This window comes from Paraburkholderia bannensis (genome assembly GCF_014200455.1).
GTDB classification, from domain to species: domain Bacteria; phylum Pseudomonadota; class Gammaproteobacteria; order Burkholderiales; family Burkholderiaceae; genus Paraburkholderia; species Paraburkholderia bannensis_A.
Window position 1 is genome coordinate 1 of sequence record NZ_JACHBW010000032.1, and the last position, 51807, is coordinate 51807.

The 51807-nt window shown below is 64.5% G+C and carries 48 protein-coding genes and 1 tRNA gene; 24 read left to right on the forward strand and 25 right to left on the reverse strand.

Going from position 1 to position 51807, the window contains the following annotated elements:
* Nucleotides 1-91: 91 nt before the first annotated feature.
* Nucleotides 92-1318, forward strand: coding sequence for a TraB/GumN family protein (locus F4827_RS32540; protein WP_183732609.1), 1227 nt, complete (start codon nucleotides 92-94; stop codon nucleotides 1316-1318).
* On the opposite strand, the gene F4827_RS32545 is transcribed toward F4827_RS32540, so the two are convergent.
* Nucleotides 1299-3371 carry a tetratricopeptide repeat protein gene (locus tag F4827_RS32545; RefSeq protein ID WP_183732612.1) on the reverse strand — a complete coding sequence of 691 codons (2073 nt, stop codon included), beginning with the start codon at nucleotides 3369-3371 and terminating at the stop codon, nucleotides 1299-1301. The two genes, F4827_RS32540 and F4827_RS32545, sit on opposite strands and share 20 nt — an antisense overlap.
* A 249-nt stretch (nucleotides 3372-3620) precedes the next feature.
* Between F4827_RS32545 and F4827_RS32550 the strand changes: the two genes are divergently transcribed.
* Nucleotides 3621-4442, forward strand: coding sequence for a glycosyltransferase family 2 protein (locus F4827_RS32550; RefSeq protein ID WP_183732615.1), 822 nt, complete (start codon nucleotides 3621-3623; stop codon nucleotides 4440-4442).
* Here the strand turns inward: F4827_RS32550 and pxpA are convergent.
* From pxpA to F4827_RS32570, 4 genes are all read right to left on the reverse strand, one after another.
* A complete protein-coding gene (pxpA, locus tag F4827_RS32555; RefSeq protein ID WP_183732618.1) occupies nucleotides 4439-5194 on the reverse strand; it encodes a 5-oxoprolinase subunit PxpA in 756 nt (251 codons plus the stop codon). The two genes, F4827_RS32550 and pxpA, sit on opposite strands and share 4 nt — an antisense overlap.
* Before the next feature lie 120 nt (nucleotides 5195-5314).
* Nucleotides 5315-6370 (reverse strand): biotin-dependent carboxyltransferase family protein, encoded by a 1056-nt coding sequence (locus tag F4827_RS32560; protein WP_183732621.1) that lies wholly within the window; start codon nucleotides 6368-6370, stop codon nucleotides 5315-5317.
* Nucleotides 6367-7065 carry a 5-oxoprolinase subunit PxpB gene (gene pxpB / locus F4827_RS32565; RefSeq protein ID WP_183732624.1) on the reverse strand — a complete coding sequence of 233 codons (699 nt, stop codon included), beginning with the start codon at nucleotides 7063-7065 and terminating at the stop codon, nucleotides 6367-6369. The genes F4827_RS32560 and pxpB overlap by 4 nt, the downstream gene beginning before the upstream one ends.
* 223 nt (nucleotides 7066-7288) lie before the next feature.
* Complete coding sequence (locus F4827_RS32570) at nucleotides 7289-7912, reverse strand: 5-formyltetrahydrofolate cyclo-ligase (RefSeq protein WP_311675099.1); 624 nt, start codon at nucleotides 7910-7912, stop codon at nucleotides 7289-7291.
* Nucleotides 7913-7932: 20 nt separating this feature from the next.
* Between F4827_RS32570 and F4827_RS32575 the strand changes: the two genes are divergently transcribed.
* The 5 genes from F4827_RS32575 (at nucleotide 7933) to F4827_RS32595 (ending at nucleotide 12983) form a co-directional block, all read left to right on the forward strand.
* Nucleotides 7933-9906, forward strand: coding sequence for a lytic transglycosylase domain-containing protein (locus tag F4827_RS32575; protein ID WP_183732628.1), 1974 nt, complete (start codon nucleotides 7933-7935; stop codon nucleotides 9904-9906).
* A 113-nt stretch (nucleotides 9907-10019) separates the two neighbouring features.
* Nucleotides 10020-10976: a complex I NDUFA9 subunit family protein gene (locus F4827_RS32580; protein WP_183732631.1), complete on the forward strand. Its 957-nt coding sequence runs from the start codon at nucleotides 10020-10022 to the stop codon at nucleotides 10974-10976.
* Nucleotides 10977-11013: 37 nt separating this feature from the next.
* Entirely contained in the window at nucleotides 11014-11679 is a 666-nt protein-coding gene (locus tag F4827_RS32585) for a glutathione S-transferase family protein (RefSeq protein ID WP_183732634.1), read from the forward strand.
* A complete protein-coding gene (locus F4827_RS32590) occupies nucleotides 11676-12935 on the forward strand; it encodes a multifunctional CCA addition/repair protein (protein WP_183732637.1) in 1260 nt (419 codons plus the stop codon). Before F4827_RS32585 ends, F4827_RS32590 begins: the two co-directional genes overlap by 4 nt.
* Nucleotides 12891-12983 (forward strand) — tRNA-Arg (locus F4827_RS32595). Before F4827_RS32590 ends, F4827_RS32595 begins: the two co-directional genes overlap by 45 nt.
* On the opposite strand, the gene F4827_RS32600 is transcribed toward F4827_RS32595, so the two are convergent.
* Nucleotides 12967-13161, reverse strand: a complete 195-nt coding sequence (locus F4827_RS32600; RefSeq protein WP_183732640.1) for a DUF2905 domain-containing protein — start codon at nucleotides 13159-13161, stop codon at nucleotides 12967-12969. The genes F4827_RS32595 and F4827_RS32600 overlap by 17 nt on opposite strands.
* 29 nt (nucleotides 13162-13190) lie before the next feature.
* Nucleotides 13191-14438 carry a class I SAM-dependent methyltransferase gene (locus F4827_RS32605; RefSeq protein WP_409258890.1) on the reverse strand — a complete coding sequence of 416 codons (1248 nt, stop codon included), beginning with the start codon at nucleotides 14436-14438 and terminating at the stop codon, nucleotides 13191-13193.
* On the opposite strand from F4827_RS32605, the gene F4827_RS32610 reads away from it, so the two are divergent.
* The 8 genes from F4827_RS32610 to F4827_RS32645 all read left to right on the forward strand — a co-directional run bounded on the left by F4827_RS32610 (nucleotide 14419) and on the right by F4827_RS32645 (nucleotide 22374).
* Nucleotides 14419-15285: an SDR family oxidoreductase gene (locus F4827_RS32610; RefSeq protein WP_183732646.1), complete on the forward strand. Its 867-nt coding sequence runs from the start codon at nucleotides 14419-14421 to the stop codon at nucleotides 15283-15285. The two genes, F4827_RS32605 and F4827_RS32610, sit on opposite strands and share 20 nt — an antisense overlap.
* Before the next feature lie 358 nt (nucleotides 15286-15643).
* On the forward strand, nucleotides 15644-16039 hold the full coding sequence (locus tag F4827_RS32615) for a dihydroneopterin aldolase (protein ID WP_183732649.1): 396 nt from the start codon (nucleotides 15644-15646) through the stop codon (nucleotides 16037-16039).
* 3 nt (nucleotides 16040-16042) lie between these two features.
* Nucleotides 16043-17041 (forward strand): tRNA 2-thiocytidine(32) synthetase TtcA, encoded by a 999-nt coding sequence (gene ttcA / locus F4827_RS32620; RefSeq protein WP_183732652.1) that lies wholly within the window; start codon nucleotides 16043-16045, stop codon nucleotides 17039-17041.
* 229 nt (nucleotides 17042-17270) lie between these two features.
* Nucleotides 17271-18632 (forward strand): bifunctional UDP-N-acetylglucosamine diphosphorylase/glucosamine-1-phosphate N-acetyltransferase GlmU, encoded by a 1362-nt coding sequence (gene glmU / locus F4827_RS32625; protein WP_183732656.1) that lies wholly within the window; start codon nucleotides 17271-17273, stop codon nucleotides 18630-18632.
* Between the two features lie 77 nt (nucleotides 18633-18709).
* Nucleotides 18710-20539, forward strand: a complete 1830-nt coding sequence (gene glmS / locus F4827_RS32630; protein ID WP_183732659.1) for a glutamine--fructose-6-phosphate transaminase (isomerizing) — start codon at nucleotides 18710-18712, stop codon at nucleotides 20537-20539.
* Nucleotides 20540-20725: 186 nt separating this feature from the next.
* Nucleotides 20726-21160 (forward strand): hypothetical protein, encoded by a 435-nt coding sequence (locus F4827_RS36095; protein ID WP_409258891.1) that lies wholly within the window; start codon nucleotides 20726-20728, stop codon nucleotides 21158-21160.
* The gene (locus F4827_RS32640; protein WP_409258888.1) at nucleotides 21057-21779 is read left to right on the forward strand and encodes an SIR2 family NAD-dependent protein deacylase; all 723 of its coding nucleotides are present in this window, start codon (nucleotides 21057-21059) and stop codon (nucleotides 21777-21779) included. The genes F4827_RS36095 and F4827_RS32640 overlap by 104 nt, the downstream gene beginning before the upstream one ends.
* Before the next feature lie 91 nt (nucleotides 21780-21870).
* The gene (locus F4827_RS32645; protein ID WP_183732664.1) at nucleotides 21871-22374 is read left to right on the forward strand and encodes a CinA family protein; all 504 of its coding nucleotides are present in this window, start codon (nucleotides 21871-21873) and stop codon (nucleotides 22372-22374) included.
* A gap of 370 nt (nucleotides 22375-22744) precedes the next feature.
* On the opposite strand, the gene F4827_RS32650 is transcribed toward F4827_RS32645, so the two are convergent.
* Both F4827_RS32650 and F4827_RS32655 read right to left on the reverse strand, forming a co-directional pair.
* Nucleotides 22745-23647 (reverse strand): aspartyl/asparaginyl beta-hydroxylase domain-containing protein, encoded by a 903-nt coding sequence (locus F4827_RS32650; RefSeq protein WP_183732666.1) that lies wholly within the window; start codon nucleotides 23645-23647, stop codon nucleotides 22745-22747.
* 205 nt (nucleotides 23648-23852) lie between these two features.
* Nucleotides 23853-24815 carry a DMT family transporter gene (locus F4827_RS32655; protein WP_183732668.1) on the reverse strand — a complete coding sequence of 321 codons (963 nt, stop codon included), beginning with the start codon at nucleotides 24813-24815 and terminating at the stop codon, nucleotides 23853-23855.
* 370 nt (nucleotides 24816-25185) lie between these two features.
* Here F4827_RS32655 and F4827_RS32660 point away from each other — a divergent pair, with 370 nt between their 5' ends.
* On the forward strand, nucleotides 25186-25407 hold the full coding sequence (locus F4827_RS32660) for a hypothetical protein (RefSeq protein WP_167070298.1): 222 nt from the start codon (nucleotides 25186-25188) through the stop codon (nucleotides 25405-25407).
* Between the two features lie 124 nt (nucleotides 25408-25531).
* On the opposite strand, the gene F4827_RS32665 is transcribed toward F4827_RS32660, so the two are convergent.
* Entirely contained in the window at nucleotides 25532-25813 is a 282-nt protein-coding gene (locus tag F4827_RS32665; RefSeq protein WP_183732670.1) for a hypothetical protein, read from the reverse strand.
* Nucleotides 25814-25900: 87 nt separating this feature from the next.
* Nucleotides 25901-26689: a Mut7-C RNAse domain-containing protein gene (locus tag F4827_RS32670; protein ID WP_183732672.1), complete on the reverse strand. Its 789-nt coding sequence runs from the start codon at nucleotides 26687-26689 to the stop codon at nucleotides 25901-25903.
* 122 nt (nucleotides 26690-26811) lie between these two features.
* Between F4827_RS32670 and F4827_RS32675 the strand changes: the two genes are divergently transcribed.
* Together F4827_RS32675 and F4827_RS32680 are read left to right on the forward strand one after the other, a co-directional pair.
* Nucleotides 26812-27684 (forward strand): NAD(P)-dependent oxidoreductase, encoded by an 873-nt coding sequence (locus tag F4827_RS32675; RefSeq protein WP_183732673.1) that lies wholly within the window; start codon nucleotides 26812-26814, stop codon nucleotides 27682-27684.
* 193 nt (nucleotides 27685-27877) lie between these two features.
* On the forward strand, nucleotides 27878-28243 hold the full coding sequence (locus F4827_RS32680) for a response regulator (protein ID WP_183732675.1): 366 nt from the start codon (nucleotides 27878-27880) through the stop codon (nucleotides 28241-28243).
* Between the two features lie 292 nt (nucleotides 28244-28535).
* On the opposite strand, the gene argC is transcribed toward F4827_RS32680, so the two are convergent.
* From argC to F4827_RS32695, 3 genes are all read right to left on the reverse strand, one after another.
* Nucleotides 28536-29483, reverse strand: a complete 948-nt coding sequence (argC, locus tag F4827_RS32685) for an N-acetyl-gamma-glutamyl-phosphate reductase (protein ID WP_183732677.1) — start codon at nucleotides 29481-29483, stop codon at nucleotides 28536-28538.
* Between the two features lie 215 nt (nucleotides 29484-29698).
* On the reverse strand, nucleotides 29699-30280 hold the full coding sequence (locus F4827_RS32690; protein ID WP_183732680.1) for a flavodoxin family protein: 582 nt from the start codon (nucleotides 30278-30280) through the stop codon (nucleotides 29699-29701).
* Nucleotides 30281-30413: 133 nt separating this feature from the next.
* Complete coding sequence (locus F4827_RS32695) at nucleotides 30414-30923, reverse strand: YbhB/YbcL family Raf kinase inhibitor-like protein (RefSeq protein WP_183732727.1); 510 nt, start codon at nucleotides 30921-30923, stop codon at nucleotides 30414-30416.
* A gap of 356 nt (nucleotides 30924-31279) precedes the next feature.
* Here F4827_RS32695 and F4827_RS32700 point away from each other — a divergent pair, with 356 nt between their 5' ends.
* Complete coding sequence (locus F4827_RS32700; protein ID WP_183732683.1) at nucleotides 31280-31981, forward strand: response regulator transcription factor; 702 nt, start codon at nucleotides 31280-31282, stop codon at nucleotides 31979-31981.
* A gap of 135 nt (nucleotides 31982-32116) precedes the next feature.
* Here F4827_RS32700 and F4827_RS32705 read toward each other — a convergent pair whose 3' ends face one another.
* Nucleotides 32117-32803 (reverse strand): orotate phosphoribosyltransferase, encoded by a 687-nt coding sequence (locus tag F4827_RS32705; RefSeq protein WP_183732686.1) that lies wholly within the window; start codon nucleotides 32801-32803, stop codon nucleotides 32117-32119.
* A gap of 370 nt (nucleotides 32804-33173) precedes the next feature.
* Here F4827_RS32705 and F4827_RS32710 point away from each other — a divergent pair, with 370 nt between their 5' ends.
* Together F4827_RS32710 and F4827_RS32715 are read left to right on the forward strand one after the other, a co-directional pair.
* On the forward strand, nucleotides 33174-34487 hold the full coding sequence (locus tag F4827_RS32710) for an MFS transporter (RefSeq protein WP_183732689.1): 1314 nt from the start codon (nucleotides 33174-33176) through the stop codon (nucleotides 34485-34487).
* 531 nt (nucleotides 34488-35018) lie between these two features.
* Nucleotides 35019-37292, forward strand: a complete 2274-nt coding sequence (locus F4827_RS32715; RefSeq protein WP_183732692.1) for an NADP-dependent malic enzyme — start codon at nucleotides 35019-35021, stop codon at nucleotides 37290-37292.
* Between the two features lie 89 nt (nucleotides 37293-37381).
* Here the strand turns inward: F4827_RS32715 and F4827_RS32720 are convergent, their stop codons facing one another.
* The gene (locus tag F4827_RS32720) at nucleotides 37382-40978 is read right to left on the reverse strand and encodes an indolepyruvate ferredoxin oxidoreductase family protein (RefSeq protein ID WP_183732695.1); all 3597 of its coding nucleotides are present in this window, start codon (nucleotides 40976-40978) and stop codon (nucleotides 37382-37384) included.
* A 422-nt stretch (nucleotides 40979-41400) separates the two neighbouring features.
* On the opposite strand from F4827_RS32720, the gene F4827_RS32725 reads away from it, so the two are divergent.
* Nucleotides 41401-41583 carry a hypothetical protein gene (locus F4827_RS32725; protein WP_183732698.1) on the forward strand — a complete coding sequence of 61 codons (183 nt, stop codon included), beginning with the start codon at nucleotides 41401-41403 and terminating at the stop codon, nucleotides 41581-41583.
* A gap of 161 nt (nucleotides 41584-41744) precedes the next feature.
* On the opposite strand, the gene hppD is transcribed toward F4827_RS32725, so the two are convergent.
* On the reverse strand, nucleotides 41745-42842 hold the full coding sequence (hppD, locus tag F4827_RS32730) for a 4-hydroxyphenylpyruvate dioxygenase (RefSeq protein WP_183732701.1): 1098 nt from the start codon (nucleotides 42840-42842) through the stop codon (nucleotides 41745-41747).
* Between the two features lie 155 nt (nucleotides 42843-42997).
* On the opposite strand from hppD, the gene F4827_RS32735 reads away from it, so the two are divergent.
* Nucleotides 42998-43498, forward strand: a complete 501-nt coding sequence (locus F4827_RS32735) for an Lrp/AsnC family transcriptional regulator (protein ID WP_183732703.1) — start codon at nucleotides 42998-43000, stop codon at nucleotides 43496-43498.
* A 71-nt stretch (nucleotides 43499-43569) separates the two neighbouring features.
* Here the strand turns inward: F4827_RS32735 and F4827_RS32740 are convergent, their stop codons facing one another.
* The 8 genes from F4827_RS32740 to paaA all read right to left on the reverse strand — a co-directional run bounded on the left by F4827_RS32740 (nucleotide 43570) and on the right by paaA (nucleotide 50104).
* Nucleotides 43570-44235 carry a GNAT family N-acetyltransferase gene (locus F4827_RS32740; protein ID WP_183732706.1) on the reverse strand — a complete coding sequence of 222 codons (666 nt, stop codon included), beginning with the start codon at nucleotides 44233-44235 and terminating at the stop codon, nucleotides 43570-43572.
* A 269-nt stretch (nucleotides 44236-44504) separates the two neighbouring features.
* Complete coding sequence (locus F4827_RS32745; RefSeq protein ID WP_183732709.1) at nucleotides 44505-45107, reverse strand: TetR/AcrR family transcriptional regulator; 603 nt, start codon at nucleotides 45105-45107, stop codon at nucleotides 44505-44507.
* Nucleotides 45108-45156: 49 nt separating this feature from the next.
* Nucleotides 45157-46050: a DUF1835 domain-containing protein gene (locus F4827_RS32750; protein ID WP_183732712.1), complete on the reverse strand. Its 894-nt coding sequence runs from the start codon at nucleotides 46048-46050 to the stop codon at nucleotides 45157-45159.
* 266 nt (nucleotides 46051-46316) lie between these two features.
* Complete coding sequence (gene paaE / locus F4827_RS32755) at nucleotides 46317-47405, reverse strand: 1,2-phenylacetyl-CoA epoxidase subunit PaaE (RefSeq protein ID WP_183732714.1); 1089 nt, start codon at nucleotides 47403-47405, stop codon at nucleotides 46317-46319.
* A 1-nt stretch (nucleotide 47406) separates the two neighbouring features.
* The gene (gene paaD / locus F4827_RS32760; RefSeq protein WP_221303905.1) at nucleotides 47407-47958 is read right to left on the reverse strand and encodes a 1,2-phenylacetyl-CoA epoxidase subunit PaaD; all 552 of its coding nucleotides are present in this window, start codon (nucleotides 47956-47958) and stop codon (nucleotides 47407-47409) included.
* 28 nt (nucleotides 47959-47986) lie between these two features.
* Nucleotides 47987-48793: a 1,2-phenylacetyl-CoA epoxidase subunit PaaC gene (gene paaC, locus F4827_RS32765; RefSeq protein ID WP_183732715.1), complete on the reverse strand. Its 807-nt coding sequence runs from the start codon at nucleotides 48791-48793 to the stop codon at nucleotides 47987-47989.
* 10 nt (nucleotides 48794-48803) lie between these two features.
* Nucleotides 48804-49088, reverse strand: a complete 285-nt coding sequence (gene paaB / locus F4827_RS32770) for a 1,2-phenylacetyl-CoA epoxidase subunit PaaB (RefSeq protein ID WP_091017636.1) — start codon at nucleotides 49086-49088, stop codon at nucleotides 48804-48806.
* Nucleotides 49089-49105: 17 nt separating this feature from the next.
* Complete coding sequence (gene paaA / locus F4827_RS32775) at nucleotides 49106-50104, reverse strand: 1,2-phenylacetyl-CoA epoxidase subunit PaaA (protein ID WP_183732718.1); 999 nt, start codon at nucleotides 50102-50104, stop codon at nucleotides 49106-49108.
* 302 nt (nucleotides 50105-50406) lie between these two features.
* Between paaA and F4827_RS32780 the strand changes: the two genes are divergently transcribed.
* A complete protein-coding gene (locus tag F4827_RS32780; RefSeq protein ID WP_183732721.1) occupies nucleotides 50407-51678 on the forward strand; it encodes an SGNH/GDSL hydrolase family protein in 1272 nt (423 codons plus the stop codon).
* Nucleotides 51679-51807 lie beyond the last annotated feature (129 nt).

The window sequence follows — 51807 nt, forward strand, 5'->3', positions numbered from 1 at the left end:
TCGAGCGCTGCCGCCAGGAAGTGCCGCAACTTCGCGAAGTGGATGGGCGTCAGGTATCCTGCCATCGTGCTGAGGAGGTGGGGGAATAGGGATGCTTGAAGCGACGGCGGCGCGTCGTTTTGCGCGCCGCCAACGTAGAGGCGGCCGTCGTGCCGCTTTGAAAGTGCGTGCGTGGGCCAGACGCTGGGGACAAACGGCGCGCGCCGCGATGGGCGCTGCGCTCGCGCTCGCCGTGGCGCTCGGGCCTTCACTCGACCGTCCGTTGCGGCTCGCCGCTGTGTCCGGTTCGCATGCCTCGCGCGTCTTCATCCCCCGCGCATTCGGCGCGGGCGCTGCCGCCAATACGCCCGGCGTGCGTCCGCCGGTGCCCACATCGCACCTGCCCGGTTCTTCCGGTGGAAGCCTGCCGGGGTTCCACTCGCCGCCGGCCGTGCCCAGCTACGCCTCGGGCACGACCGCCGGCGGCCCGGTGCGCACGCAACCGGCGCGCATGCCGTTCTATGTCGCCACGCGCGGCACCACCACGATCTATCTGCTCGGCACGCTCCATGTGGGCGACCCGGTCGACTATCCGCCGAATCAGCCGTTTCGCCAGTCGATCCTGGCAGCGCTCAACGCCTCTCCCACGCTCGCGCTCGAACTCTCGCCCGACGATCTGCTGGTCTCGCAGGACGACGTATCGAAATATGGCGTGTGCCGACGCCCTTGCCTTGAACAGATGCTGCCAGAGCCGCTGTGGGCGAAGCTCGCGGCACGCCTGCGCGGCAACCCCGAGGCGCTGGCCGAAATCCGCAAGATGAAGCCGTGGCTGGCTTCGCTGCTGGTGGAAACCTACGACTCGCTGAGCGCGGGCCTGCAAACCGAGTACGGCACCGAGGCGCAGTTGCAGAACGTCTATCTGCGCCTGAAGGGACGGCGCGTGGTGGGCCTGGAGCGGCTGGGCGAGCAGATGCGCGCCTTCACGAACCTGAACCTGGCGCAGCAGCGCGAGATGCTGGCGCAGGATCTTGCGCAGACGCCCGCGCAGAATCTTGCCGATGTGCAGACCCTGCTGCACCTGTGGCGAGTGGGCGACGCCGATGCGATCGCCGCCTGGGAAGCCGCGCGCACCGAGAAACTCTCGCACGATCCGCGCGTGGCGGCTTCAGTGGACAACCGCATCGTCTATGAACGCAACCGGCGCTTCGTCTCGCGCATGCAGCAGTACGCCGGGCCGAACAAACCGCTGTTCGTGGCGATTGGTTCGCTGCATCTGGGCGGGCGCAAGGGAGTGCTGCAGTTGCTGCGCCAGCGCGGGTTCATGGTCGATCCGGGTTGAGCGGATCAGCTTGCGCGGGGGCCTTGCGTTTGCGTGGCGGTTTCTGCGCTTTGTCTACCGTCGCCGATCTTTCAGCCTTAACGGCAGGCTTACGGGTGTTCGCGCGCCTCGGTGGTTTGTCCCGCGCCGCCGACACTTGCAGCGCATCGCGCAACGCCTCGATCGCCGTGCTCCACTCGCCCACTTCCTGCTGACGAAAGAGCCGCGCGGTGGGATACCACGGCGAATCCGCGCGGTTTTCGAGCCAGCGCCATTCGCTGTTCGCCGGCACAAGAACCCACACCGGCTTGCCGAGCGCGCCCGCCAGATGGGCAACCGAGGTATCGACGGCAATCACGAGATCGAGGTTCATGATGAGCGCTGCGGTATCGCCGAAGTCGCGCAGATCGTCGCTGAAGTCGTGAATGACCGTCGGGGTTTCCAGCGCCGCGAGCTGGGCGCGGGCCGCCTCGCCCTTTTGCAGCGAGAACCAGCTGATTTCGTCGAGCGCGAAAAGCGGCGCGAAGGCCGCTAGCGGCACGGAGCGATTGCGGTTGTTGTAGAAAGTCGGACTGCCGCCCCAGACGAGGCCGACCTTGCGACGCGCAGCGGATTTGCCAGTGATTTTATCCACCGCGTTTTCCACTGCTTTATCCACCACTTTATCCACCACTTTATCCACCGCTTGGTCCACCGCTTGGTCCACCACTTGGTCCACGGCGTTATCCACCTCGCTGTCCACTGCCTTGTCCACCGCCTTATCCACGGTTTTATCCACAGCCGCCTGCACGCGCCGTTTCCACGCCTCGATTTCGACCTCGCGCGCGAACAGATACGGCACCTTGTCCGGAATCGTGTCGAATTCGGTGCCGCATGCGGCGGGCGCGCTCATCGCGTAGATCCAGTAGTCGTAATCGCCCCCGGGTTTGCCGGTCCAGGCGCGGTGCACGCCCGGCACCGACTGCGCGAGCAGTTGCAGCGGTTGCGTGATGCAGACGTCGACGCTCGCGCCGCGCGCGGCGATTTCCGTGGCATAGCGCACGAACTGGATCTGGTCGCCGAAACCCTGCTCGTGGACCAGCAGCACGCGCTTGCCTTCGAGCGGTTCGCCGGTCCATTCGCGCACGCCTTCGATATCGTGCGGTGCATAGTCGCAGGCGCGCCAACGCCGGGCGTATTCGGCCCAGCCTTCGCGATACTCGCCGCGCTTGAGCTTGAGCCATACGAGGTTCTGGCGCGCATCGGCGTGTTCGGGATCGAGTTCGAGGGCGCGCTCGTAGTAGGGCGCTTCTTCGTCATTGCGGCCTTGCGCAGCCAGCGACGCGCCAAGACACACCAGGTTCGCCGCGTTCGGCTCCAGCGCCACGGCCTCGCGATAGCAATGCTCCGCTTCGCGATAGTCGCCGGCCTGACCGAGCGCCGTGCCCAGATTCACCCATGCGGCGGCAAAGGTCGGCGCCAGTTCGACAGCACGACGGTAATGCACGATGGCAGTGGACTCGTCACCGAACGCTTTGAGCGCATTCGCCACGTTGAAGTGCAAGGCGGCCTCGTCGGGCGCCATGTCGAGCGCTTCGCGGTAGCACGCGATGGCTTCGTCCAGGCGGCCCAGCTTTGCCAGCACGCTGCCAAGGTTGATCCGCGCATTGGTGGCGCCCGGGTCCAGCGCGAGCGCCGCGCGGCAATGGCGCGCCGCGCCTTCGAGGTCGCCCAGGTCGCGCAGGGTGAGCGCGAGATTGTTGTGGGCGTCGGCGAAATCGGGATTCAGGCGCAGTGCTTCGCGCAGGTTCTGCGCGGCTTCGCTGGTCTGGCCGAGTGCGCGCGCGGCCAGTGCGCGGTTACTCCAGCAGACGGCGTCGCCAGGCGCGTGCTGCAGGGCGCGGTCCATCAACGCCAGCGCGCCATGATGATTGCCTTCTTGATGCAGCGCGACGCCGAGGTAGTGCAGCGCATCGGCATGGGCCGGGTCTTGCTCGATCAGACTGCGATAGACCGCCTGCGCCTCGCCGAGACGGCCCGCGCCGTGTGCAGCCAGGGCCGCGGAGAGCGGGTCTGCGGAAAAATCGGTGTTCATGGCTATCGTGCGATGGGCGGGCGCCATGCGCGTTGGGCAGGTTGCGCGGGCCGCCGACCGGATTGTTAAGGGAATCTAACAAGGTACGGATCAGGCGTCCGATCGAGCATCAGAAAAATCCGAAAGTGCTAAGGAGTCTGACGCAGCCACGTAAAGCGCTCCGCGCGCGCCACGCTTTAGTTGGATTCCGATATCGGCGCGCGCGCGGCGCTTCTACGATGCGGCTTCCCTTTGCTCTCCTGTCGCATCATGCCGCCCAACCTTTCGAATTCACCGATCATCAGGATCGACACGCCTCTCGTCAGCGTCATCACGCCAACATGGGAGCGTGAAGCCATGCTGCCGTTCGCCTACCGTTCATTCGCCCATCAGGACGTGAGCGCATGCGAGTGGATCGTGATCGACGACAGCGCCACGCCGAGCGCCTTCATGGCGAGCCTGCGCGACCCGCGCGTGGTTTACCGGCACGTGGCGCAACGCATGAGCATTGGCGAGAAGCGCAATCTGGCGGCGGATCTGGCGCGCGCCGACGTCATCGCTCACTTCGACGACGACGAGTTCTATGCGCCCGATTACCTGCGCACGATGCTCGACCAGATGAAGGCAGCGCAGGCCGATATGGTCAAGCTCAGCGCGTTTTTTCTGTATAGCCGCGTGTACGGCAAGTTCGCGTGGTGGGACACGCTGCGCAAGAGTGGGCTGCACTTTCGCTGGAGCCGGCAACCGATGACGTCGCTCAGCTTTCCCGCCGAACACCAGGCTTTCGCCGATAACCACCTCGGTTACGGCTTCAGCTATGTCTATACGAAGCGGCTGTGGGCGGCGGGGCCGTTCGAGCCATCGTCGTTCAACGAAGACTGCGCGTTCGCGCTTGCGGCGCGCGCGCGCGAGGCGAATCTGCTGCTGCTCGCCGACGATATCGGTCTGTGCGTGCACGTGCTTCATGCGTACAACACATCGGCGAGCTTTCCGCAGTACATCCTGCCGGACGCACTGGTGGCGCGACATTTCCCGCGTTTGGCCGAGGCGATGCGGGAAATGCCGGCGATCGTGCGGCCGGACGCCGTTTAAACCCCGACCGCGCCCGCCGCGCGCACGTCGATGCCCGCTTCGTCGAGCGCCGCGCGGATGCGGCGCGCGAACGCCAGTGCGTGCGGGCCGTCGCCGTGCAGGCAGATGGTCTGGGCGTTGAGCGGCACCCATGCGCCGTCGACGGCTTGCACGCGCTGTTCGCGGATCATCGCGAGCGTGCGCGCCAGCACGGCGTCTTCGTCGTCGAGCAGCGCGCCCGGTTCGCTGCGCGGCACCAGCGAGCCGTCGGCGCGATAGCCGCGGTCGGCGAACACTTCCTCGATCGCCACCAGCCCGGCTGCGCGCGCGGCGGCCACGAGACCGCTGCCCGCGAGCGCGAACACCGTCACCGAAGGATCGAAGTCGTGCACGGCGCAGACGATGGCGTCGGCGATCTTCGCGTCGCGCGCGGCCTGGTTGTAGAGCGCGCCGTGTGGCTTGACGTGGGCGATGCGTCCGCCCTCGGCCTGGGCGATCGCCGACAGCGCGCCCAGTTGATAGAGCACGCCCGCGTAGATTTCCTCGGCGGGCAGGTCCATCTCCTTGCGGCCGAAGTTTTCGGGGTCGTTGAAGCTCGGGTGCGCGCCGATCGACACGCCCTTGCCGACGGCCCAGCGCACGCATTCGCGCATTGCGTTGGCGCCGCCCGCATGCCAGCCGCACGCGATATTGGCGGAGCTTACGAGGTCGAGCAGCGCCTCGTCGGAGCCGCAGCCTTCGCCGAGGTCGGCGTTCAGATCGATGGTGGTCATGATGTTTCTCTCCGTATTGCCTGACGCCCGCCGCACCGCCTGGTCCTGGGCGGCGGGGGCGTGTGATGCGTGGGGTGCGGCGTGCTTTCGCCGCTACCGTTTTAGTGGGTGCGCTGCGCTTTAACGCGCGCGTGCGCGGCGCTCGTCCTGCATGGCGATGGCCGTATCGATCTGGCGCAGATACGCACGCTCTTCGAGCAGCGCATGGCGTGCCACCGCCCGCGTCGTCTCGACAAAACGCACGCCCGCCGCCAGGCGCACCTGGGCGAGTTTCCAGAGATCCGCGCGAATCACCACGCCGATCCTCGGATAGCCGCCCGTGGTCTGCGCGTCGCTCATCAGCACGATGGGCTGGCCGTTCGGCGGCACCTGGATCGTGCCGGGCAGCACCGCATGCGAGAGCAGGTCGGCGCGCGCCGCTTCGGCTTCGCGCGCGAGCGCCGTGCCTTCAAGCCGGTAGCCCATGCGATTGCTGTTGGGCGTGACGCGCCACTCGTCGGACCAGAACGCGCGCTGCGCCTCGGGTGTGAAGCTGTCGTATTCAGGGCCGCGCAACACGCGTACCGGCACGGCCCACAGCACGCCGTCCGGATGGCGGCCGCGCCGGTGATGCGGCTCGTCCACATGAACGAAGCCGCATTGCGACGGCGCTTTCACGCCGAATGCGGGTGCGCCCGGCGCCAATGATGCGCGCTCCCCGCCCGGCGCGAACGAGGCGCCGGTGGCGAGCCGGTCGCCGTCCTTGAGCGCGCGTCCCGCGAGGCCGCCAAAACCGGCGGCCAGATCGGTGCTGCGCGAGCCGAGCATCGGCAGGACGTCGATGCCGCCCGCCACGCACACATAGGCGCGCATGCCGAGCTTAGCGCCTGCAAGCACGAGCTCCTCACCGGCCGCGACCGGCAGGCTCCACCACGACCAGACCGGCTTGCCGCCCAGCGTCGCGTTGAAATCGGTGCCGGTGACGGCGACGCGCGTGGCGCGCGCGAAGCGCAGCGCCACCGGGCCGAAGGTGATTTCCAGACCGGCGGCGTCGGGGCGGTTGCCGACCAGCCGGTTGCCCACTTCGAGCGCCAGCGTGTCGAGCGCGCCGCCGCCGGCGACGCCCAGATGCCGGTGGCCGGGGCGGCCCAGATCCTGAACCGTGGTGAGCAGGCCTGCACGCAATACCTCGATCATGCGCGGGCCTCCTCGATGCTTTCGCCGATGTGCTCGATGACAAAGCGCACGCGGTCGCCCGGCATCAGCAGGGTGGGCGGATTGCGGGTGGGATCGAACAATTTGAGCGCGGTGCGGCCGATCAGTTGCCAGCCGCCCGGCGACTGGGCCGGATAGATGCCCGTCTGCGCGCCGCCGATGCCGACCGATCCCGCCGGCACGGCCACACGTGGCGCGCCGCGGCGTGGCGCGTGCAAGGCGGCGTCGAGACCGCCGAGATAGGCGAAGCCGGGCTGAAAACCGAGGAAGAACACGGTATAGACACCCGCGGCGTGTCGCGCGGCGACATCGGCGGGCGCGAGGCCCGTGTGGCGCGCGACGGCGGCCAGATCCGGCCCGGCTTCGCCGCCGTAGCGCACGGGGATCTCGACTTCGCGGCCTTCGGCGGCGTCGGCTTTGAGCGCGTCACTGCCTTCGGCGTCGTGCCAAGCCGCTTCGAGCGCGCGCGTGAGCGCGACGGCGTCGGCGGTGAGCGCGTCGAAGGTGATCGTCAGGTTGTTCATGCCGGGCACGACTTCGCGCACGGCGTCCCAGCCGCGCGCGAGCGCGGCCACGGTCCAGATGCGGCGCTGCACGTCGAGCGTGGCCGGCGGCGGCGCTTCGCAGACGAGCGCCTCGTCGCCGAGCGGATAGATACGGGGAACAGGATTGCGCATGATGTTCGGATTCCGCTGCGAGACCATGGTCGCGATGAATCGGCCCGGCACGCGGATGGGGTCAAGTTACTTTCTTGACGAATTATCGACAATTTCTACGTAAGCGTTTGCCCCGGGCACAACGCAGCGCAGCCGGCTGGAAGAACGGTGAGGAAATGAGCGTGGACGCGGTAAGGGGCGGAGCTTTTGCTCCCGGCCCTCAGCACGTCCATCAACGCGTCCATTAACGCGGACGCAGCCGCCCCGCGAGATGCGCGCCGGCTTCGGTGACCACGGCGTCGAGCGGCAGATCGTGCGCCTCCGGTTCGAGCACGCCATCGTCGATACGGCAGGCCTCCCAGGCGACGCCCACCGTGAGCGGCGGCTGCGCCGCGGGCCACGCAGCGAGCGTGCGGTCGTAATAACCGCCGCCATAGCCCAGCCGATAACCCGCGCGATCGAAGCCCACGCACGGCACCAGCAGCAGATCGGGCAGGGCGTGGTCTGCGGCGTCCTGCGCGGCCGGTTCGGGGATGGCGTGATGGCCTTCGCGCATCGGCGCCCCTGGCGTCCAGAAATAGAACTGCAAGGGTGTGTGACGTTCGCGAATGACCGGCAATGCGGCGCGTCGCGATGCATCGGCGGCGAGCCAGCCGGCGATCCATTCGCGCGCATCGAACTCGCCCGGCAGGGGCCAGTAGAAACCGATCGAGCGCGGTGCAAGATGCGCGATGAGTGCATCGAGATTCGCCGTCAGCGCGGCATTCGCAACCTTGTCGGAAAAGGCCGCCAGACGGGCCTCGCGAAGCCGTAAACGCCAGCTCTTTTTGGCTTCGGCCAAAGGGTTGCGTGCTATGCTTGGGTTCACCTCGCGCTCCAGAAATAACGATGTCCAAACGCCTTGTCCGAGTATATCGCGTGGTCGGTCTTGCACTGACCGCCGCGGCTCTCGTCGCGTGCAGCACGGCCGATGCCGTGCGTCCCGTCGCGCTGCCAGTGGGGGCGACGCTCACGCCCGACGACCAGACTTTCATCCAGCTTCGCGAAGCCTCGCGTAACAACGATGCAGGGCGCGCCGCGCAACTCGCGGCGTCGATTCCGGATTACCCGGCGCCGTCGTATCTCGAATATTTCCAGATCAAGCCGCAATTGTTCGACTCGCAGGGCCACGCACGCGTGGACGCGCCCGACGCGCCCGTGCTGTCCTTCCTGCAGCGCTATGACGGCCAGGCCATCGCCGACCGTCTGCGCAACGACTATCTGCTGGTGCTGGGCGCGCGTCACGACTGGGCGAGCTTTGACAGGCAGTACACCCGCTTCGTACTCAACGACGACACGCAGGTGAAGTGCTACGCGCTGGAATCGCGCGCGGCGCGTGGCGACAACGTCGCCGACGACGCGCGCGCGCTGCTCACCGAGCCGCGCTATTACGGCGACGGCTGCGTCGATCTGATCACGGCGCTGGCCATCAAGAACCAGCTCACCAGCAACGACGTCTGGCAGCAGATCCGCCTCGCGTACGAGCAGAACCAGACTTCGACGGGCGCGAAGCTGCTCGACGCGCTTGCCCAGCGGCCGGACCCCACCGCGTTCAGCCAGGCGGTCAGCACGCCGCCGCTCACGCTCGCTCGCGGCGTTGGCGCGGACGATCAATCGCATCAGCTCGCGCTGCTCGCCGTTACGGTGATGGCGCGCAACGACCCGGCCATGACGGCGTCCACCTTCGCGGCGGTCGCGCCTTCGCTCACCTCGCCCGAGCGCGCGGTGGGCTGGGGCACGATCGGCTACCAAGGCGCCCAGAAACGCATGCCGGGCGCGCTCGACTGGTATCGACTGTCGGCCAATGCGCAGCTGTCGTATCCGGCTTATGAATGGCGCACGCGCGCGGCGCTGCTGGGCGGCGACTGGACCATGGTGCGCTGGTCGATCGAACAGATGCCGGCCGCGCTGCGCGCGCAGCCTGCCTGGGTCTACTGGCACGCACGCGCGCTCAAGCAGGCCGGTGAAACGGGCCAGGCGAACCAGGAATTCGCGTCGATCTCGCAGGGCTATAACTTCTACGGCCAGCTCGCCACGGAAGAGCTCGGCCAGAAAATCACCATTCCGCCGAAGACCACGGTCAGCGACGCCGACATCGCCCAGGTTGCGCAAACGCCTGGCTTTGCGCTCGCGCAGCGTTTCTACGCGCTTAATCTGCGTCTCGAAGGCAATCGCGAATGGAACTGGCCGTTGCGCGGCATGAGCGACCGTCAACTGCTCGCGACTGCCGAGTACGCCAGACGCATCCAGCTGCTAGACCGCACCGTCAACACGGCCGACAAAACCGTCAGCGAGCATGACTTCTCGCTGCGCTATCTCGCGCCTTTCCGCGACGTGGTGGAGCGCGATGCGCAAACCAACGGCCTCGACGTCGAATGGGCCTATGGTCTGATCCGTCAGGAGTCGCGCTTCATTCTCAACGCGAAGTCGGGCGTGGGTGCGAGCGGCCTGATGCAGATCATGCCGGCCACCGCGCAGATGGTGGCGAAGAAGATTGGCCTGGGTCCGCTTTCGCGCGACCAGCTCAACGATCTCGACACCAACATCCTGCTGGGAACGAACTATTTGTCGATGATCTACAATCAGTTCGACGGCTCCGCCGTGCTCGCCACGGCCGGTTACAACGCCGGGCCTGGACGCCCGCGTGCCTGGCGCTCCACCCTGCAGGGCGGCGTCGAAGGAGCCATCTTCGCGGAAACCATTCCGTTCCAGGAAACCCGCGATTACGTGAAAAACGTGTTGTCGAACACGGTCTACTACGCGGCACTGTTCGAAGGCCGTCCGCAATCGCTCAAGGCGCGTCTCGGCTTTATCACGCCCTAAGCCGACCTGGCGCCGCGCGGCGCGCTCCGTGAAACTGACGGGCGCGGCGCGCGAGCCTCCGGACTTCTTCATGCACTGTGCGCCGCGCCGCCCAGCTCACGAGGAGGTCGGAGATGCGACATCAAGCCATCGCGGTCATTGGCGGTTCGGGATTCATCGGCAGCCATCTTGTCAATGCGCTCGTCGAGGCGGGCAAGGATGTCCGCGTCGCCACCCGGCGGCGCGCCTCGGCCAGCCACCTCACCCTGCTTCCCATCGATGTGCTCGAAACCGACGTGACCGATCCGGTCGCGCTCGCCAGTTTCGTGGAAGGCTGCGACGCCGTCATCAATCTGGTCGGTACGCTGCATGGCGGCCACGGCGACCCATATGGCGCGGGCTTCGCGAAACTGCACGTCGAACTCCCCACGAAGATCGTTGCCGCCTGCGAAGGCAAGGGCGTGCATCGCCTGATCCATCTGAGCTCGCTGGGCGCCGATCCGCGCGGGCCGAGCATGTATCTGCGCTCGAAAGGCGATGGCGAAAAAGCCGTGCGCGCGGCCACGGCGCTGGCCACCACGATCCTGCGGCCGTCCGTCGTGTTCGGTCCGGAGGATAACTTCCTCAATCGTTTTGCGGTGTTGCAAAAGCTTTTCCCGATGATTCCGCTGGGCATGCCGGACGCGAAATTCCAGCCGGTATACGTGGGCGATGTGTCCAGGGCAATCGTCAATGTGCTCGATCTCGACGCCGCGAGCGGGCACACTTACGAACTCGGCGGCCCAAGCGTCTATACGCTCGAACAACTGGTGCGGTATTGCGGCGAAGTCGTGGGACGGCAGGCGCGCATCGTGCGGCTGCCCAATACGTTCGCGCGGCTTCAGGCGTTCTCGTTCGAACTCGCGCCGGGCGAACCGGTGCTCACGCGCGACAATCTCGATTCGATGAAAGTCGATAGCGTGCTGACCGGGCCGCTCGCGCCGGAACTGGGCATCGAACCGGCGAGCATCGAAACCATCGCGCCGCTCTATCTCGCCGACGCCTCGTTGCGCTCGCGCCTGAATATTTTCCGTGCGAGCGCGGGCCGCTAGACATCGCTCAACTCATAACCGCCCAACGCTCAACATCATGAAGCTCGTCATTGGAGACAAGAACTATTCGTCGTGGTCGATGCGCCCCTGGCTGCTGCTCACGCACTTCGGCATCCCGTTTGAAGAAGTGCTGATCCAGCTCGACCAGCCCGGCACCCGGGACGCGATCCTCACGTTTTCGGCCTCGGGCAAGGTGCCTTGCCTCGTGAGCGACGATGGCGCGGCTGTGTGGGACTCGTTGGCGATTGCCGAAACGCTGGCCGAACGCTTCCCGCAGCATGCGATGTGGCCGCGCGACGCGAATGCGCGCGCGCAGGCGCGCAGCGTGAGCGCCGAAATGCATTCGGGCTTTGCCGAGCTGCGCGCGCGCATGCCGATGGCGATCCGCACCTCGAAGCCGGGCGCGGGCGCGACGCCCGGTGCGCTCGCCGATGTCGCGCGTATCGATGCGCTCTGGAATGCCTGCCTCGACGTGAGCGGCGGTCCGTTCCTGTTCGGCGAATTCAGCATCGCCGATGCAATGTTCGCGCCGGTGGTGATGCGCTTTAACAGCTACGCGCCGCCGCTTTCGCCCAAGGCCGCCGCCTACGCTGCGCGCGTGACGGCGCTGCCCGCCGTGGCCGCATGGATCGAGGGCGCGCGCCGCGAAACGCATCGCATCGGTCACGATGAACTCGACGTATCGGCAGATAGCGCAGCATGAAAATCTACGTCGTAGGCGGCGCGATCCGCGATGAAATGCTTGGGCTGCCCGTGCGCGACCGCGATTACGTGGTGGTTGGCGCGACGCCCGAGCAGATGGCGGCGCAGGGTTATCGTCCGGTGGGCAAGGACTTTCCGGTCTTTCTGCATCCGCAGACCCAGGAGGAATACGCGCTCGCGCGCACCGAACGCAAGACCGCCGCGGGCTATCACGGCTTCCAGTTCTTCTACGCGCCCGATGTGACGCTCGAAGAGGATCTCGCGCGGCGCGATCTCACCGTCAACGCGATGGCGCGCGAGGTGCAGCCCGGCGGCGTGCTGACCGGTCCCGTGGTCGATCCGTTCGGCGGCGCGAAGGATCTTGAGGCGCGCGTGTTCCGCCACGTGAGCGACGCGTTTCTCGAAGACCCGGTGCGTATTCTGCGCGTGGCGCGCTTCGCCGCGCGTTTCGCCGATTTCACCATCGCGCCCGAGACCATGGCGCTGATGCGCGCGATGGTCGAATCGGGCGAAGCCGATGCGCTGGTGCCGGAGCGCGTCTGGCAGGAGGTCTCGCGCGGGCTGATGGAAGCCAGGCCCTCGCGCATGTTCGAGGTGCTGCGCGAATGCGGCGCGCTCGCGCGCGTGATGCCGGAGGTCGACAGCCTGTTCGGCGTGCCGCAGCGCGCGGACTATCATCCGGAGGTCGATACCGGCATCCACGTGATGATGGTGATCGACCATGCCGCAGCGCAGGGCTATACGCTGCCGGTGCGCTTCGCCGCGCTCACGCACGATCTGGGTAAGGCAACCACACCCGCAGACGTGTTGCCGCGCCACCTCGGCCATGAAGGGCGCAGCGTGGATCTGCTCAAGCCCTTGTGCGACCGCCTGCGCGTGCCCAACGAATGCCGCGATCTCGCGCTGCTGGTGGCGCGCGAGCATGGCAACGTGCATCGCGTGATGGACATGGGCGCGGCCGCGCTGGTGCGCATGCTCGAACGCAGCGACGCGCTGCGCAAGCCCGCGCGTTTCGCCGAAGCCTTGCAGGCCTGCGAATCCGATCTGCGCGGACGTCTGAACTGGGAAAACGCACCTTATCCGCAGGCCGAGCGGCTGCGCGTAGCGCTGGTGGCCGCGCGCGCGGTGGACGCGGGCGCGATCGCGCGCACGGTGAGCGAGGCCTGCGCCGATAAAAACGTCGCGGAGAAGATCAAGGACGCGGTGCACCAGGCGCGCGTGGCGTCGGTGGAAAGCGCGCTGGCTTCCGAAGTCTGAGCCTTTGGCTGGCGCGTGCTTCAGCTCGACTTCAGAGCACGCGCACCAGAAACGACAGCACCATCGACAGCACGAGCGTCGACATGAACGGCAGCGGATACTCGCGGCCAAACAGGCGCAGCGTGACGTCGCCAGGCAGCCGCCCGATGCCGAGCTTGCGCAGCCACGGCTGGGCGCCCGACAGGATTGCAACGGCGATAAAGGTGGTGATGAACCAGCGGATCATGAGTGGGCCCGAAGCGGCTTAACGCGCGTTCACAGCGTATGGCTGCGGTCGCCGCGCGCGAATGCGGCGATGGTCGAATCGATGCCGCGCGAGAACGCGATCACCTTGAACAGCTCGCCCATTTCGGCCTCCGAAACGAGCTTCTGCACCGCATTTGCCGCCGGCATGAAGCGCGCGACATCGCTTACATCGATTTCGCCGAGCACTTCGGTGATGCCCGCATTCATCAGGAAACGCGCCTGCGAGGTGTAGCCGAGCAGATCCGCGCCGGTCTCCACGCCCGCCTGCGCGATGCCCGTGAATTCGACGTGCGCGGTGATGTCCTGCAAGCCGGGGTAGAGAAACGGATCGTCGTGCGCGCGATGGCGGTAGTGGCACATCAGCGTGCCCTGCACGCGCTGCGGGTGGTAGTACTCGCTGTGCGGAAAACCGTAGTCGATGAAGAACGCCGCGCCGCGCGTGAGCATCGCGCAGACGGTGCGCGTGAAGGCGAGCGCGGCTTCGTGCGTTTCGGCGATGTAATCGTCGCTGCCTTCAATGGCGGCAAGCACGCTGCCCGGCACGCTCTGCGCCCAGTTGGCGTCGAGTCCGCTCATGGCCGGACGGTCCGAAAACACCAATGCGCCCGCGTCGTTGACGGCCACGCCGCGCTCGTGCCACACGGCGTCCTTGCGCGCGAACAGACGTACCGGCATCGCATCGAGCACCTCGTTGCCGACCACCACGCCTTCGAAAATCGCGGGCAAGGCGTCGAGCCATTGCACGCGTTCGAGCAGATGCGGCGCGCGCTGCGCAATGGTCTCGCGCTGGCGTTCGCGCAATTCGCCTGACAGATCGACGATGGCATACGAATCGAACGGCACGCCTGACGCTTCGAGCGCGAGCATCATGCCCGCAGCCAGCCGCCCCGTGCCCGCGCCGAACTCCATCAGCGCGCGCGTGCCGCTCGCTGCGAGCGCTTCGCCCACGGCGCGCGCAAGCGTGGCGGCGAACAGCGGCGACATCTCGGGCGCGGTCACGAAGTCGCTGCCGTCGTCGGCGAGCAGGCCGAATTTGCGCGAGCCACCGCTGTAATAGCCCAGACCCGGCGCATAGAGCGCGCGCTCCATATAGCGATCGAACGGCAGCCAGCCGCCCGCTGCGGCGATCTCCGCGCGCAGGGTTGCGGCGAGCGCCTCGGACTGCGCGAGCGCGATCGGCTCGGGAACAGGTAAACTAGCGGGTTCGTGAGCTTTCGGATTCATCCCGGCATTGTAAATGAGCGCATCTTCCGGCATCGGCGTAGCGGATCGCGAGATCGGCACCCACCACGCACCTGCGGATAAATCGGCATCCGACCCCGCGCAGACAAGGCGTGTGGTGCTGGTGACGGGCGGCGCACGCCGGATCGGCCGGGCTTTGTCCGTGGGGTTTGCGGCACGCGGCTGGGACGTCGCGGTGCACTACGGCGAATCGGCTAACGAAGCCGAGGAAGTCGTCGCCGAAATTCGCGCCATGGGCCGCCGGGCGATCGCGCTGCACGCCGATCTGGCGAACGAAGCGCAAGTCGCGCGGCTGGTGCCGGACTGCGTGGCAGCGCTCGGTTTGCCCGCCTGCGTGCTCAACAACGCTTCGCGCTTCGAGGAAGACACGGCGCGCGACGTCGGCTACGACCGTTTGCAGCATCTGATGGCGATCAACGTGGGCGCTCCGCTGGTGCTGGCGCGCACGCTCTGGGCCGCGACGCCAGAAGCCGCCATGGACGACGAGACGCTGCGCACCTGCGTCATCAACGTGCTGGATCAGAAGCTGTACAACATGAATCCGGATTACCTGTCGTACACGCTCACCAAGGCGGCGTTGCAGAACGCAACCGTGGCGCTTGCCCAGGCGCTCGCGCCGAAGCTGCGCGTGGTGGGGCTTGCGCCGGGCCTCACGCTGCAATCGGGCGACCAGACGCAGGACGGCTTCGCCGCCGCGCATAAGGTGACGCCGCTTGGGCGCGCGTCGCGGCCGGGCGATCTGGTTGAAGCCGCGCTGTATCTGGCGCAGGCGTCAGGCGTGACCGGCACTACGCTGGTGGTCGATGGCGGCCAGCATCTGGTGCCGCTGCCGCGCGATGTGATGTTTTTGACGGGCGGCTGAGCCGCCCTTTTGCGGGATGGCCGGTGCACCGGTGATTGCGCCTGTAATTGCACCGTGAAACGCAACTAAATGAAGTTACCGCTGCCCCTACCCAAGCGCACGCTTCGCGTGCGGCTGGGCCGGCAGGGGCGGGGGCGGCCGGCCTGACCGGTCCAACGGATCATCGGGTCCGGCATCGCGCCGTGGCCGGAAGATCGCGCCGGCCCAAACCCGCGCTTTGAGACATAAGCACAGACGTCAAGCGGGGCGCGCAACCCTGCCGCCCATGCGCTTTTGCAAGATCAACCGTATGACCCGTCGGGCGCCTGCGCCCGCCAGACGTGCAGAGCAACGCACGCTTTTATCGACTGGAACGAACATGTCCGCCGTACTCCTGCATCCCCGGCTCGCCGACTGCCGCCGCCTTTTCCTGCGCAACTACGAAGTGCACATCAACATCGGCGTGCATGACTTCGAAAAACGCGGCGAACAGCGCGTCGTCATCAATGTCGATCTGTATGTGCCGCTCGCCTCGACCACGCCGCACGAAGACAAGCTGCGCGAAGTCGTCGATTACGACTTCATGCGCGCGACCGTCGCGGCGCGTATCGGCCAGGGCCATATCCACCTGCAGGAGACGCTGGTGGACGATCTCGCCAGTGCGCTGCTCGCGCACGAACAGGTGCGCGCGGTGCGCGTGTCGACCGAAAAGCCCGATGTCTATCCGGATTGCGAGGCCGTGGGCGTCGAAGTGTTCCGCATCAAGGAGGACTGAGCCATGAACGCACCCGAAACGCTGAACATGGATCAGGGCGTGGGCCAGAGCGCTGACCAGGCTGGCGCGCCCGAGGAAGGCGGCCGCCCGGCGCTGACGAAGCGCGAGCAGAAGGAAGCCTACGAGAACAACAAGCTGTTCAAGCGCATCGTGCGTCAAGTCGGCCAGGCGATTGGCGACTACAACATGATCGAGGACGGCGACAAGGTGATGGTCTGTCTGTCCGGCGGCAAGGACAGCTACGCGATGCTCGACATCCTGATGCGTCTGCGCGAGCGCGCACCGATTGATTTTTCGATCGTCGCCGTGAATCTCGACCAGAAGCAGCCGGGCTTTCCGGAGCACATCCTGCCGGCGTATCTGGACAAGATCGGCGTGCCGTATCACATCGAAAACCAGGATACGTACAGCATCGTCAAGCGGCTCGTGCCCGAGGGCAAGACCACCTGCTCGCTGTGCTCGCGTCTGCGCCGCGGCATTCTGTACCGCGTGGCGGGCGAGCTGGGCGCGACCAAGATCGCGCTCGGCCACCATCGCGACGATATCCTGCAGACGCTGCTGCTCAACATGTTCTACGGCGGCAAGCTCAAGGGCATGCCGCCCAAGCTGCAGTCGGACGACGGCAAGAACATCGTGATCCGCCCGCTCGCCTACGTGAAGGAAGTCGATCTGGAGAAGTACGCCGAACTGCGCGAATTCCCGATCATTCCGTGCAATCTGTGCGGCAGCCAGCCCAACCTCAAGCGCGCGGAAATGAAAGCGCTGATCCGCGATTGGGACAAGCGTTTCCCGGGCCGCTGCGAAAACATGTTCAATTCGCTGAGCAAGGTCGTGCCTTCGCATCTGATGGACGCGAACCTGTTCGACTTCAAGGGCCTGCGCACGACCGGCGAAGCCGATCCGAACGGCGATATCGCCTTCGACGACGATCCGTGCTCGACCGAAACGGCGACGCCCGCCGAAGGCGCGACGATCCAGTTCCGTCCGTTCGACGAGATCTGATCGACAGCGCAATTTAAGCGCATCCGACCCTGAGCGACGAGTCGGAAAAAAGGCGGCCATCGATAACGAGCGATGACCATCGATGACGTATCGGGCCGCCTTTTTCACGCCTGAAAGAAGTGTGTAAAAGAGTGTTCTATTCGGCTGTCCGCGCCTTCTGGCGGGGCGTTTTGGGATTAGCCCACATGCTAGAATCGGTCGCTTCATTCTCTCTCAAGTCACCGATGCAATGAACATCGTGATCCTCGCGGCAGGCATGGGCAAACGCATGCACTCCGCGCTGCCGAAAGTGCTTCACCCTCTCGCCGGTCAGCCGCTTCTCTCACACGTCATCGACACTGCCCGCAGTCTTTCGCCTTCGCGCCTCGTGGTCGTGATCGGCCATGGCGGCGACGCCGTGCGCGCGGCCGTCGGCGCGCCCGATGTGCAGTTCGCCGTGCAGGAACAGCAGCTTGGCACCGGCCATGCGCTCGCGCAGGCGCTGCCGTTGCTCGACCCGAACGTGCCTACGCTCGTGCTCTATGGCGATGTGCCGCTTACGCGCGCCTCCACGCTCAAGCGTCTGACCGACGCCGCCGGCGCAAACGCCTACGGCATCCTCACGGTGACGCTCGATAACCCCACGGGTTATGGGCGCATCGTGCGCGGCGCGACCGGCTCGGTGATCCGCATCGTCGAGCAGAAAGACGCCACCGACGACGAACGTCTGATCGACGAGATCAACACCGGCATCGTCGTCACGCCGACCGCGCCGCTGGCGGGCTGGCTCGCGGCGCTCGGCAACGACAACGCGCAGGGCGAGTATTACCTTACCGATGTCGTCGAAGCGGCCATCAAGGCCGGGCATGCGGTCGTTACGGCCCAGCCCGACGAGGAATGGGAAACGCTCGGCGTGAACAGCAAGCAGCAACTCGCGGAACTCGAACGCGTCTATCAGCGCAACGCAGCCGATTCGCTGCTGGTGGCGGGCGTGACGCTCGCCGATCCGGCGCGCTTCGATCTGCGCGGCGCGATCAGCTGCGGGCGCGATGTGTTCATCGACGTGAACTGTGTGTTCGAAGGCAGCGTGACGCTTGGCGACAACGTGCGTATCGGCCCGAACTGCGTGATCCGCGATGCGGTGATCGGCGCGGGCACGCGGGTGGACGCCTACACGCATATCGAAAGCGCGAAGGTGGGCGCGAACGCGGTGCTCGGCCCCTACGCGCGACTGCGCCCCGGCGCGCAACTCGCCGACGAAGTCCACGTGGGCAATTTCGTCGAGGTGAAGAACGCCAACATTGGCGTGGGCTCGAAGGCGAATCACCTGAGCTACGTGGGCGACGCCGATGTGGGCGCGGGCGTGAACATCGGCGCGGGCACCATCACCTGCAACTACGACGGCGCGAACAAGCATCGCACCGTGATCGAGGATCAGGTGTTCGTCGGCTCCGATACACAACTGGTTGCGCCGGTGCGCGTGGGCCGCGGCGTGACCATCGCGGCGGGCACCACCGTCTGGAAGGACGTGGCCGAAGGCGCGCTCGTCCTCAACGAAAAGACCCAGATCGAAAAGACCGGCTACGTCCGGCCGGTGAAAAAGAAGAGCTGAACCGCAGGACATTTCGGGCGGCGCGGGCAAACATCCCGCCTCGCCGCTCCGCCTCTCATTGCAAAGGATCGAACTCCATGTGCGGCATCGTCGGCGCAGTAGCGCAACGTAATATCGTTCCCGTTCTTATCGAAGGGCTGCGGCGGCTCGAATACCGCGGCTACGACTCGTGCGGCGTGGCCACTGTCACGGCGGCGGGTCCGCAGCGCGTACGCAGCGTCTCGCGCGTGGCCGAACTCGACGAGCAGGTGCGCGAGGCACACTTCGAAGGCGTGACCGGCATCGCGCATACGCGCTGGGCCACCCACGGCGCGCCCACGGTCAACAACGCACACCCGATCTTCTCGCGCGACGCGATGGCGATCGTGCACAACGGCATCATCGAGAACTACGAAGCGCTGCGCGAAATGCTGCGCGCCAAGGGCTACGAGTTCGTCTCGCAGACCGACACCGAAGTCATCGCCCACCTGATCCATAGCCTCTACAAGGGCGATCTGTTCACCGCGGTGCGCGAAGCCGTGCAGCAGCTCGCGGGCGCGTATGCGATTGGCGTGGTGCACAAGGACCAGCCGCATGTGGTGGTGGGCGCGCGCGCGGGTTCGCCGCTCGTGGTGGGCTATGGCGAGGGCGAGCACTTCCTCGCTTCGGACGGCCTGGCGATCGCGGGCAGCGCGAGCCGCATCAGCTATCTGGAAGAAGGCGACGTCTGCGAGATCTCGCTCGAAGGCGTGCGTATCGCCGATCGCGCGGGCAACGCCGTCACGCGCGAACAGCGCGACGTGCAGGCGTACGGCGGCTACGGCGACGCGGTGGACCTCGGCCCGTATCGCCACTACATGCAGAAGGAAATCTTCGAGCAGCCGCGAGCGATCGCCGATACGATCCCCGCCGCCGACGAAGCGTTCGACCCGGTGCTGTTCGGCGAGAACGCCGACGAAGTCTTCAAGGGCATCGACAGCATCCTGATCCTCGCCTGCGGCACCAGCTACTACGCGGGCCTCACGGCCAAGTACTGGCTTGAAACGGTCGCGAAGATCCGCACCGATGTGGAAATCGCCAGCGAATACCGTTACCGCGAATCGGTGCCCAACCCGCGCTCGCTGGTCGTGACGATTTCGCAGTCGGGCGAAACCGCCGACACGCTCGCCGCGCTCAAGCATGCGCAATCGCTTGGCATGGAGCACACGCTGGCCGTGTGCAATGTGGCGACCAGCGCGATGGTGCGCCTCACCGAATTCAAGTTCCTCACGCACGCGGGCCGCGAAATCGGCGTGGCGTCGACCAAGGCATTCACCACGCAGTTGGTGGGCCTGTTCATCCTCGCGGTGACGCTGGGCAAGCTGCGCGGCCACGTGAGCGCGGAGCAGGAAGCCACCTATCTGAAGCTGCTGCGCCACCTGCCGGCGGCGCTCAACGGCGTGCTGGCGCTGGAGCCGCAGATCATCGCGTGGTCGGAAGAGTTCGCGCGCAAGGAAAACGCGCTGTTCCTCGGTCGCGGCCTGCATTACCCGATCGCACTCGAAGGCGCGCTCAAGCTCAAGGAAATCTCCTACATCCACGCGGAAGCCTATCCGGCGGGCGAGCTCAAGCACGGCCCGCTCGCGCTGGTGACGGAAGCGATGCCGGTGGTGACGGTCGCGCCGAACGACGCGCTGCTCGAAAAGCTCAAGTCGAACATGCAGGAAGTGCGTGCGCGCGGCGGCCAGCTTTACGTGTTCGCCGATGCCGATACGCATATCACGAGCGAAGAGGGCATTCACGTGATCCGCATGCCGGAACACTATGGGCTGCTCTCGCCGATCCTGCATGTGGTGCCGCTGCAGATGCTGGCGTATCACACGGCCAGCGCGCGTGGCACCGATGTGGACAAGCCGCGTAACCTCGCGAAATCCGTGACGGTCGAATAAGGTCGAGCCTGTCTGCTGGTTGTGCAAAAACGCGAAGCGCCGGATAAAAATCCGGCGCTTTTTTCATGTGCGCGCACGTATTGGCCGCGCTGGAATGCGTTGCGCGTACAAGATTTTCAGATAAGCGTGCCTCGCACCGCCGTCGATGTGCGTCAGGGCAAACTGACAAGCGCGCTGAGCCGCTTGATGGTGGTGTCCGGCAGCTCTCCCCAGCTCAAGGCCGACAGCCCATTCAAGGGCCTCCAGATGCAACTGAAAGGCACCGGGAACCGCATCGTCGTGGCGCGCGGCTTTCAGCTCCCGCCGAATTTCAGCGGTGATGTATTGACCAGTCGGGATGACGCCTGCAATCGTGCCAGCAGCGATCGTTGTCCCCGCCTTCATCGCCTTAGCCACAGGCATATGCTGGCCGAAACGTGGCGTCATAATGGCGCGGATCGAATCGAGTATCGAGAAGGCGCTATTTATGCAACTAACCGAACAACATGGCAAGCATCAGCAACAGTCTGCAGCGCGATTGCCCCGCCTCTACGTCTTCTCCGGCGCAGGGCTTTCAGCAGAGAGCGGCATTTCGACCTTTCGCACTGGCGACGGCATCTGGACCCACACCAGCATCGATGAAGTCTGCAACTACCACACATGGCGTCGCAACCGTGCTGCCGTGTTCCGCTTCTACAACCAGCGCATCGCCGAATGCTCGGGCGCGCAGCCCAACGACGCCCATCGTCTGCTGGCGCACTGGCAAGACAGCTGGGGCTCGGAGCGCGTGCATCTGATCACGCAGAACATCGACGGCTTGCTGGAGCAGGCTGGTGCGCGTCAGGTGACGCATCTGCACGGCGACATGATCTCGCTGCTTTGCACCGACTGCGAGTACCGCTTTCCGGCCGGTAGCGCCGGCCTGGACGCGAATGCTTCGTGTCCGTCCTGCGGCCAGGTCGAGAGCGTCAAACCCGGCGTGGTGTTCTTCAACGAGGCCGCGCCTGAGTACGAGACCCTCTGGCGCATCCAGCAGGCGATGAGCGACGACGATATTTTTATCGCCATCGGCACGTCGTTCGAGGTGATTCCGCCGGAGCGTCTGCTGCCGCCCTCACGTTATGGCCGCCATGCGCGCAACGTCCTCGTCGATCCTGCACCAAGCCGCACGGAGTTCTTTGGCGTGGTCGAGCAGGAACCGGCAACCGTCGGCCTGAGCAAGCTCGAACCGTCGATCACACAGATGATGAACGGCGTCTAACCGTCGAACCGATCATCGATCCGATGGTGTTCGCATCGTCTTCATGGCGTGCTGGCTTGATCGCTGCACGCTTTTTTTACGCCCTCTGCCCATGAATATTTCCAGACAGATCGCCGGTTTTCTGAAATCGCGCGAGCTCGTGCTTGCGAGCCTCGAAACCTGCACCGCCGGGACGATCGCGGCAGCGCTTGCCGATCTGCCGGGCGCCGCTGTGAGCCTCGATATCGGCATCGTTGTGCATTCGGCGCGTGCGCTGGCGGCGTGGCCCGATGAGCAGGCTCAGCGAGACGCCAGCGAAGCCGTCAGCGAATCGCGCGCGCGAGCGGTTGCCGAGGCCTTGCTCGCGCAACGCGCGGGGCACGCGACTGTCGCGCTGGCGAGTCTCGGATGGCTCGCACCGGAAGAGGGCTGCAGCACGCCCGTCGCGCATTGTTTTGCGTGGGCATGCAGGGATCGTGGCGAGGTGGTCTCGGCGAGCGAGACGGTACTTTTTTCGGGACGTCGCACAGAGGTCAGTCGATCGATAGCACGACGCGCATTGCTTGGTCTGCCACGGTTCGTCGATTCTGTTTTCGCGCGTGAGCGCGCGGGATAAGCAAAGCGGCAGCGGTGCGCGTGCGTTATCCATTTGGGTTTACTTATATTTATATGTAAACGTAATAGTAGTTAACAAGCACCGCCCTTTCCTGTGGATAACACGGTATTTCTCATTGGTATCAATCCGATGCGATCAGGACAGCCATGCGGACAATTCCTGTACGCAGAATGGGCTTCGAGGATAACTTTTTACTGTTTACCGGAAAGCCGGACTTATCAAGAACTGATCCACAGTTCATCCGTGGGGGTTTCCCCAGCTTATTCAGAGCTTGCCGTGGATAAGTCGTGCGCCATTACTCAAGTGCGAGGCGAAAAAAAGCGCCGCCCGCAGGCGACGCCATCTCACGATCCAGCGACCTTGGTAGTGCTCAACGCCAGAAGATCGCCAGCGCAATCCCGCCGAACAGCACCCACTTCACGATGTAGTAGACGGTGCGGTTCCACGCCTTCAGGCGCTTGCCCGCAAGGCGTACCGAATAGACATGGCGGAACACGCGATTGAGGCCGCCGGTGCGGTCGCCGGTTTCGTTGGGCGAGGCCGCGGCGCGCATCAAGACCTCGCCCGCCTTGCTCATGATCGATTGCGCCCAGCGATATTTCATCGGCCGTTCGATATCGCAGAACAGGATGATGCGGTCCTGCTGCGTCCTGTTCATCGCATGATGCAGATAGGTCTCGTCGAACACGACGTCCTCGCCGTCGCGCCACGAATACGCAATCTCGTCGACGACGATCGCGCAACGGTCGTCATTGGGCGTAATCAGGCCCAGGTGGTAGCGCAGCGAACCCGCGAAGGGATCGCGGTGCGGGTTGAGCGAGCTGTTTGCCGGCAGCATCGCGAACATCGCTGCTTTGACGGACGGAATACGCTGGAGAATTGCGATGGAGCGCGGACAAAGCGCTGCCGCCGATGGGTGCGGATTGTCGTACCACTTCAGATAAAAACGCTTCCAGCCAGTACGAAAAAACGAATTAAAGCCGATGTCGTTATACGTTTGCGAAGCCTGAATACGGCTGGCTTCCTGAAGCGCGAGCGCTTCTTCGCGAAAAGTCCGCCATTCCGATTTGAGCAGCGCGAGTTCGGGAAAATGTTTCGTCTCGATATAGGGCGTATCAGGCACTTTCGAAAAGAAATAGGCGAAGCAGTTCAGCGGCGCCATAAAGGTCGAATGGTCGCCGAGTTGCCGGAAGAAGCTGCCGTGACGTGCCTTGCCGCGCCAATGCGTATACACAGCGCAAAGCAGGAAGAGAATCAGAACGATCCAACGCATTGCTTACTCGTAAAAAACATTGCCTGACGAAATTTTACGAGTAGTTACGATATTCTGTCGGTAAGCCCGCCATCCCATGACAGGAGAGTCATGGGGTTCTTACATCCAGCGTAAATGGCTTTTGTTGAAATCGCTGTGAAGGGTTGCTCGATCACCCAGGCATGCGATCAATAGCAATGGCAATAGCCGATTTAAACAGACAAATTCAGGCGGATTCGACTGGTTGTTTCGCACTAATCGCTTGCGCGTCGGTTGGCGCATCGTCGCGATTGCGCGCGGCGGGGAGCAACTGGCAGGCGAGCAGACCGGCGAGCATCAGCGCGCAGCCGGTAAGCGCACGCGTGGATAGCGTCTCGCCCAGCGCGGCCCAGCCCGCGATCGCCGCGAACACGCCTTCCATGCTGAAGATGACGGCGGCATGGGCGGGCGCAGCGTCGCGCTGCGCGACCACCTGGATCGTATAGCCGACGCCCACGGACATCGCGCCGCCGTAAATAATGGCGGGCGCGGCGCGCGCAATGTCGGCGAGGCGCAGCGGTTCGAAGCCGATGGCAACGGCCAGACAAGCCGCGCCGCAGGCGATGAACTGCACGATCGACAGCGCGAGCGGGTCGTGGCGCGGTGCGTAGTGGCCCACGAGCATCACCTGGATCGAGATCACGATTGCGCAGCCTAGCTGATACCAGTCGCCGTACATGATCGAAAAATGCTCGTTGATACTCAGCAGATAGAGACCGGCGGCGGCCAGCGCCGCGCCGATCCACGTGCCCGCGCCGGTGCGGTGGCGCAGCAGCACGCCTAGCATCGGCACGATCACCACGTAAAGCGAGCTGATGAAGCCCGCATTGGCGATCTTCGTGTAGCGCAAGCCGATCTGCTGGAGCGAGATCGCCACGGACAGCACGAGGCCGAGCACCACGCCGTCGCGGATCAGGGCTGCGTCGAAGCCGTGCGCAGCGCGTTTTTGCGCACCGCGCGAACCGCGTCGTGTCGCGAATACGAATGCCGAAACGATCCCCGCGCCCAGCAGGAAGCGCAGGCCGGTGAAGAGGAACGGGCCGATGGCATCCAGGCTCAGCCGCTGGGCGACGAACGCGGAACCCCAGATCATGGCGGCCGCGAGCATCAGCAGGTTAGCGCGCAAATGTTGGCGGGAAGTCGGGTTCAAGGGAATGTAGACCGGTTAAGCGAGAAATTCGGGGAAATCCGCAGCAATCAGCGGCAAGCAGCCGTCATCGGGGTAATCCGGGTAATGCGGGAATGCGCGGCGGGATTGCGCGCCGACGGGTAATCCCGTGGGCATAGAACGCGGAATCGGCGGGGCGAACAACCGTGCGGAATCCAGATCGTATCCGAATTGAAAGGCGGTTGTCTCCCAGAAAATACACCCATCCGAATGCGGATGACAAAGCGCTGACGCTGCGTAATACTGCTTCGCGCGAAACGGCTGCCCAGATCGGCCAGCGGACCGTCTCGCGACTTCTCGCTATTCAATTCACAACGTGCCGGTCATATTTGTCAGGTTTGGGGAACAACAGATGAACAAGATTCTCGCCTCGCTTATCGCAGCATCCGTCGCACTGATTTCGGTTCAGGCTCTGGCTCAAGATGCATCGGGCGCAGCCGCAACGGCTCCGGCAGCCAGCGCACCGGCCAAGGCCAAGAAGTCGCACAAGAAGCTCAAGCATCACGGCAAGCGTGCGGCAGTTTCGGACGCCGCATCGGCAGCCGGCACGAGCGACAAGGGCACGCAGAACTAAAGCGTCCCGGCGATCCGGTCCGATTACCCATATCGGCCGGCGCAGAGAAAAAAGCCAGCGTGAATCACTTCACGCTGGCTTTTTTCTTTCCAACCGCGCTATTCAGCGCGGCTCAGGCATTGACTTACGCGTCCTTTGCGAGACCGGTTTGCAGCAACTCGGTCAGCAGGCCGGTCATGCCTTCCGGGTGCTGTTCCGCGCGCGTCTTGAGTTGCGCGACGAGATCGGCGTTGAGCTTGCACGCGAACGGCACGAGGCCGGCGGCCTGATCGAGCTTGCGCTGCTCGCGGCGATCCAGCGCTGCGGGCGTCGAATCTTTGCCGAAGCGCTCGGGACCGGCTTTGTGGGTCGATTGCATCAGCTTCAGGGCCTTGTTTTTCTCAAGGTCGAACTTTTTCATGGCCATGGATACGGCTCCGGTGTTTAGCAGTGTGTTGGGCAGTGGCGCGCATTGTACGCAAACGCCCGCGCGCGTCCATCACGTTGAACGGGGTCAGGGTGGCGTATCGCCGTCTGGGTCCGGTTGTGCGGCGGGTGTCCGCTCCGGTCCGGCCATGTCGTCGATCAGCGCGCGCATGCGGCGCCAGTGCGAACCTTCCCAGAACACGCGCGCGCAAACGTCGCAGGTGACGAAGCGTGTGTGACGCTCGAAAACGCCTTCGGGTACGCGCGTCTGCACCTCGGCGCGCGCAATACACCGCAGCGGTGCGTTGCAGCTCAGGCACAGCCGGAACGGGCGCACGCTCGCGGCGAGGTCGAGGCGCTCGAACAGCTCGTCGAGCTGAGCGCGCGGCTTGAGCGCGCGCACATAGCAGCCGTGCGTAATGGTGCGGCGCTTGAGCAGTTCGCGGTCGCGCGTAAGCACGACGCGATGCTCGGCGGCGGCGAGCGCTTCGATGGCTTCGTCGGCGTAATGGTTGTCGTAAAGCGTGTCGAAGCCCGCGAGCCGCAGCAATTGCGCGAGACCGCCCAGATGCGCATCGGCGATAAAGCGCAGTTCGCGCAACGGACTGGCGCGCACGCGCAGCAGGGGACGGATGTCGAGTGCCTCGAACTTCGGATAAACGGCGACGCGGTCGCCGTCCGCGAGCGGATGCTCGAAGCCCACCGATTCGCCGTTCACGAGGATCAGCTCGACTTCCGTGTGCGGCACGCCCAGGGCCTCTATCATGTGCTTGGCGCTGGCGTTGGCCGCGCACGGACAACTGAACGCGCGCCGGCGCAGCGGCCGGGCGAGAAAGTCGTTCAGCTCCTCGTAGAAGCGGAAAGTGGCGGTGACCATCCACGCAGTATCGCGCATCGCGCGGCAGGCCGCCTTGCTGCGAACTGCCTGCGCCCAAGGGCACCACTGCAGAGCTTGCCGCGCTGTGCTTTACTCCTGCCTCTAACTTCCTGGAGCATGTGATGGATATCGGTTTTATCGGCCTGGGTGAAATGGGCGGCGCGATGGTCGCCAATCTGCTGAAGGCGGGGCATTCCGTACGCGTCTGGAACCGCACGCCCGAAAAGGCGCAGGCGCTTGCCGCGGCGGGCGCACGCGTGGTCGCCACGCCCGCCGAAGCCTTCGCGGGCGACGCCGTTCTCTCCATGCTCGCCGACGATACGGCGCTGCGCACGGTGATCGACGCCGCGCTGCTGGAACACGCGCCGCGCGGCCTCGTGCACGTGAACATGGCGACGATTTCGGTGGCGCTGGCCGAAACGCTCGCGCGCGAACATGCCGAGCGCGGCCTGCACTACGTTGCCGCGCCGGTGCTCGGGCGGCCCGACGTGGCGGCGGCGGCCAAGCTCACGATCGTCGCGGCAGGCGCCGCCGAAGCGATCGACCGCGTGCAGCCGCTGTTCGATGCGATTGGCCAGAAGACCTGGCGTATCGGCGCGCTGCCGCAGCAGGCCAACGTGATGAAACTGGCGGCGAATTTCATGCTGGCTTCCGCGGTGGAGACGCTCGGCGAGGCTTCGGCGCTGCTCGGCGGCCATGGCGTGGCGATGCGCGATTTCCTCGACGTGATCACGAGCGGGATCTTCCCGGGCCCGGTATATGCGGGCTACGGCGGCATGATCGCGGAAGAGCGCTACGAGCCCGCGCTCTTCAAGGCGCGGCTGGGCCTGAAGGACGTGCGCCTCGCGCTGGCCGCCGCCGAAGCCGTGTCGACGCCGCTGCCCGTCGCTAGTGTGGTGCGCGACAGCCTGATCGAAGCGCTCGCGCATGGTGACGGCGAATGCGATTTCGCCGTGCTCGGCAAGGTGGCGGCGCGCCGCGCGGGTCGCGCTTAAGCCCGACGCAGCGCAAGCACCCAGGCTCAGGGGCGCGAACGCGGGACTTATCTGCTCGCGCTCCTGTCAAAATCTTCATACGACCGCGCGTTGACGCACGCAGGTCTTGAGCGTCAGCGCGCAAAATCGGGACGTCGTGTGACGCATCGCGCGCACGGCGTCCATCGCAATTGAGCTGGAAGGGAGACGGCGGATGGAGACGCGCATCCTGATCGCCGCTGACGACGAGAAATCGCTGGCTGGACTGAGCAATCTGCTGGCCGATCTGCAATATGCGACTGCCATTGCGGCGAGCCTCGACGATGCGGCGCAAGCCGCGACGCGATTCGCGCCCGACGTGCTGATAGTGGGCCTTTCACTCGCCCCCGACGACGATTTCGGCGCGCTGGCGCAACGCCTGCGTGCGGCCTGCGGCGCTCGCTCGCCGATGTTGATCGCGCTGGGCGGCTGGGGCGAATCGCAACATCGCGACGCCGCGCTGGCTGCGGGTTTCGACGTCCATCTCGTGCGCCCCGTGGGGCTCGATCAGCTGACTTTTATTCTCTCGATGGTGGCCTGAACCCCATCGGGGTAATCCTGATCGCAAATATGTTGCTTTTAAGCAACATAAAGGGTGGATACTACTTTACATGTTGCGACGCACCAAGTAGTTCGCTATACTCCGTTTTGTCTCCTCCATGTCTCCTCTGATATGGATTCAGCCCGCCTACCATTGGCGGGCTTTTTTTCGTCTGTACGATCCGCACGCCTTGCACATCCACGCTGGCGCGGCGCAGAAAATAAAAAACCCGGCGCTGTGGAGCACCGGGTTTTTCGTTTCAGCTCACGGTCAGGGTGGATGCAGCCCGCTTTTAAGTCTTCAGGCCGGTATCTTCGGCCGCGCCAATCGCCAGATTCATGCACTGGACCGCTGCGCCCGAGGCACCCTTGCCCAGATTGTCCAGGCGCGCCACGGTGACGAACTGTTCTTCGTTGCCGAATACGAACAGGTCGACGCGGTTCGTGTCGTTGTTGGCCTGGACGTCGAACGCGTTGTTATCGAGGTTGGCGTCGGCGTTGAACGGCATTACGCGCACGAACTTCTCACCCGCGTAGTACTCGGCGAACAGCGCCACCACGTCTTCCGGCTTCGCGCTGCGCGCGAGTTGCGACGGGGTGTAATAGGTCGTGACCGCCAGACCTTTCAGGAACGGGCCGACGATCGGCGTGAACACCGGCGCGTTCTGGAGCTTGCCGTGGAAGGCCATTTCCGGCAGATGCTTGTGCTTGAGGCCGAGCGCGTAGGGGCGCGGGCTCATCAGCTTCGCGTTGCCGCCGGCTTCGTACTCCGCGATCATCGACTTGCCGCCGCCGCTATAGCCGGTCAGCGAGTAGCTGTGCGCCGCGAAATCGGGCGCGACGAGGCCGGCCTCGACCAACGGACGCATGGCCAGGATGAAGGCCGACGCATGGCAACCCGGCACGGCGATGCGCTTCGAGGTGCGCACCTTCTCGCGTTGCGCCCTGGTCAGTTCCGGCAGGCCGTAGGCCCAGTCGGCATGGGTGCGGAACGCCGTGCTGGCGTCGATCAGCACCGTGCGGTCGTTTTCGACCAGCGTAGCCGACTCGCGCGAAGCCACGTCGGGCAGGCACAGGAACGTGACGTCCGACGCATTGATGAGACGACGGCGTTCCTCGACGTCCTTGCGCTTGGCCTCGTCGATCCGCAGGATCTCGACGTCGGCGCGCTGCGACAGGTATTCGAAAATCTTCAGGCCGGTCGTGCCTTCCTGTCCGTCGACAAAAACTTTCGTGCTCATCTCGCTTCCTCTGAAACGCGGGGATTGCGGGCGCCGCCCGCCGCACAGTCCAGATTGTGCGGCGATCACCGATACGGCGCGGGAACGGTATTTTAAGACCGTATGCCGTCGAGCGTGCGGCGCGTGCGGGAAAAAAATCAGGCCTTACCCGTACGGATAAGACCTGACGTCGCCAGACCGGTATGAGGGCGCGAAGACGCCGGCCCTAGGCAAAGTCAGGCCGACGTCTTGCGTCCGGCCAGCCAGCGCGCCGTCACCTCCACGACACGCGCGCCGAAGGCTTTGGCGGTTTCCAGATCGCCGGGCGGCGGCGCTTCCTCGGGCGTGGCGTCGGCGGGCGACTGTGCGAGCAGGCCCGTGTAGCCGCCCACATAGTTCAGATCGTTGCGCGTGGCGGCCTTGGTGTTCGAAGGCATCAGGCCGGTGCCGGTCCAGATCATGCTGTGCTGCATCGACAGCGTGACGAAATACTGGATCGTCGAGAATTTGTCGCCGTTCATGGTCGCGGAATTCGTGAAGCCGGCCGCGATCTTGTCTCTCCACTTCTGCGTGAACCAGGCCTTGGAGCTGGCGTCGGCGAACTTCTTGAACTCGGCCGCCGGGCCGCCCATGTACGTGGGTGCGCCGAACACAATGGCGTCGGCGGCGTCGAGCTCGGCCCAGCCGGCGTCGTCGATGTCGGCGACGGCCAGCAGAATGGCCTGCGCGCCCGCGTCCTGCACTCCGGCGAACACGGCTTCGGCAAGTTTCTTCGTGTGGCCGTAGCCACTGTGATACGCGATGACGATTCGGGACATGGAGCACTCCAGCGAAAGGTTGAAGGGTCCGGCATAGATCGATGCGCGGCGGCTTACATGCTACGCCTTCACATGTTAGCCGCTGTCACCCGCACTTTTTCTGACAGTGGCGGTCTGCCGCCGTCAGCCGCTGTCAGCGGCGATAAGTCACGGTGAGTTTCGCACTGCCGAGCGTCGCATCCTCTATCTCGTGCTCGAACATCGTTGCAGGCCGGCCGGACACGAGCGCGAGTTTGTCGACCTTGAGCGCATAGACCGTGACGATATAGCGGTGCGGCTTGCCGGGCGGCGGGCACGGACCGCCGTAGCCTTCGCCGCCGAAGTCGTTGCGCGCCTCGATTGCGCCAAGCTTGCCCAGTGCGCCCGACGCACTCGCGTTCTCCGGCAGCGAATTGACGCGTGCAGGGAGGTTGGCGACGGCCCAGTGCCACCAGCCGCGGCTTGATGCATCGGGATCGAAGAGGGTCACGGCGTAGCTGCGCGTGCCGGCAGGCGCATTGCGCCAGGTCAATTGCGGAGAGCGGTTGCTGCCTGTGCAGCTATCCTGATTGAATACCTGCGTCGCAGCGACCTGGCCGCCGTCCCGAAAATTCGTGCTGCTGACGACAAAGCGGTCCTGCGCGTAGCAAGGTGAGAACGCCATGTAAAACAGAAGCGCTGCGACGAGGCCTGCGCGTGCGCTGACAGTGGAGCGCCAACCCGCATGCGCTGTACGATACTGCTTGATATCGGCAAACGGCATCAGCTAGTTCTCCTGTATGTTTGTTAATTTTCATGGACACTTTTCCGAAGGCGATTGACGAATTGTGTCCCAGATCGAATATCGTTCAATATATCGGTATAAAGGGCTTAGGTTCTGGGCCAGTAGCGACGGCCTGCGCAGCGAAATCGGCTATAGTCGCGAGCTTTCCTCTATATGCGGAAACGGGGTTCCGGGGACGCACGGGGCAAACGAAGTCATCAAATAACGACGAGCAGATTGTCTCCACGGAGGAGTTAATGCAGCAGCCAATCAGGGTCGTAGTCGCGGACGATCATCCGGTGATCTTGTTCGGCGCAGAGCATGCGCTCCTGAAGTTCCCGGGCATTCAGGTGGTTGCGCGCGCTCGTCAGTCCACCGAACTGATCAAGGCGCTGCAGACGACGCCGTGCGACGTGCTCGTGACCGACCTCGCCATGCCGGGCGGTCAATATGGCGATGGATTGCCGTTGATAGGCTATCTGCGCCGCAATTTTCCGGGCGTTCCTATCGTCGTCCTGACGATGCTCGAAAACGCCGCGCTGCTCAAGCGGCTGGGCGAACTGGGCGTGATCGCCGTCGTGCACAAGTCCGACGATCTAAGCCACATCGGCCTTGCGGTGCAACACGTCAGCCGCAATCTCGAATATATGAGCCCGCAGGTCAAGCTTGCGCTCGAATCGCTGCGTATGAACAGCGGTGGCAAGAACGACGAAGTGATTCTGTCGAAGCGCGAACTCGAAGTGGTGCGCTTATTCGTATCGGGTATGACGATCAAGGAAATATCCGAGAAGCTCAACCGCAGCATCAAGACCATCAGCACGCAGAAAAATACGGCCATGCGCAAGCTGGGCCTCGATCGCGATTCGGAATTGTTCCAGTACGCGCAGAGCAACGGTTTGCTCAATCTCTCGTCGCATGCGCCCGATGAAGGGCTGGGCAGCGAAGTGACACCCTCCTGAGCCTGCTGCAGCGAGCAGACCAGGCGGAAGACGAAAAAAAGGCCATCCGCCGATAAAAGCGGATGGCCTTTTTGCTGCAACGGTGGGCGGCGCTCTTCTCGAGCCTCGGCCCGCCGCCGCGCCTGGCGCGAAAACTTACTGCGGTGCCGACGTGGCGCCGCCGTGCGCTGCCGACCATTCAGCCGGTGCGTGCAGGAATTTCTCGACTTCGTCGAGCGTCTTCGTTTCGAAGTAGCCCGAGTCCTTGGCGACGCGCAGCACGTCCCACCACGTAGCCAGCGCGTGCAGATCGACGTCGATGTCCTTCAGGACCGAGACGCTTTCCTTGAAGATGTTGTAGTGGAACAGCACGAAGCAGTGGTTCACCTGCGCGCCTGCGGTACGCAGCGCGTTGATGAAGTTGATTTTGCTGCGGCTGTCCGTGGTCAGGTCCTCGACGAGCAGGACGCGCTGGCCTTCGGTTAGCAGACCTTCGATCTGCGCGTTGCGGCCGAAACCCTTCGGCTTCTTGCGCACATACTGCATCGGCACCATCAGGCGGTCCGACAGCCATGCCGCGAACGGGATGCCTGCGGTTTCGCCGCCGGCGACCGCGTCGATCTGCTCATAGCCGACGTCGCGCAGGATCGTCGCTTCGGCCATTTCCATCAGGCCGCGGCGAACGCGCGGGTACGAGATCAGCTTGCGGCAGTCGATGTAGACCGGGCTCGCCCAGCCGGAAGTGAAGATGAAGGGCTTTTCCGCGTTGAAGTGCACGGCTTGCACTTCGAGCAGCATTTTCGCGGTTGCGTCCGAGATCGTCTGGCGATCGTTGCCTGTCATGGGCGAATCCTTGGATGTGAGTGCTCTGGAGGGTGGGCGCTGGGCCCGGTGGCGCTGGCACGGCGAGTCCGGATGAGGTGCATCGGAACCCGCGATGCGCGGTCTGGAGGGCGTCGATCGTCTGAGGTTGGGATTCAGGCGACCCGCTCGGTCCGGACGGCTTCTCTTGCGCGCGTAGGCCGGTATTTTACCCGACTTGACGGTTGCCGACGAGTCGCGCTGACAGTGCCGCTCTGTAAGCGAAGGGCCGCTTTGTAGGGCGCGATCGGGGCGGCCCGCGCGTTGCGTTCGCCGGTTGTGGCGGATTTATCGCACCAGTACACTCTCGCCGGTTTTCGTCGGGCTAGCGCCCAGCACAGGATCTTTCGCCATGTCTCCCGCTTCCCCTTCCTTACCGCCGGCCGATGACGCGCCCGCCGATACGGCTTTCGCACCCGCCGCGATCGCGCACACGGATGCCGATTCTGGCGCCGCGTCACGCGGCCACGCCGTCCGCGCGCTGATCGCCTCGGTACTGGGTTATGCGATGGACGGCTTCGATCTGCTGATGCTCGGCTTCATGCTGCCCGCCATCGGCGCCGATCTGCATCTCTCGGGCGCGCAGTCGGGCGCGCTCGTCACCTGGACGCTGATCGGGGCGGTGGTGGGCGGCATCGTGTTTGGCCTGCTGTCCGACCGCTTCGGCCGCGTGCGTGTGCTCACCTGGACGATCCTGCTGTTCGCGGTCTTCACGGGCCTTTGCGCGCTCGCGCGCGGCTATGCCGATCTGCTGATCTACCGCACGATCGCGGGGATTGGCCTGGGCGGGGAGTTCGGCATTGGCATGGCGCTGGTCGCCGAGGCCTGGCCGGCGCGGCTGCGCGCACGGGCATCGTCATACGTCGGGCTGGGCTGGCAGGCGGGCGTGCTCGCGGCGGCGCTGCTTACGCCGGTGCTGCTGCCGGTTATCGGCTGGCGCGGCATGTTCGCGGTTGGCCTGCTGCCCGCCGTGGCGTCGTTTTTCGTGCGCCGCCAGGTGGAGGAACCCGAACTGTTCGTCGCGCATCGCGCGCGTGCGAAACAGGCTGCGCCTCAGGACAAGCCGCGCGCGCTGCGTCTGCTGGTTGCCGACGCCCGCACGGCGCGCGCGAGCCTCGGCGTGGCGGTGCTCTGCTCGGTTCAGAACTTCGGCTACTACGGTCTGATGATCTGGCTGCCGGCCTATCTGTCGAAGTCCTTCGGTTATTCGCTGACGAAATCCGGCCTCTGGACCGCCGCGACGGTGGCCGGCATGGCCGTCGGCATCTGGCTGTTCGGCGTGGCCGCCGATCGCTTCGGCCGCAGGCCGGCGTTTCTCACCTATCAGGTGGGGGCGGTCGCGATGGTGTTCGTCTACGCGCATATGACCACGCCGTTAGCGTTGCTGATCGGCGGCGCGGCCATGGGCGTGTTCGTCAACGGCATGATCGGCGGCTATGGCGCGCTGATATCCGAGCTTTATCCGACTGCCGCGCGCGCCACGGCGCAGAACGTCCTGTTCAACATCGGGCGTGCAGTGGGCGGCTTTGGACCGCTCGCGGTCGGCGCGCTGGCCGCGCGTTACTCGTTCACGGCAGCGCTCGGCATGCTGGCCGCGATCTACGTGCTCGACATCCTCGCCACGCTGTTCCTGATCCCCGAGCGGCGCGGCGCTGCGCTCGAATAAGCGCCACTCACGTAGCAGGTTTTCGATGTGACGGTGCGGCGCATCGCCGCACGAGTGGTCCAGTCAGATCGCATCGGCTGCCTCGATCACGCAACAAACGCAACACGACGACGCCACAATCGCATGAATGGCCTTCAGCGCGGCAGGATTTGCCGCGCGCCGCCCGTGTCGCGAACCGCCTGCAACATCACACGTCGATTCGATAAAAGCGCCGTACGCCGCGCATGTGTCGCGTATGAACCGCGCTGGCGTGGCAAGACCGCCTCGCGCGCACGCCGACATTCGCGCCGGAAGGCATCCAGCACAAATCTCCGGTATCAGTCTTTGACCCAAGTCGCCTCGAACATTGCGGGGTGTACACTAATTGCCCCGCTTTTTTGCTGGCGCCGTTTCGCCTGTGAACTATCTGGTGATTACGTTCGCGCTGCCGTTGCGCACGAGCGTTCATCGAATTACGCAAATCGGCGGGACAAGAACACAAGTCGAACATAAACATTCCTCTCTCGTCTCTCACGTCTGGCAGGCCCGAAAATGGATGAACAACTGAAGCAAAGCGCGCTCGCTTATCACCAGAATCCGAAGCCCGGCAAGATCTCGGTCACGCCGACCAAACCGCTTTCGAACCAGCTCGACCTCTCGCTCGCGTATTCGCCGGGCGTCGCCGCTGCGTGCGAAGCGATCCACGCCGATCCGCTCGACGCGCAGAAGTACACCTCGCGTGGCAACCTCGTCGGCGTCGTGACCAATGGCACGGCCGTGCTCGGTCTGGGCAATATCGGCCCGCTCGCGGCCAAGCCGGTGATGGAAGGCAAGGGCTGTCTCTTCAAGAAGTTCGCGGGCATCGACGTGTTCGACATCGAACTCGACGAAAGCGACCCGGACAAGCTGGTCGAAGCCATCGCCATGCTCGAACCGACGCTCGGCGGCATCAACCTCGAAGACATCAAGGCGCCCGAGTGCTTCTACATCGAAAAGAAGCTGCGCGAGCGCATGAAGATTCCCGTCTTCCACGACGACCAGCACGGTACGGCGATCATCGCTTCGGCGGCCATCCTCAACGGCCTGAAGGTCGTGGGCAAGGATCTGGGCAGCGTGAAGCTCGTGTGCTCGGGTGCGGGCGCGGCGGCGATTGCGTGTCTGGATCTGCTCGTGAATCTGGGCCTGAAGAAAGAGAACGTGCTGGTCACGGACTCGAAGGGCGTGATCTATGAAGGTCGCGGCAACCTCGATCCGTCGAAGCAGCGCTACGCGGCGCACACCGAAGCGCGCACCCTGGCCGACGCCATCAAGGGCGCGGACGTGTTCCTCGGCTGCTCCAGCGCAGGTGTCCTGAAGGCCGACATGGTCGTCGACATGGGCACCACGCCGCTGATCCTGGCGCTGGCCAACCCGGAGCCGGAAATCCGCCCGGAAGAAGCCAGGCGCGTGCGCCCCGACGCGATCATTGCCACCGGCCGTTCGGACTATCCGAACCAGGTCAACAACGTGCTGTGCTTCCCGTTCATCTTCCGCGGCGCGCTGGATGTGGGCGCGACCACCATCACGGAAGAGATGAAGCTTGCGTGCGTGCGCGCGATTGCGGAACTGGCCGAAGAAACCGATCAGGGCGACGAAGTCGCGAAGGCCTATGAAGGCCACACGCTCGAATTCGGCCCGGAATACCTGATTCCGAAGCCGTTCGATCCGCGTCTGATCATCAAGATCGCTCCGGCTGTCGCGCAGGCCGCGATGGATTCGGGCGTGGCGACGCGTCCGATCAAGGACATGGACGCGTACCGCGAGGAACTCGGCGCCACCGTCTACCGCACGGGCATGGTGATGCGTCCGGTGTTCGCGGCAGCCAAGGCCAACAACGCGCGCATCGTGTTCGCGGAAGGCGAGGATGAGCGTGTGCTGCGCGCCGCGCAATTCGTGCTGACGGAAAAGATTGCCCGACCGATCATCGTCGGCCGTCCGTCGGTGGTGGAAATGCGTCTGAAGAAGATGGGCTCGAAGTTGCGCGCGGGCACCGACTTCGAAATCGTCGATCCGGAAGACGATCCGCGCTTCCAGAAGAGCTGGCAGGCGTATCACGAACTGGGCGCGCGCCAGGGCATCACGCCGGAAGTGGCGAAGGCCTCGATGCGCAAGTTCAACACGCTGATCGGCGCGATCCTCGTGCATCTGGGCGACGCCGACGGCATGGTCTGCGGTCTGCTCAACAGCTTCGACTACCACCTGAAGTTCATCGAGCAGGTGTTCGGCAAGGCGAAGGAAGCTCAGAACTACGCGGCGATGAATCTGCTGATGCTGCCGGGCCGCAATCTGTTCATCAGCGACACCTATGTGAACGAAGTGCCGAGCGCCGAACAGCTCGCCGACATGACGATTCTCGCCGCGCGCGAAATCGAAAAATTCGGCATTGCGCCGAAGGTCGCGCTGCTGTCGTCGTCGAACTTTGGCAGCGTGCGTTCGTCGACCTCGCAGCGGATGCAGGCTGCGCGCCAGCTGCTCGCAGAACGCGCGCCGCAGCTCGAAGTGGACGGCGAAATGCACGGCGACGCGGCACTGTCGGAAATGATCCGCAAGCAGTCGTTCCCGGGCACCACGCTCGCGGGCGAAGCGAACCTGCTGATCATGCCGAACGTGGAAGCCGCCAACATCACGTACAACCTGCTGAAGATGATCGGCGGCGAAGGCGTGACGGTGGGTCCGTTCCTGCTGGGCGCGTCGAAGCCGGTGCACATCCTCACGCCGGCGGCGACGGTGCGACGCATCATCAACATGACGGCGGTGGCTTCGGCCAACGCCAACGTGGCGAAGTAAATCCGGCGGCTCTTTTGAGTCGCTGATGAAGAAAGGGCGCTTCGTTCGATGAACGAAGCGCCCTTTGTTTTTACCGCGTCAGGAAAGCATCAAGCTGCGTGCCGCGCCGCGCCGTTTTCCGGCGAGCGCCACTTCGCCAGCAGTGTCGCCCACTTTGCGCGCGTGGCCTTGAGGTTGTTCTCCTTCACATGACCATAGCCGCGGATCGCGTCGGGCAGGTTCGCCAGTTCCAGCGCGAGCGGCAGATTCGCCTCGCTCAAACCGCCGATCACCTCGCGCATCAGCGTTTCATACTCGCCGATCAGCGCGCGTTCGTGGCGGCGTTCCTCGGTGCGGCCAAACGGATCGAGCGCCGTGCCGCGCAGGAACTTGAGCTTCGCGAGCACGCGCATGGCCGTGAGCATGCGCGGACCATACTGCTTCTTGAGCAGGTGACCCTTGTCGTCATGCTTCGCGAACGAGGGCGGCGCGAGATGGAAGTTGATCTTCCAGTCGCCTTCGAAACTCGCCTTGATCTTCTCGATGAACGCAGGATCGGCATACAGGCGCGCGACTTCGTACTCGTCCTTGTACGCCATCAGCTTGTGCAGATTCTTCGCGACGGCTTCGGTGAGCTGCTGCTGGCCGTCCGCGTGATCGAGCTTCGCATCGGCGCGGCGCACCTCGTCGATGAAGGCGCGATAACGTTGCGCATACGCTTCGTTCTGGTACGCGGCGAGATACTGCGCCCGCTTGTCGATCAGCGCATCGAGCGCCTTGGGCGAATGCAGCGAAACGATCTTCGCGCCCGTGGCGTTTTGATCGGCGACCGGCTTCTTGACGAGCGCATCCACGGCAGCGCGATCATGCGCGACGCGGCGGCCCCATTCGAACGCGGCCAGGTTCTTTTCCACCTGCACCGCGTTCAGCTCGATCGCGCGCGTGAGCGATTCGTGCGTGAGCGGCAGCCAGCCCTTTTGCCACGCATAACCGAGCACGAACGGATTCGTGTAGATCGCGTCGCCCAGCAGTGCGAGTGCGTAGCGGTTGGCATCGACGGTGGCGACGTTATCGACGCCGGCGGCCGCGCGCACATCGGCTTCAGTGTTGGAGCCGGGGAATTGCCACTGCGGGTTCTTGATGAACTCGGCGGTCGGCGTGGCCGCGCTGTTGAGCACGACATGCGTCTGGCCAACCTGCATGCGCGACACGCAGTCGTCGCCTGCCGTCACGATGGCGTCGCAGCCAATCACGAGGCTGGCTTCGCCCATGGCGATGCGGGTGGCGTGGATGTCTTCGGGGCGCGTGGCGATCTGCACGTGGCTCATCACCGCGCCGCCCTTTTGCGCCAGGCCCGTCACGTCGAGCACGGTCACGCCCTTGGCTTCGAGGTGCGCGGCCATGCCGAGCAGCGCGCCAATCGTCACCACGCCCGTGCCGCCCACGCCCGTCACCAGCACGCCGTAGGGGCGGCCGATGGCGGGCACGTCGGGCGTCGGCACCGGCGGCATCGATTCGGTGGCGACGCGGTCCGACTTTGGCTTGCGCAACTGGCCGCCTTCGACGGTCACGAAGCTCGGACAGAAGCCCTTCACGCACGAATAGTCCTTGTTGCAGGTGGACTGGTTGATCTGGCGTTTCGTGCCGTATTCGGTGTCGAGCGGCTCGACGCTCAGGCAATTCGATTGCACCGAGCAATCGCCGCAGCCTTCGCAGACGGACTCGTTGATGACCACGCGCTTCGCCGGATCCGGATAGGTGCCGCGCTTGCGGCGGCGGCGCTTTTCCGTGGCGCAGGTCTGGTCGTAGATCAGGATCGTCGTGCCTTCGATCTCGCGCAGTTCGCGCTGCATCGCGTCGAGCTGATCGCGATGGTGGATCGTCACGCCCGGCGCGAGTTTTGCGGCGAGTTCGCCTTCGTATTTCTCAGGATCGTCGGTGACGATCACGATCTTCTTCGCGCCTTCGGACGCCAGTTGATGCGTGATCTGCGGCACGGTCAGCACGCCGTCGACGGGCTGGCCGCCCGTCATCGCCACAGCGTCGTTGTAGAGAATCTTGTAGGTGATGTTGGCCTTCGAAGCGATCGCGGCGCGAATCGCCAGCAATCCCGAATGGAAATAGGTGCCGTCGCCCAGATTGGCGAACACGTGCCTGTCGTTCGTGAACGGCGCCTGGCCGACCCACGCCACGCCTTCGCCGCCCATCTGGCTGAAGGTGCTGGTGCTGCGGTCCATCCACACGGTCATGTAGTGGCAACCGATACCTGCCATCGCGCGCGAGCCTTCCGGCACGTTGGTCGAGGTGTTGTGCGGGCAGCCCGAGCAGAACCACGGCTTGCGTTCCACCTGCACTCGCGGCTTGGCGAGCGCGCGCTCCTTCGCCTCGATGACGGCAATGCGCGCGCCGATGCGTGCGCGCACGTCGGACGGCAGATCGAGCTTGTCCAGACGCGTGGCGATGGCCTTGGCGATAATCGCGGGGGAGAGTTCATAGTGCGCGGGCAGCAGCCAGTTGCCCATTGGCACCGACCATTCACCGCCTGCGCCGTCCTTTTCGTCGAACTTGCCGTACACGCGCGGGCGCTGCGCATCGGGCCAGTTGTAAAGCTCTTCCTTGATCGCGTATTCGAGAATCTGACGCTTTTCCTCTACTACCAGAATCTCTTCCAGACCGCGTGCGAAAGCCTGCGCGCCTTGTGCTTCAAGCGGCCACACGCAGCCGACCTTATAAAGACGAATGCCGATGCGCGAGCAGGTTTCGTCGTCGAGGCCCAGATCGGTGAGCGCCTGGCGTACGTCCAGATAGGCCTTGCCGCCCGTCATGATGCCGAAGCGCGCGTGCGGCGAATCGATCTCGACGCGGTCGAGCTTGTTGGCGCGCACGTAGGCGAGGGCCGCGTACCACTTGTAGTCGAGCAGACGCGCTTCCTGCACCAGCGGCGGATCGGGCCAGCGGATGTTCAGGCCGCCGTCGGGCATCATGAAATCTTCGGGTAGCACGATGCGCGTGCGATACGGATCGATTTCCACCGATGCCGACGATTCCACCACGTCGGTCACGCACTTCATCGCTACCCACAGGCCGGAGTAGCGGCTCATCGCCCAGCCGTGCAGGCCGAAGTCGAGATATTCCTGCACGTTCGAGGGAAACAGCACCGGCAGGCCGCAGGCCTTGAAGATGTGTTCCGACTGATGCGCGAGCGTCGAGGACTTGGCCGCGTGGTCGTCGCCCGCGAGCACCAGCACGCCGCCATGCCGCGACGAGCCCGCCGAGTTGCCGTGCTTGAACACGTCGCCGCAGCGGTCGACGCCGGGGCCTTTGCCGTACCACATCGAAAACACGCCATCGTGTTTCGCCGACGGGTACAGGTTGACCTGCTGCGAGCCCCACACGGCGGTGGCGGCGAGGTCTTCATTGACGCCTGGCTGGAAAACGATCTGATGGGCGGCGAGATGCTGCTTCGCCTTCCAGAGCGACTGATCGAGACCGCCCAGAGGCGAGCCACGATAGCCTGAGATGAACCCCGCAGTATTCAGACCGGCGGCCTTGTCGCGTTCCTGTTGCAGCATCGGCAGGCGAACCAAGGCCTGGATGCCGCTCATGTACGCGCGACCGCGTTCGAGGGTGTATTTATCGTCGAGCGTGACGGAAGCAAGTGCGGCTTCAAGCGAAGCGCGCTGACCTGCGTCGAGCGGGGCATTCATTATTTGTCTTCCTCCATCCAACCAATCCGATCAATCCGTTGTGGGATCGCCAGAACTTTCGGAGGCCGCAGCATCTTGTGAATGCGTTGGCCGGGCTCGCCATATTGGCGTCTTTTTTTCGATAGTAGCACTCGGACAAACCCGCCGCTCTGCATCATAAAAGCGGTCAAATCTGGCGCTTTGCAGCATTTTTCCTGTCTGCGGCGCGGTGCCGTGCGGACGGCTCGCAGGCCCTTGTAACAAAGGATGTATCTGAATAAGGTATGACGTAACAACGTGTAAATGTTGCACTGTCAGGGAACCGGTCTTGAATATCCTGTCTAACTCCCTCACTTGAGCGAACTGCGTAGCGCCAACCATTTATTGGGGTGCTAACGCGGATCGCCCGGTGAGAGGCAAGTCTGAAAAAAGGAGTACACAAGATGAACAATCGACATATCCAGACCTTCCTGACGGTTTCGGCTGCGTTCTTCGCCATGAGCGCGCCCCTGCATTCGAACGCCCGCACCCAGAGCGCGGCGAATGCAACGACGTCGTCCGCGCAGGTCACGCTGTGCGCGAAGGCTGATTCGACCCCGCTTCCGGCCCCGAAGGCCGAGCGTTAAGCCGTTCGAGCAAGGATAACGACGATGTTGCGCTGATCCGCGCGGCATCCCATTCACCTGAATCCGCCGCCGTAGGTGTGCGGCGACGGATCCAAAAACTAAAAGGGCGAAGATCACGCGATCTTCGCCCTTTTTTCTTTATCGAAGCACTATCTCCCGCTTCAGGCCTTGTCCTGCACCACGCCACGGCGGATCTGGTCGAGTTCGATTGATTCGAACAGCGCCTTGAAATTGCCTTCGCCAAAGCCCTGATTGCCCTTGCGCTGGATGATCTCGAAGAAGATCGGGCCGATCTGGTTCTCGGTGAAGATCTGCAGCAACAGGTCTTCGGGCAGGCCGTCGATCAGGATCTTGCGCTTCTTGAGTTCGTTGAGCGGCTCGGTGTGGCCCGGGATGCGGCGGTTCACCAGCTCGTAATAGGTGTCGATAGTGTCGAGCAGCGCGATCTGCGAGGCGCGCAGGCCGTCGACCGTGCCGTAGATATCGTTGGTGCCAAGCGCAATGTGCTGGATGCCCTCGCCATGATAGGCGTCCAGATACTCCTGGATCTGGCCGGCCGTTTCACCGCCTTCCTCGTTGATCGGAATGCGGATCTTGCCGCAGGGCGAAGTCATCGCCTTGGACTTCACGCCCGTCACCTTGCCTTCGATGTCGAAGTACCGGATTTCGCGGAAGTTAAAGAGGCGTTCGTAGAACTCCGCCCATTCGTTCATGCGACCGCGGTGGACGTTGTGCGTCAGGTGATCGATGTAGGTCAGGCCGTGGCCGACCGGATTCTGCTCCGCGCCCTCGATCGGCACGAAATCGACGTCATAGATGCTGATATCGCCGATGCTGCCGGGCTGCGCGCCGTTCTTGCCGCGCCAGCGATCGACGAAATAGATCAGCGAATCGCCAATGCCCTTGATGGCCGGAATGTTCAGCTCCATCGGGCCGGTCTTGTTGTCGAAGCCCCAGGCGCCCAGATCGAGCGCGTGCTTGTAGGCCTTGGCGGCGTCCTCGACGCGGAACGCAATTGCGCAGATCGACGGGCCGTGCAGGCGCGCGAAGCGCTGGGCGAACGAATCCGGCTCGCCGTTGACGATGAAGTTGATGTCGCCCTGACGGTACAGCGTCACGTCCTTATGGCGATGACGCGCGACGGCGGTGAAGCCCATGCGCTCGAACAGATTGCCGAGCGCCTTGGGGTCCGGCGCGGTGTATTCGATGAATTCGAAGCCGTCGGTGCCGACGGGATTTTCCCAGGTGGGGACCTGCATGGTTGTCTCCTGACTGATCCTGATGAGCGCTTCAGATGGGCGATTACGTGCGACAAAGTGTAGCTGTGCGATTCGGGCGAAAACTTGCGAACTTAATCGCCCACAAGTTGATTTGAGCTATAAACTGCCTTTACATCATTAACTGGCAGCAGAAAATGGCGAGCATCGAACTGGACGCAATCGACCGGAAAATACTGGCGATTCTTCAGGAAAATGGACGGCTCTCGAATCAGGAGATCGCCGAGCGCGTGAATCTCTCGCCTAGCCCGTGCTTGCGGCGTATCCGCAGGCTGGAGGAGAGTGGTGTGATCCGCACCTATGTTGCGCTGCTGGACGCGCAAATGCTTGGTCTGGATCTGCTCGCCTATGTGAATGTGCGGCTGGAGAAGCGCGGGCCGACGGCGTCGGGGCGCGAAGGCGTGACTCACGCGGAACTGTTCCGCGCGGCGGTGCAGACCTGGCCGGAAGTGGTGGCCTGCCACGCCATGACGGGCGATATGGATTTTCTGCTGCGCGTGCAGGTGGAGGATATGGCGCACTTCTCGCGCTTCGTGCAGGACCAGTTGCTGCACCATCCGTCGGTGATCGACGTGCGCTCAAGCTTTTCTTTGCAGACCTTCAAGGAAACCACGGCGCTGCCGATTCCGCAGAAGTGAATCGCAGGCGTAAAAAAAGCGGCCGAAGCCGCTTTTTCAGTCTTGCTCGTTCAACCCAGGCCGGGCAGAAGTCACGCCGCGATGGCCTGCGGCAGCATTGTTTCGATCAGCTTCGAGGTCTGGCGCGCCTGACGCTTGAGCGCGTAGTCAAACACGGCGGCCTGCTCCTGGAGCATTTCCGCGATGATGCTGCTTTGATCGGCGGGTTCGAGCGAGAGATACGCGTCGGCTTCGCCATAGGCGTACTCGATCTTCATCCCGGCCTTGCGGGCGATGTGCATCATCGTCGAGTTGCGCGACAGGCAGTGGATGTACAGCGTGGTGACGTGCGTGTTGCGGCTGCGGATGGCGGCACGCTCGAACAGCTTCGAGCCGATGCCCTGACCACGTGCGCTTTCGAGCACCGAAACGCCAAACTCAGCCGTGCGGCCATTGCCGTCTGCGGGCAGATAGGCCAGATGACCGGCGCCCACGAGTTGCAGCTGATGGTCGAACACGCCGAACACGGTGTCGCGCGTGAAGTCCAGCGAGCGCACGTAGTTTTCGATCACGTGGTCGGGCGCGGCCTGGCCGAAGCGCAGCAGGCGGTCTTCGCTGTCGAGCGCGAGAAAGTGCGCGAGCAGGCGTTCGCGGTCGGCCGAGGTGAGAACGCGCACCATGACCGGCGCATGTCCGGACGCGAGCGGACGGCCGGATGCGAGGATCGGCTCGTTGGCTTGGGTCGAAATGTGGGTCATGTGGGTTCTCCCTGAAATACGAAAGGCGGCGCATATGGTGCGCCGCAAAACGCATTCTAGCGGAAACCCTGGGGTCGATCTAGGGAAAACCCGGATTACGGATTTGAGTGTTGCGCCTAATTAATAAATTGAAGCGCATAACCTATTGATTATTATTGGATATTCGTGGCGAATAGCTTGGCGCGTCAACTGTTGTGACTACGCAGCATGTTGCGGTGCGTCAATCTGGCCCGATTTGATCTGTCGTTCGGAGCGCATTCAGGCGCGCTTTAAGCGTTCTGCAGACCGTGATCCATGACCTCGATCACCTGCTCGGCGAAATCACGGTAGCCCATGCGCCCGCCCGGTTTGAGCCAGGTGAAGGTCCAGTTGATCATGCCGAACAGCATCATGGTCAGCGAAGTCTGGTTTTCCGCCGTGACGCGGCCCGGGTAGGCGCGCGCGAGCTGGCGCGTAAACGCGGCCACCACGTCGCGCTGGCGGTTCAGGATGATTTCGCGCTGCGCGTCCACGAGGTATTTGACGTCGTTGAGCAGGGCCACGTGACGGCTGTGGGAAGTTTCATACTCGGCGAGGAACGCGCGGATCAGTTCGGCGAAGCACTCGCGCTCGTCGAGGCCGCGGCGCTGGCTTGCCCCTTCCACCTCGGCAATGATCAGCATCAGCCGCTTGGTGTAGCGGTCGAGCAGATCGAACAGGATCGCTTCCTTGCTCTCGTAGTAGTGATACAGGCGTGCCTTCGAGGTGCCGCTCGCGGCTGCGAGATCGGACATCGACGTGCTCGGGTAGCTCGTCTGCGCGAATTTGGCTGCGGCGAGCTCGAGGATCTGGTCGCGCTGGGTTTCGTGGTCGGGCGCTCGGGTGCGGGCCATTTTTTATCAGCGGAGTTCGGCTATTTTTTAGCTGCGTTGCCGCAGAGGATCAGCGGGAAAGGGAAAGATGCGCGGCCGCGTGCACCGCAATGGGGCGCGCGCTACGGGCGTCCTGGTTGGCGGTGCGGGCGGCGCACAGGTCCTCGCTCAGGCGCAGTTCGCCAGCGCAAGCCAGCTCACGCAGACGCCAGCGCACGACCGGCTCGCCGACCGTGAAGCCCGCGCCGCCGCGCACGAGCGCTGCCCCCAGCGTGTCGCAGGCGAGCCACGGCGCATGGCTATCGCTGGGCGGCGAGGCTTGCCCGAGGATGTCGAGGATCTGGGCGTCCAGATCGGCCCAGGTGCCGCTCGTGAAGGTGTTGTCGCGCCAGCGGCGCGTCTCGCCATTGGCAAATTTCGCTTCCTGCCATTCGAGCGCGAGGCGCGTGATGCGCAGCACGGAAATCGGTGCGGCGTCCGGCAGACGGGCCTGCAAGCGCACGGCAGCTGCGTCCTGAGTGCCGGCCAGATCGGCGGGTGTCAGGCGCACTTCGTTCAGGCGCTGCGGCACATTGCGCAGGCGGTAGCAGGCGCGCCGCAGCGTGAGCTGGTCGGCGGCGTCGTGCGTGTGCCAGATCACCACGCTGGCGTTGTTGGCTTCCAGCGCCATCAGCGCCGCGCAGTCGCCTTGCGCCAGCGTCTGGGCCAGCGCTTGGCCCGACTCACGGTCGTCGGCGGCACCGCATTCGCCATCCACGCGCTGCCAGAACGCCGCGCGTAGCGCCGTACCGGGGTTGGCCGCCTCGTCGATATCGCGCAGGGGCCCGACCGTGAGGTCGTCGGCCAGCGCAATCACGCGTGCGGCTGTCTGGACGCTTGCGGGGCATGCGGCCTCGTGGGCCTGCAGAGCCTGACGCAGCGCGGACGCAGCCGGCTCGCCGCGGATGAGGTGGATCGTGGTCATCGACAACTCGTTGCGTTCACCATGAACGCCTGGAAGAGCAGAATCAGTGCCAGATGCGAGCGGAGCGCGCATAAGACAAAAGGGACCGCCCGCACCGATGCAGCGCTGCGCTGCACCACTCGCGGGCGGCCCCTAGTGTAAGCGGATCGCTGGAGCGCCGAAAGCGTGCTGTTGCTCTAAGGTCTATTCGTGACATCGCGTGGCGTGCTGCGCGACACGTTCAGACCCGCATGCTCAAGGCATCGCGCCCAACGGCGCACGACAAATTATCGTTCGTCGAAACTCACCACCACGCGCTCGCTGACCGGGTGGCACTGACAGGTCAGCACGAAGCCGTCCCGCACTTCCTGCTCTTCGAGCGTGTAGTTCTTGTCCATCTTCACTTCGCCTTCCAGCACCTTCGCGCGGCAGGTGCAGCACACGCCGCCCTTGCACGCATACGGCAGCGCCAGACCCGCCTTCAGGCCGACATCGAGCAGGCTCACGCCTTCGTAGGGCAGGCGCAGCTTGCGCTTCTTGCCATCGATGACGATTTCCAGATCTGCGGCCGGCGTGCTTTCGGTGATCTCGACGACAGGCACGCCCGCCTGCGGCAGCGGCGAGCCAAAGCGCTCGACATGCACGTTCTTCGCCGGCACGCCGGCCTCCTTGAGCGCGGCTTCGGCGGCGTCCATCATCGGGCCGGGGCCGCAGATGAAGGCTTCGTCGATTTCCTCGGCCGGCAGCAGCGATTCGATGAAGGCCGCGCACTTTTGCTGATCGAGCACGCCGTTGAACAGCTCGACGTCCTGCAGATCGTCGGAAAGCACGTGATAGAGGCGGAAGCGGTCCATGAAGCGGTTCTTCAGGTCTTCCAGCTCCTCGGCGAACATGATCGAGTCCACGCTGCGGTTGCCGTAGACCAGCGTGAAGGCGCTGCGCGGCTCCGTCTCCAGCGTGGTCTTGATGATCGCCAGCACCGGCGTGATGCCCGAGCCGCCCGAGAACGCCACGTAATGCTTGCCGTGCTCGGCGTTCAGGTGCGTGAAGAAGCGCCCGTCGGGCGTCATCACGTCGATTTCGTGGCCCGGCGCGAGCTGGTCGAAGGCGAAGTTCGAAAAACGCCCGCCGCGTACCCGCTTGATGCCGACGCGCAGTTCGCCGTCGCGGTCGTAATCGGTCACGCCGACGCAGATCGAATACGAGCGGCGCGTCTCTTCGCCGTCGATGTGGGCCTTGAGCGTGACGAACTGCCCCTGCGTGAAGCGATACGCCTCGCGCAGCTCGGGCGGGACTTCGAAAGCGACGGAGACCGCGTCCGCGGTTTCGGGCCGCACTTCGCGGATGCGCAGCGAATGGAATTGCGGAGTGGCCATATCAGTACGGTTTGAAGTAATCGAAGGGTTCGCGGCAGTCGAGGCAGCGGTACAGCGCCTTGCACGCGGTCGAGCCGAATTGCGCGAGGCGCTCGGTGTGCTTCGAGCCGCAGCGCGGGCAGACGGGCGCGGGCAGCGGGTCGGGGCGGCGCATGAAGGTGATCGGCTTTTCGGCCGATGCGCCGTGCGCCGCGCCGCCGCAGTTGCCGGTGGGCGGTGCGATGCCGTAGGCGCGCAGCTTTTCGCGTGCTTCGTCGGTGATCCAGTCGGTGGTCCAGGCGGGCGAGAGCGTGGTGGCGATGCGGTAGGGCGCGATCTGCGCGGCGTCGAGCGCATGTGCGACGTCCTCGGCGATCTGCGACATCGCCGGGCAGCCCGAATAGGTGGGCGTGATGACCACTTCGAGCTGGCCGTCGTCGGCGCGGCGCACGTCGCGCAGAATGCCCAGTTCGCGGATCGACACCACCGGAATCTCCGGATCGGGCACCGATTCGAGCGCGGCCCAGGCGCGTTCGAGCGTTTGATCGGCCGGGGTTTGCATCGTCGCTTGCATCGTCATGTCCTCATGAAACCCGCGCGGCTTACCAGCGAGCGTCCGGATGCTGGCGCGCGAGACTCTGCATCTCGGCGAGCACGAAGCCCATATGTTCCGAATGCTCGCCGTGCTTGCCGCTCGTGACGTGCTTGACCGGCGCGGGCGCCGCGAGCGTGGCTTCTTCGAGCGCGGCTTCCACGTCGGCGCGCCAGGCTGCTTCGAGCTGCGCGGTGAGCGGCGCGATGCCGGCTTCGGCCACGGCGCTTTCCACCGCATCCGTGCTGAAGAATTCGCGCGTGTACGGCATCAGCCAGTCGAGCGCGGCCTGGGCGCGGCGATGCGATTCGTCCGTGCCGTCGCCGAAGCGGATCAGCCATTCGCGGGCGTGGTGCACGTGATAGCGCGTTTCCTTGATCGAACGCTCGGCGATGGCGGCCAGCTGCGGATCGGCGGAACGCAGCAGCGCGGTCCACAGATGCGCCATCAGCGAGGCGTAGAGAAAGTTGCGCACGATCGTCACGGCGTAATCGTTGGCCGAATGCGTCGTGCCGGCGAGCGGGCCGAAGTGCGGCAGCTCGACCAGCGTGAAATTAGCGAACTCGCGCTCCGCGCGGAAGTAGGCGTAGTCGTCCTCGGTGCGCTCGCGGCCGGTGAGCGCCTTTTCGAGCGTGGCCGCGTGCGTATAGAGCAGGCGCGCCTGGCCGATCAGGTCGAGACTCATATTGGCGAGCGCGATGTCCTCTTCGAGGATCGGGCCGTGCCCGCACCATTCCGTGTTGCGCTGACCAAGTATCAGCGCCGTGTCGGCGAGGCGCAGCACGTACGCGAGGTGTTCTTGCGTGGGCGTCGTCATGTTGGCGCTCTTACATGTGGTTGACTTCGTCGGGCAGCGTGTAGAACGTCGGATGGCGATAGATCTTGTCGCCGGCCGGTTCGAACAGCTCGGCCTTGTCGTTCGGATCCGAAGCCGTGATCGCCGACGACGGCACCACCCAGATGCTCACGCCTTCCTGGCGGCGCGTGTAGACGTCGCGCGCCATGCGCAGCGCCATCGAGGCGTCGGCGGCGTGCAGGCTGCCGCAGTGCTTGTGGTCGAGGCCCTGCTTGCTGCGCACGAACACTTCCCAGATCGGCCATTCCTTGTTCATCTCTGTCTCCTTTAGCTTCAGGCGGCGTGCTTTTCGGCGCGCTGACGTTGTTTTTCGGCATGAGCGAGGGCGGCTTCGCGCACCCATGCGCCTTCGTTGTGCGCTTTCACGCGCGTGCCGAGGCGTTCGCGGTTGCACGGGCCGTCGCCGTTGACGACGCGCCAGAATTCTTCCCAGTCGATCGTGCCGTAGTCGTAGTGGCCGCGCGCCTCGTTCCATTTGAGATCGGCGTCGGGCAGCGTGACGCCGAGTACCTTGGCCTGCTCGACGGTGGCATCGACGAACTTCTGGCGCAGATCGTCATTCGAGATGCGCTTGATGCCCCATTTGGCCGACTGGTTGCTGTGCACGGAATCGGCGTCGCTCGGGCCGAACATCATCAGCACCGGCCACCACCAGCGGTTCACGGCCTGCTGCACGAGTTCCTTTTGCGCGTCGGTGCCTTGCATCATCGCGAGCAGGGCGTCGAAACCCTGGCGCTGATGGAACGACTCCTCCTTGCAGATGCGGATCATGGCGCGCGCGTATGGGCCATAGGTGCAGCGGCACAGCGGGATCTGGTTCATGATCGCCGCGCCATCGACCAGCCAGCCGATCACGCCGACGTCCGCCCAGGTAGGCGTCGGGTAATTGAAGATGCTCGAATACTTGGCCTTGCCCGCGTGCAGCGCGTCAACCAGCTGGTCGCGCGAGACGCCCAGCGTTTCCGCCGCGCTATAGAGATAGAGACCGTGTCCGGCTTCGTCCTGCACCTTGGCGAGCAGGATGGCCTTGCGTTTGAGGCTGGGCGCGCGGCTGATCCAGTTGCCCTCGGGCAGCATGCCCACGATTTCCGAGTGCGCGTGCTGCGAGATCTGGCGCACCAGCGTCTTGCGGTAGGCGTCGGGCATCCAGTCCTGCGGCTCGATCTTGCCGTCGGCGGCCATGATTGCGTCGAAGTTGGCCTGCTCCGGCGAGGCCGCCGCCGCGTCCAGCGGAGCGACATTGCCGGGGATGTCGAGGGATTGCGTGTACATGGGAACGCTCTCGTCGGAGTTTGGTGTGGAAGGAGTATAAACCAACCGACCGGTCGGTAAATGAATATTTTGAGCTTGCGCAAAAGGGTAGTTAAGCGAGAGCGCAACTTGCCGGACTCGTTGCTTGTGTTCTGGTGGATGGGTGCGGTGAACTGGAGAAATTTTGTGGATGCGGTGGTCGTGGTCGGCGGCGCTTTCACGTGTCGGGAGGATGGAAGGCTGCGATTGCGGCCATGGGGCACAATGGGTGTTTTGCCTGACTAACCGGGATAGATGCGCGCGATACGCGCGCAACCGACTGCATGAAGATTTCCTTTGCTACCACCGCGGCTGGCGCCGCTTTGCTCGTTGCCATCGGCGCAGCGACGCCGGCTTTTGCTCAACAGGCCGCCGCGCAAGCGGCCAGCGCCCATTGGGTGACGAGCTGGGCGACGGCGCTCCAGTCCATTCCCGAGCGAGACGCCTTGCCGGCGCTCTACCGCGCGCCCGACGTAGCGGGCCGAACGGTCCGGCAGATCGTTTATCCGACGCTTGGCGGCGAAGTCGCGCGGGTGCACATCAGCAATCTTTATGGGCGTGCGCCGCTTGTGATCGGGGCGATGGCGATTGCGCCTTCGGCTGGCGGATCGGCGGTGAGTCAGGCCGAGAGCGTGCGGGTGACGTTTGGCGGCAAGGCATCGGTGTCGCTGCCGCCGGGCGCGGAGCTCGAAAGCGATCCGGTGCGCATCGGCCTGAAGCAGGGCGCGCCCTATGCGATCAGCAGTTATATGGGGAGCGAGCAAAAAATGGTCGCCTGGCATCGCGTGTCGAGCCAGGTGAACTATGTCTCGCGGCCGGGCGATCATGTTGCCGATCCGTCGATCGGCGCGTTTCCGGTGCGCTTTACGCAGTACGCGTGGGTGACCGCGCTTGCAGTCGAGGCGCCCGGCGCGCAGACGATTGCGGCAATCGGCGACTCCATTACCGACGGCATGCGCTCGTCGCTCAATGAGAATCGGCGCTGGCCCGATGCGCTGGCGAAGCGTCTCGCCCGCGAACAGACGAATCTGGCCGTGATCGACCTCGGGATCAGCGGCAATCGGCTGCTGAGCGATTCGCCGTGCTATGGCGAGGCCCTTGAGCGTCGCTTCCAGCGTGACGCGTTGGGGCATGCGGGCGTGCGAACGGCAGTGCTGCTGATCGGCATCAACGACATCAACTTCCAGGCGATGCCGCCGCGCGCGGGGCTCGATTGCGACTTCCCGCACACGCAGGTGGGTGCCGACGATCTGATTGGCGGATATCGGCGAGTGATTGCCGCAGCGCATGCGCGCGGGGTACGCCTGCTTGGCGCGACGATCACGCCGGCCGATCTGCCGCCTGAGCGTGAGGCGATTCGCGCGAAAGTGAATCAGTGGATCCGCACAAGTGGGCAATTCGACGGCGTGGTGGACTTCGACGCGGCGCTGCGCGATCCCGCGAACCCGCTGCGCCTGCGTCGCGAATTCGACAGCGGCGACCACATTCACCCGAGCGACGCGGGTTACGGTGCGATGGCGAACGCCGTGCCGCTATCGGCGATCGCGGGGAAGTAAGAAATACTTGCGCTACCCCCTTGCGGCCCGCAGCGGGTAGCGCTAAGATTCGCCCCCTTCGCTGTTCAGCCTTACCGGCAGCGAAGCCTGCCGCGAGAAACGGCGGGTCGCTCCGGCGGCATCTTTTCC

Coding starts and splice junctions, on each gene's coding strand:
- F4827_RS32690 (WP_183732680.1), bottom strand. CDS start 30,280: ATGTCCCGAATCGTCATCGCGTATCACAGTGGCTACGGCCACACGAAG.
- F4827_RS32600 (WP_183732640.1), bottom strand. CDS start 13,161: ATGATCCGCTGGTTCATCACCACCTTTATCGCCGTTGCAATCCTGTCG.
- F4827_RS32645 (WP_183732664.1), top strand. CDS start 21,871: ATGAATATTTCCAGACAGATCGCCGGTTTTCTGAAATCGCGCGAGCTC.
- hppD (WP_183732701.1), bottom strand. CDS start 42,842: ATGCAGGTCCCCACCTGGGAAAATCCCGTCGGCACCGACGGCTTCGAA.
- F4827_RS32605 (WP_409258890.1), bottom strand. CDS start 14,438: ATGCCGGAAGATGCGCTCATTTACAATGCCGGGATGAATCCGAAAGCT.
- F4827_RS32710 (WP_183732689.1), top strand. CDS start 33,174: ATGTCTCCCGCTTCCCCTTCCTTACCGCCGGCCGATGACGCGCCCGCC.
- F4827_RS32560 (WP_183732621.1), bottom strand. CDS start 6,370: ATGATCGAGGTATTGCGTGCAGGCCTGCTCACCACGGTTCAGGATCTG.
- F4827_RS32735 (WP_183732703.1), top strand. CDS start 42,998: ATGGCGAGCATCGAACTGGACGCAATCGACCGGAAAATACTGGCGATT.
- F4827_RS32705 (WP_183732686.1), bottom strand. CDS start 32,803: ATGACAGGCAACGATCGCCAGACGATCTCGGACGCAACCGCGAAAATG.
- F4827_RS32580 (WP_183732631.1), top strand. CDS start 10,020: ATGCGACATCAAGCCATCGCGGTCATTGGCGGTTCGGGATTCATCGGC.
- F4827_RS32660 (WP_167070298.1), top strand. CDS start 25,186: ATGAACAAGATTCTCGCCTCGCTTATCGCAGCATCCGTCGCACTGATT.
- argC (WP_183732677.1), bottom strand. CDS start 29,483: ATGAGCACGAAAGTTTTTGTCGACGGACAGGAAGGCACGACCGGCCTG.
- paaE (WP_183732714.1), bottom strand. CDS start 47,405: ATGGCCACTCCGCAATTCCATTCGCTGCGCATCCGCGAAGTGCGGCCC.
- ttcA (WP_183732652.1), top strand. CDS start 16,043: ATGAACGCACCCGAAACGCTGAACATGGATCAGGGCGTGGGCCAGAGC.
- F4827_RS32700 (WP_183732683.1), top strand. CDS start 31,280: ATGCAGCAGCCAATCAGGGTCGTAGTCGCGGACGATCATCCGGTGATC.
- paaA (WP_183732718.1), bottom strand. CDS start 50,104: ATGTACACGCAATCCCTCGACATCCCCGGCAATGTCGCTCCGCTGGAC.
- F4827_RS32545 (WP_183732612.1), bottom strand. CDS start 3,371: ATGAACACCGATTTTTCCGCAGACCCGCTCTCCGCGGCCCTGGCTGCA.
- F4827_RS32680 (WP_183732675.1), top strand. CDS start 27,878: ATGGAGACGCGCATCCTGATCGCCGCTGACGACGAGAAATCGCTGGCT.
- F4827_RS36095 (WP_409258891.1), top strand. CDS start 20,726: ATGGTGGTGTCCGGCAGCTCTCCCCAGCTCAAGGCCGACAGCCCATTC.
- F4827_RS32780 (WP_183732721.1), top strand. CDS start 50,407: ATGAAGATTTCCTTTGCTACCACCGCGGCTGGCGCCGCTTTGCTCGTT.
- F4827_RS32615 (WP_183732649.1), top strand. CDS start 15,644: ATGTCCGCCGTACTCCTGCATCCCCGGCTCGCCGACTGCCGCCGCCTT.
- F4827_RS32740 (WP_183732706.1), bottom strand. CDS start 44,235: ATGACCCACATTTCGACCCAAGCCAACGAGCCGATCCTCGCATCCGGC.
- F4827_RS32725 (WP_183732698.1), top strand. CDS start 41,401: ATGAACAATCGACATATCCAGACCTTCCTGACGGTTTCGGCTGCGTTC.
- F4827_RS32540 (WP_183732609.1), top strand. CDS start 92: ATGCTTGAAGCGACGGCGGCGCGTCGTTTTGCGCGCCGCCAACGTAGA.
- paaB (WP_091017636.1), bottom strand. CDS start 49,088: ATGAACAAGGAATGGCCGATCTGGGAAGTGTTCGTGCGCAGCAAGCAG.
- F4827_RS32750 (WP_183732712.1), bottom strand. CDS start 46,050: ATGACCACGATCCACCTCATCCGCGGCGAGCCGGCTGCGTCCGCGCTG.
- F4827_RS32675 (WP_183732673.1), top strand. CDS start 26,812: ATGGATATCGGTTTTATCGGCCTGGGTGAAATGGGCGGCGCGATGGTC.
- F4827_RS32575 (WP_183732628.1), top strand. CDS start 7,933: ATGTCCAAACGCCTTGTCCGAGTATATCGCGTGGTCGGTCTTGCACTG.
- pxpB (WP_183732624.1), bottom strand. CDS start 7,065: ATGCGCAATCCTGTTCCCCGTATCTATCCGCTCGGCGACGAGGCGCTC.
- F4827_RS32695 (WP_183732727.1), bottom strand. CDS start 30,923: ATGGCGTTCTCACCTTGCTACGCGCAGGACCGCTTTGTCGTCAGCAGC.
- F4827_RS32585 (WP_183732634.1), top strand. CDS start 11,014: ATGAAGCTCGTCATTGGAGACAAGAACTATTCGTCGTGGTCGATGCGC.
- F4827_RS32665 (WP_183732670.1), bottom strand. CDS start 25,813: ATGGCCATGAAAAAGTTCGACCTTGAGAAAAACAAGGCCCTGAAGCTG.
- paaC (WP_183732715.1), bottom strand. CDS start 48,793: ATGACGACGCCCACGCAAGAACACCTCGCGTACGTGCTGCGCCTCGCC.
- F4827_RS32650 (WP_183732666.1), bottom strand. CDS start 23,647: ATGCGTTGGATCGTTCTGATTCTCTTCCTGCTTTGCGCTGTGTATACG.
- paaD (WP_221303905.1), bottom strand. CDS start 47,958: ATGCAAGCGACGATGCAAACCCCGGCCGATCAAACGCTCGAACGCGCC.
- F4827_RS32720 (WP_183732695.1), bottom strand. CDS start 40,978: ATGAATGCCCCGCTCGACGCAGGTCAGCGCGCTTCGCTTGAAGCCGCA.
- F4827_RS32670 (WP_183732672.1), bottom strand. CDS start 26,689: ATGGTCACCGCCACTTTCCGCTTCTACGAGGAGCTGAACGACTTTCTC.
- F4827_RS32590 (WP_183732637.1), top strand. CDS start 11,676: ATGAAAATCTACGTCGTAGGCGGCGCGATCCGCGATGAAATGCTTGGG.
- glmU (WP_183732656.1), top strand. CDS start 17,271: ATGAACATCGTGATCCTCGCGGCAGGCATGGGCAAACGCATGCACTCC.
- glmS (WP_183732659.1), top strand. CDS start 18,710: ATGTGCGGCATCGTCGGCGCAGTAGCGCAACGTAATATCGTTCCCGTT.
- F4827_RS32610 (WP_183732646.1), top strand. CDS start 14,419: ATGAGCGCATCTTCCGGCATCGGCGTAGCGGATCGCGAGATCGGCACC.
- F4827_RS32550 (WP_183732615.1), top strand. CDS start 3,621: ATGCCGCCCAACCTTTCGAATTCACCGATCATCAGGATCGACACGCCT.
- F4827_RS32715 (WP_183732692.1), top strand. CDS start 35,019: ATGGATGAACAACTGAAGCAAAGCGCGCTCGCTTATCACCAGAATCCG.
- pxpA (WP_183732618.1), bottom strand. CDS start 5,194: ATGACCACCATCGATCTGAACGCCGACCTCGGCGAAGGCTGCGGCTCC.
- F4827_RS32745 (WP_183732709.1), bottom strand. CDS start 45,107: ATGGCCCGCACCCGAGCGCCCGACCACGAAACCCAGCGCGACCAGATC.